General features: G+C 75.1%; 54 protein-coding genes (1 of these 54 cut by a window edge). 33 read left to right on the forward strand and 21 right to left on the reverse strand.

Going from position 1 to position 56,365, the window contains the following annotated elements:
• From K353_RS17270 to K353_RS17280, 3 genes are all read right to left on the reverse strand, one after another.
• The coding region (locus K353_RS17270; RefSeq protein WP_146616490.1) for a hypothetical protein at window positions 1-1,566 on the reverse strand (1,566 nt) is incomplete at its 3' end.
• Window positions 1,567-1,575: 9 nt separating this feature from the next.
• The gene (locus K353_RS17275; protein WP_111554501.1) at window positions 1,576-2,388 is read right to left on the reverse strand and encodes a hypothetical protein; all 813 of its coding nucleotides are present in this window, start codon (window positions 2,386-2,388) and stop codon (window positions 1,576-1,578) included.
• 109 nt (window positions 2,389-2,497) lie between these two features.
• Complete coding sequence (locus K353_RS17280) at window positions 2,498-2,776, reverse strand: GlsB/YeaQ/YmgE family stress response membrane protein (protein WP_111554502.1); 279 nt, start codon at window positions 2,774-2,776, stop codon at window positions 2,498-2,500.
• A 388-nt stretch (window positions 2,777-3,164) separates the two neighbouring features.
• On the opposite strand from K353_RS17280, the gene K353_RS35680 reads away from it, so the two are divergent.
• Entirely contained in the window at window positions 3,165-3,425 is a 261-nt protein-coding gene (locus K353_RS35680) for a WhiB family transcriptional regulator (RefSeq protein ID WP_233533661.1), read from the forward strand.
• A 538-nt stretch (window positions 3,426-3,963) separates the two neighbouring features.
• Window positions 3,964-4,479 carry a hypothetical protein gene (locus tag K353_RS17290; protein ID WP_111554504.1) on the forward strand — a complete coding sequence of 172 codons (516 nt, stop codon included), beginning with the start codon at window positions 3,964-3,966 and terminating at the stop codon, window positions 4,477-4,479.
• A 314-nt stretch (window positions 4,480-4,793) separates the two neighbouring features.
• Here K353_RS17290 and K353_RS17295 read toward each other — a convergent pair whose 3' ends face one another.
• From K353_RS17295 to K353_RS17305, 3 genes are all read right to left on the reverse strand, one after another.
• Entirely contained in the window at window positions 4,794-5,444 is a 651-nt protein-coding gene (locus K353_RS17295; protein ID WP_111554505.1) for an ATP-binding protein, read from the reverse strand.
• Between the two features lie 143 nt (window positions 5,445-5,587).
• A complete protein-coding gene (locus tag K353_RS17300; RefSeq protein WP_199528142.1) occupies window positions 5,588-5,914 on the reverse strand; it encodes an STAS domain-containing protein in 327 nt (108 codons plus the stop codon).
• A 413-nt stretch (window positions 5,915-6,327) separates the two neighbouring features.
• Window positions 6,328-6,738, reverse strand: a complete 411-nt coding sequence (locus tag K353_RS17305) for a VOC family protein (RefSeq protein WP_111554507.1) — start codon at window positions 6,736-6,738, stop codon at window positions 6,328-6,330.
• A gap of 537 nt (window positions 6,739-7,275) precedes the next feature.
• On the opposite strand from K353_RS17305, the gene K353_RS17310 reads away from it, so the two are divergent.
• Entirely contained in the window at window positions 7,276-7,707 is a 432-nt protein-coding gene (locus tag K353_RS17310; protein WP_111554508.1) for a DUF6003 family protein, read from the forward strand.
• A 358-nt stretch (window positions 7,708-8,065) separates the two neighbouring features.
• On the opposite strand, the gene K353_RS17315 is transcribed toward K353_RS17310, so the two are convergent.
• A complete protein-coding gene (locus tag K353_RS17315; RefSeq protein ID WP_158585424.1) occupies window positions 8,066-9,853 on the reverse strand; it encodes a PP2C family protein-serine/threonine phosphatase in 1,788 nt (595 codons plus the stop codon).
• Window positions 9,854-10,189: 336 nt separating this feature from the next.
• Here K353_RS17315 and K353_RS33850 point away from each other — a divergent pair, with 336 nt between their 5' ends.
• From K353_RS33850 to K353_RS17325, 3 genes are all read left to right on the forward strand, one after another.
• Window positions 10,190-10,552, forward strand: coding sequence for an STAS domain-containing protein (locus K353_RS33850; protein ID WP_146616492.1), 363 nt, complete (start codon window positions 10,190-10,192; stop codon window positions 10,550-10,552).
• A gap of 262 nt (window positions 10,553-10,814) precedes the next feature.
• Window positions 10,815-11,216, forward strand: a complete 402-nt coding sequence (locus K353_RS17320) for an ATP-binding protein (RefSeq protein WP_158585425.1) — start codon at window positions 10,815-10,817, stop codon at window positions 11,214-11,216.
• A gap of 679 nt (window positions 11,217-11,895) precedes the next feature.
• A complete protein-coding gene (locus tag K353_RS17325) occupies window positions 11,896-12,276 on the forward strand; it encodes a hypothetical protein (RefSeq protein WP_111554511.1) in 381 nt (126 codons plus the stop codon).
• 224 nt (window positions 12,277-12,500) lie between these two features.
• Here K353_RS17325 and K353_RS17330 read toward each other — a convergent pair whose 3' ends face one another.
• A complete protein-coding gene (locus K353_RS17330) occupies window positions 12,501-13,010 on the reverse strand; it encodes an ATP-binding protein (protein ID WP_111554512.1) in 510 nt (169 codons plus the stop codon).
• Window positions 13,011-13,774: 764 nt separating this feature from the next.
• Between K353_RS17330 and K353_RS17335 the strand changes: the two genes are divergently transcribed.
• The 5 genes from K353_RS17335 to K353_RS17355 all read left to right on the forward strand — a co-directional run bounded on the left by K353_RS17335 (window position 13,775) and on the right by K353_RS17355 (window position 19,015).
• Window positions 13,775-15,385, forward strand: coding sequence for a PP2C family protein-serine/threonine phosphatase (locus K353_RS17335; protein WP_199528143.1), 1,611 nt, complete (start codon window positions 13,775-13,777; stop codon window positions 15,383-15,385).
• A complete protein-coding gene (locus K353_RS17340) occupies window positions 15,382-16,506 on the forward strand; it encodes a B12-binding domain-containing protein (RefSeq protein ID WP_111554513.1) in 1,125 nt (374 codons plus the stop codon). The genes K353_RS17335 and K353_RS17340 overlap by 4 nt, the downstream gene beginning before the upstream one ends.
• A complete protein-coding gene (locus K353_RS17345) occupies window positions 16,506-16,862 on the forward strand; it encodes an STAS domain-containing protein (protein WP_111554514.1) in 357 nt (118 codons plus the stop codon). Before K353_RS17340 ends, K353_RS17345 begins: the two co-directional genes overlap by 1 nt.
• A gap of 103 nt (window positions 16,863-16,965) precedes the next feature.
• Window positions 16,966-17,403: a lipopolysaccharide assembly protein LapA domain-containing protein gene (locus K353_RS17350; protein WP_111554515.1), complete on the forward strand. Its 438-nt coding sequence runs from the start codon at window positions 16,966-16,968 to the stop codon at window positions 17,401-17,403.
• 1,042 nt (window positions 17,404-18,445) lie between these two features.
• The gene (locus K353_RS17355; protein WP_111554516.1) at window positions 18,446-19,015 is read left to right on the forward strand and encodes an RNA polymerase sigma factor; all 570 of its coding nucleotides are present in this window, start codon (window positions 18,446-18,448) and stop codon (window positions 19,013-19,015) included.
• Between the two features lie 175 nt (window positions 19,016-19,190).
• On the opposite strand, the gene K353_RS37205 is transcribed toward K353_RS17355, so the two are convergent.
• Window positions 19,191-19,913, reverse strand: coding sequence for a DUF4232 domain-containing protein (locus tag K353_RS37205; protein ID WP_158585426.1), 723 nt, complete (start codon window positions 19,911-19,913; stop codon window positions 19,191-19,193).
• Window positions 19,914-20,220: 307 nt separating this feature from the next.
• Here K353_RS37205 and K353_RS17365 point away from each other — a divergent pair, with 307 nt between their 5' ends.
• The 5 genes from K353_RS17365 (at window position 20,221) to K353_RS17385 (ending at window position 26,657) form a co-directional block, all read left to right on the forward strand.
• Window positions 20,221-20,892, forward strand: a complete 672-nt coding sequence (locus K353_RS17365; protein ID WP_111554518.1) for a GPP34 family phosphoprotein — start codon at window positions 20,221-20,223, stop codon at window positions 20,890-20,892.
• Between the two features lie 214 nt (window positions 20,893-21,106).
• Window positions 21,107-22,624, forward strand: a complete 1,518-nt coding sequence (locus K353_RS17370; protein ID WP_111554519.1) for a catalase — start codon at window positions 21,107-21,109, stop codon at window positions 22,622-22,624.
• A 677-nt stretch (window positions 22,625-23,301) separates the two neighbouring features.
• The gene (locus K353_RS17375) at window positions 23,302-24,273 is read left to right on the forward strand and encodes an alpha/beta hydrolase (protein WP_111554520.1); all 972 of its coding nucleotides are present in this window, start codon (window positions 23,302-23,304) and stop codon (window positions 24,271-24,273) included.
• 177 nt (window positions 24,274-24,450) lie between these two features.
• Window positions 24,451-25,680 carry an amidohydrolase family protein gene (locus K353_RS17380; protein ID WP_111554521.1) on the forward strand — a complete coding sequence of 410 codons (1,230 nt, stop codon included), beginning with the start codon at window positions 24,451-24,453 and terminating at the stop codon, window positions 25,678-25,680.
• A gap of 572 nt (window positions 25,681-26,252) precedes the next feature.
• Window positions 26,253-26,657, forward strand: coding sequence for a hypothetical protein (locus K353_RS17385; RefSeq protein WP_111554522.1), 405 nt, complete (start codon window positions 26,253-26,255; stop codon window positions 26,655-26,657).
• A gap of 140 nt (window positions 26,658-26,797) precedes the next feature.
• Here K353_RS17385 and K353_RS17390 read toward each other — a convergent pair whose 3' ends face one another.
• Both K353_RS17390 and K353_RS17395 read right to left on the reverse strand, forming a co-directional pair.
• Window positions 26,798-26,989, reverse strand: a complete 192-nt coding sequence (locus K353_RS17390; RefSeq protein WP_111554523.1) for an antitoxin — start codon at window positions 26,987-26,989, stop codon at window positions 26,798-26,800.
• Window positions 26,990-27,135: 146 nt separating this feature from the next.
• Complete coding sequence (locus tag K353_RS17395) at window positions 27,136-27,711, reverse strand: hypothetical protein (RefSeq protein WP_111554524.1); 576 nt, start codon at window positions 27,709-27,711, stop codon at window positions 27,136-27,138.
• A 949-nt stretch (window positions 27,712-28,660) separates the two neighbouring features.
• On the opposite strand from K353_RS17395, the gene K353_RS17405 reads away from it, so the two are divergent.
• The 6 genes from K353_RS17405 to K353_RS17430 all read left to right on the forward strand — a co-directional run bounded on the left by K353_RS17405 (window position 28,661) and on the right by K353_RS17430 (window position 34,526).
• Window positions 28,661-29,710, forward strand: coding sequence for an acyl-CoA dehydrogenase family protein (locus K353_RS17405; RefSeq protein ID WP_199528144.1), 1,050 nt, complete (start codon window positions 28,661-28,663; stop codon window positions 29,708-29,710).
• Window positions 29,707-30,519, forward strand: a complete 813-nt coding sequence (locus K353_RS17410) for a PIG-L deacetylase family protein (protein ID WP_111554525.1) — start codon at window positions 29,707-29,709, stop codon at window positions 30,517-30,519. Before K353_RS17405 ends, K353_RS17410 begins: the two co-directional genes overlap by 4 nt.
• Window positions 30,516-31,181 carry an SAM-dependent methyltransferase gene (locus K353_RS17415; RefSeq protein WP_111554526.1) on the forward strand — a complete coding sequence of 222 codons (666 nt, stop codon included), beginning with the start codon at window positions 30,516-30,518 and terminating at the stop codon, window positions 31,179-31,181. Before K353_RS17410 ends, K353_RS17415 begins: the two co-directional genes overlap by 4 nt.
• A complete protein-coding gene (locus K353_RS17420; protein WP_111554527.1) occupies window positions 31,178-31,894 on the forward strand; it encodes a glycosyltransferase family 2 protein in 717 nt (238 codons plus the stop codon). The genes K353_RS17415 and K353_RS17420 overlap by 4 nt, the downstream gene beginning before the upstream one ends.
• Window positions 31,895-32,033: 139 nt before the next feature.
• Window positions 32,034-32,570 (forward strand): ferritin-like domain-containing protein, encoded by a 537-nt coding sequence (locus K353_RS17425; RefSeq protein WP_111554528.1) that lies wholly within the window; start codon window positions 32,034-32,036, stop codon window positions 32,568-32,570.
• A gap of 159 nt (window positions 32,571-32,729) precedes the next feature.
• Window positions 32,730-34,526, forward strand: coding sequence for an acyl-CoA dehydrogenase (locus tag K353_RS17430; protein ID WP_111554529.1), 1,797 nt, complete (start codon window positions 32,730-32,732; stop codon window positions 34,524-34,526).
• Between the two features lie 22 nt (window positions 34,527-34,548).
• Here K353_RS17430 and K353_RS17435 read toward each other — a convergent pair whose 3' ends face one another.
• Both K353_RS17435 and K353_RS17440 read right to left on the reverse strand, forming a co-directional pair.
• Window positions 34,549-35,730 carry a spore photoproduct lyase family protein gene (locus tag K353_RS17435; protein ID WP_111554530.1) on the reverse strand — a complete coding sequence of 394 codons (1,182 nt, stop codon included), beginning with the start codon at window positions 35,728-35,730 and terminating at the stop codon, window positions 34,549-34,551.
• A 55-nt stretch (window positions 35,731-35,785) separates the two neighbouring features.
• Window positions 35,786-36,838, reverse strand: a complete 1,053-nt coding sequence (locus K353_RS17440) for a phosphatidylinositol-specific phospholipase C domain-containing protein (RefSeq protein WP_111554531.1) — start codon at window positions 36,836-36,838, stop codon at window positions 35,786-35,788.
• 245 nt (window positions 36,839-37,083) lie between these two features.
• On the opposite strand from K353_RS17440, the gene K353_RS17445 reads away from it, so the two are divergent.
• Entirely contained in the window at window positions 37,084-37,431 is a 348-nt protein-coding gene (locus K353_RS17445) for a PRC-barrel domain-containing protein (protein ID WP_111554532.1), read from the forward strand.
• A gap of 91 nt (window positions 37,432-37,522) precedes the next feature.
• Complete coding sequence (gene ppk2, locus K353_RS17450; protein ID WP_111554533.1) at window positions 37,523-38,494, forward strand: polyphosphate kinase 2; 972 nt, start codon at window positions 37,523-37,525, stop codon at window positions 38,492-38,494.
• A gap of 101 nt (window positions 38,495-38,595) precedes the next feature.
• Here ppk2 and K353_RS17455 read toward each other — a convergent pair whose 3' ends face one another.
• From K353_RS17455 to K353_RS17470, 4 genes are all read right to left on the reverse strand, one after another.
• Complete coding sequence (locus K353_RS17455) at window positions 38,596-40,227, reverse strand: SDR family oxidoreductase (protein WP_111554534.1); 1,632 nt, start codon at window positions 40,225-40,227, stop codon at window positions 38,596-38,598.
• Between the two features lie 181 nt (window positions 40,228-40,408).
• Window positions 40,409-41,338 (reverse strand): SDR family oxidoreductase, encoded by a 930-nt coding sequence (locus K353_RS17460; RefSeq protein WP_111554535.1) that lies wholly within the window; start codon window positions 41,336-41,338, stop codon window positions 40,409-40,411.
• 191 nt (window positions 41,339-41,529) lie between these two features.
• Window positions 41,530-41,904: an ATP-binding protein gene (locus K353_RS17465; RefSeq protein ID WP_146616493.1), complete on the reverse strand. Its 375-nt coding sequence runs from the start codon at window positions 41,902-41,904 to the stop codon at window positions 41,530-41,532.
• A gap of 419 nt (window positions 41,905-42,323) precedes the next feature.
• A complete protein-coding gene (locus K353_RS17470; RefSeq protein WP_111554537.1) occupies window positions 42,324-42,692 on the reverse strand; it encodes a VOC family protein in 369 nt (122 codons plus the stop codon).
• Window positions 42,693-42,909: 217 nt separating this feature from the next.
• Here K353_RS17470 and K353_RS17475 point away from each other — a divergent pair, with 217 nt between their 5' ends.
• From K353_RS17475 to K353_RS17490, 4 genes are all read left to right on the forward strand, one after another.
• The gene (locus tag K353_RS17475; RefSeq protein ID WP_100834351.1) at window positions 42,910-43,116 is read left to right on the forward strand and encodes a hypothetical protein; all 207 of its coding nucleotides are present in this window, start codon (window positions 42,910-42,912) and stop codon (window positions 43,114-43,116) included.
• A 119-nt stretch (window positions 43,117-43,235) separates the two neighbouring features.
• On the forward strand, window positions 43,236-43,982 hold the full coding sequence (locus K353_RS17480; RefSeq protein WP_111554538.1) for a hypothetical protein: 747 nt from the start codon (window positions 43,236-43,238) through the stop codon (window positions 43,980-43,982).
• Entirely contained in the window at window positions 43,979-44,908 is a 930-nt protein-coding gene (locus K353_RS17485; RefSeq protein WP_111554539.1) for a hypothetical protein, read from the forward strand. Before K353_RS17480 ends, K353_RS17485 begins: the two co-directional genes overlap by 4 nt.
• Window positions 44,905-45,948, forward strand: coding sequence for a serine hydrolase (locus K353_RS17490; RefSeq protein WP_111554540.1), 1,044 nt, complete (start codon window positions 44,905-44,907; stop codon window positions 45,946-45,948). The genes K353_RS17485 and K353_RS17490 overlap by 4 nt, the downstream gene beginning before the upstream one ends.
• 146 nt (window positions 45,949-46,094) lie before the next feature.
• Here K353_RS17490 and K353_RS17495 read toward each other — a convergent pair whose 3' ends face one another.
• Complete coding sequence (locus K353_RS17495) at window positions 46,095-46,952, reverse strand: helix-turn-helix transcriptional regulator (protein WP_111554541.1); 858 nt, start codon at window positions 46,950-46,952, stop codon at window positions 46,095-46,097.
• 102 nt (window positions 46,953-47,054) lie between these two features.
• Here K353_RS17495 and K353_RS17500 point away from each other — a divergent pair, with 102 nt between their 5' ends.
• The 5 genes from K353_RS17500 (at window position 47,055) to K353_RS17520 (ending at window position 52,891) form a co-directional block, all read left to right on the forward strand.
• Window positions 47,055-47,828, forward strand: a complete 774-nt coding sequence (locus K353_RS17500) for an SDR family oxidoreductase (RefSeq protein WP_111554542.1) — start codon at window positions 47,055-47,057, stop codon at window positions 47,826-47,828.
• Window positions 47,829-48,014: 186 nt separating this feature from the next.
• A complete protein-coding gene (locus K353_RS17505; protein ID WP_111554543.1) occupies window positions 48,015-49,310 on the forward strand; it encodes a polyprenyl synthetase family protein in 1,296 nt (431 codons plus the stop codon).
• Window positions 49,307-50,914 (forward strand): phytoene desaturase family protein, encoded by a 1,608-nt coding sequence (crtI, locus tag K353_RS17510; RefSeq protein ID WP_111554544.1) that lies wholly within the window; start codon window positions 49,307-49,309, stop codon window positions 50,912-50,914. The genes K353_RS17505 and crtI overlap by 4 nt, the downstream gene beginning before the upstream one ends.
• Entirely contained in the window at window positions 50,901-51,899 is a 999-nt protein-coding gene (locus tag K353_RS17515) for a phytoene/squalene synthase family protein (RefSeq protein WP_111554545.1), read from the forward strand. Before crtI ends, K353_RS17515 begins: the two co-directional genes overlap by 14 nt.
• Window positions 51,896-52,891 (forward strand): DUF5914 domain-containing protein, encoded by a 996-nt coding sequence (locus tag K353_RS17520; protein WP_111554546.1) that lies wholly within the window; start codon window positions 51,896-51,898, stop codon window positions 52,889-52,891. The genes K353_RS17515 and K353_RS17520 overlap by 4 nt, the downstream gene beginning before the upstream one ends.
• 76 nt (window positions 52,892-52,967) lie before the next feature.
• Here K353_RS17520 and K353_RS17525 read toward each other — a convergent pair whose 3' ends face one another.
• The 3 genes from K353_RS17525 to K353_RS17535 all read right to left on the reverse strand — a co-directional run.
• Window positions 52,968-54,473 carry an FAD-dependent oxidoreductase gene (locus K353_RS17525; protein ID WP_233533662.1) on the reverse strand — a complete coding sequence of 502 codons (1,506 nt, stop codon included), beginning with the start codon at window positions 54,471-54,473 and terminating at the stop codon, window positions 52,968-52,970.
• 104 nt (window positions 54,474-54,577) lie between these two features.
• The gene (locus tag K353_RS17530) at window positions 54,578-55,861 is read right to left on the reverse strand and encodes a lycopene cyclase family protein (protein ID WP_233533644.1); all 1,284 of its coding nucleotides are present in this window, start codon (window positions 55,859-55,861) and stop codon (window positions 54,578-54,580) included.
• A gap of 257 nt (window positions 55,862-56,118) precedes the next feature.
• Window positions 56,119-56,365, reverse strand: the 3' portion of a protein-coding gene (locus K353_RS17535) for a YkvA family protein (RefSeq protein ID WP_111554548.1). 77 nt of this gene lie beyond the right edge of the window; 247 of the gene's 324 nt are visible here — the last part of the coding sequence; the start codon falls outside the window, past its right edge; its stop codon occupies window positions 56,119-56,121.

Here is a 56,365-nt window from a genome sequence, read left to right on the forward strand (position 1 = left end):
GGACCGGGTGATGGCGACCACGTCGGTCGTCGCGCTCCGAGTGAGGTCGAGGTGCCCGAAGGGGCTGGGGAAGTCGGCCAGCAGCGTGCCGTTCGGGCCGCCGCCGGCCTTGCACCACTGGAAGCCATCGCCGTCGGGGCGGAAGTCGCCCACGGTGACGTAGTCACCGCTCTGCGGGTCCTGCGGGTGGGCCGCCGTCGAGTCGACGTACCGCCGGCCCTGGATCAGGTGGAAGCAGTCGGCGCAGGTGCCGCTCGGCCCGGCGAAGACCGTACTGAACCGGCGGCTGCCGCTCCCCGGGGCATCGGAGGCCAGGTAGACGGAGTAGGGAACCGTCTCCAGATCGTCGACCGCGAGCGCCGGGACCGGGCCGCCGGCGTCGGGGGCGACGATCTCGGTGAGGTCGGTGCCCTCCAGGACGTCCTGGAGGAACCACCGCTGGTCGGCCTCGCCGGTGTGGTCCCGGGCCACGACGCCCCGGCCCGGGCCGAGGTCCGTGAGGTACTGCCCGGTGTGGTGGTCGACCGGCGTGTAGGTGCCGTCGCCCTGGTAGGCCCGCGCCCAGAGCTGGTCCGGCGCGGCGTTCGGCCACAGCACCGTCCGCGCGTCGCGCGCGCCGCCCTCCTGCCCCAGGTAGCGGCCGGCGAACGGCGCGTACGGATGGAAGACCCGGAAGTAGCCCGGGTGCTCGGGGTCATAGGTCAGGCTGAACACCCGGGGCGAGGGGTTGCTCCGATCGATCGGCCGGCCCTCGACCGCGTGGGCGGTGTCGTCCGCGGGACCCGCCACGTTGGTGGTGGCGGCGTTGCGCAGGAAGACCTGGTTCGGTCGGACCGGCTCCGCCGATCCCGTCGGCGTCGGCGCGTTCGGGAGGTTGCCGAGGGTGTGGACGACCGGGTAGTGGTCCGACGACCGGAGCGGGAACCGCTCGATCCCGATGACGCTCGCATCCGCCTGGGCAGTGGGCAGGACCGCGTAGTCGAGGACCCTGGCGGGCCCGGCGCCGACCCGTTCGGTCTGATGGGTAGGCAGGGCCCGAGCCTGGACGGTGAAGGCCGCGCCGACCGCGGTCCGCAGGTTCACCGGGCCGCGGTTGTAGTCGCCCAGGGCGATCCAGGGCAGACCGGTGGGGGCCATCTGGTCCCGGACGATGTTCAGCAGCCGGGGGACGCCGCTGCCGGAACTGCCCGAACTCCCGCGCAGCGAGCAGTAGACGACGCCGTCGACGTCGATCCCGAGCGCGGGCCGGGAGCCCCACCGGTCGCCGATGACGGCTTCCCGGGTGGTGTGGACGTCCTCCGGGGCGACCCGGGCCCGGCTGAAGAGCGCGACGTCGACCCGGCCGAACGGGAGGTCGGGGTTGGTGTCGGTGTGGATCCAGTAGAGGTAGCCCGTCGGTCGCGCCCCGGTGCCGAGCCGGTACTCGCGGACCGAGCGGACGAAACCGAGGTCGTCCACCCACCGGGTGTCGGCCGTGTGGATCTCCTGGAAAAAGGGGGCGCCGCGCGGCGGGGCGCCCGCCTCCTGGATGGCGATGACGTCGGCCCGGGCGTCGCGGTCCAGCACGTTGCGCCCCTACAGCCGGGGCAGACCGTTGGTGTACCGGCTGCCGTTGTTCTCCGGGGCGTGCGCGCCCTGTATGTTCCAGGTGGCCACCCGGCGGGTGCGGCTGTCGCGCGGGCCGAGTCCGTCGGTGTCCCGGAGGAACAGCGAGGACCGCCAGCCGACATCGACCGGCACCACGCCCCGGCCCGCGTAGTCGAGGCCCTCCCGGCCGCCCCAGTCGGGAATGGCCCGACCACCCTGGCCCAGCGGCTGCAACCGCCCGGGCGCACCCTCGGCGGAACCGAACTGGAAGGCGGCGCCCGGGCCGGTGCCGCAGGGCGCGTACGGCTCGTACACCCCGCCCCGGGAGGTCTGCTTGAGCATCCTGTTGTCGTGGAGGACGTTCTGCGGGCCCGACGACCCGAACCACCTCACGGCCTTAGGGCCGGCGGCCCACCAGACCGGGTACCACCTCCCCTCCTCGATCCCGCCGCCCTCGCCGCCGCAGTCGACCCGGCAGCTGCCCGAGCGGTGCTCGCAGGGGACGCGCAGGATATTCCGCTCGAAGAGGCTGCCGTACTCCCAGCCGCCGTGCAGATTGAGATCGGAGTCGAGATCGTTACGGAAGGCCACGTTGCCGCTCGCCGACCACCGGAAGGTGAAGTGGCGCAGGTCGCGGCCGAGGTTGCAGGCGTAGAGAAAGTCCCAGACCCGGCTGCCACGCAGGTAGCCGTTGCCGCCCTCGCCCTTGTTCCAAGCGCCGTCGAAGCCGTTGCGTTCGATCTGGACGTTGCGGGCGCCATCGGTGACGATCGGGTACGAGCCGGCCGCCTCAGCCCTCAACCCGCGCACCCTCGTCCAGCACCCCGACGAGAAACAGCGCCAAGCCCTCCGCAGCCCCCCCCTTGTGGTGGGGGGGCGCTGCGGAGGGCTTGTCGGGGAGGGGGGAGGATCAGGCGTGGCTGTGGTGGTGCTTGTTGCCCGTCACCACGCGGTAGACGACCAGCAGGATGACCGAGCCGGCGATGGCGGCGACCCAGGTGGAGATGTCGAAGAAGCCGTCGATCGAGTTGACGCCGAAGATCACCTTGCCGAGCCAGCCGCCGAGCAGGCCGCCCGCGATACCAATCAGCATCGTGATGATGATGCCGCCCGGGTCCTTGCCCGGCATCAGGGCCTTCGCGATGGCACCGGCGATCAGACCGATCAGTATCCAGGCGATGATGCCCATGTGCTTCCCTACCTCCACGAGAACAGTCAGCGACGACAGCCGTCTTCGCCCATGCGGAAAAATTAAACGCCGAATCTTTCTGACCCTCCGTCAGGATCTCGTCTCGTGCCGGTGGAAGGCCCCTGCGGCGCACCGAAGGGCGGAAAAGGAAGAAGGTATGCATTTCCACCCCTGGAGGGAGCAGAAGGCTCCCGTCACGGGAATCCGTCGAGGAGGCCCGGCCCGCCCAGACGGAGGAAGACTCATGGCTGCCGACCGCAGCACCGCCAAGCCCATGACCGCGACCACCTCCGGTTTCCTCGGTCGCACCGAGCCGGCCGCTCCGGGCCCTCGTGCAGTGCTCCGGCCGCCGACGACCGAAGCCCCGGCGCGACCTGCGGCACCCGACCTGGACTCGGACTGGCGCCGGCGCGGCGCCTGCACGGGGGAGGATCCGGAGCTGTTCTTCCCCGTCGGCAGCGCTGGTCCCGCCCTGCGTCAGATCGAACACGCCAAGGCCGTCTGCCACCGCTGCCCCGTCACCCGGCAGTGCTTGGAATGGGCGTTGGAGAACAACCAGGACAGCGGCGTCTGGGGCGCCACCAGCGAAGAGGAGCGCCGCACCATCAAGCGTCGCGCCGCCCGCCGGCGCGCCCGCGAGACGAACTGACCCCTCATCCCTCGTCGACGAGGGCGGGACAGCGCCGGACCGGTCGGCCGAGGTGACGAGAGGTGTCCGTCGCCCACCCGCGCCGTGAGCCGACGGGTACGGGCGGTGGCGGAGCGCGGCCGGGAGGGCGGGTGTCCCGGCAACGCCTGCCGGGGCGGTCTGCCGGGCGGCGTGCCGGGCGTCCGCCCGTTCCTCGCCCCCGAGCGCGCGCACCGTGTCACCGGCCGTCCACCACGGCAGCGGTCCCGAGGGGGCGGAGGCACGGGGCCGGCACCGGTGCCGCGGCCGCCGCGACGGCCACGGCCCGGCAGTGCCGGTGTGCCAGGCGGGCGAGGCGGACGCCGGAGCGGGCACGGAGGACAGCAGCAACGGGCACCGTTTCACCCTGCCGCTCGCCCCCTCCGTGCCCGGGGCCGGATGCACGAAAGAGGGAAGTACGGCGGGCGAACGGTGCGTTCGAGTTACGGCCGCAGCGTTCGGGGAACCCGGAGTGAACCCGGGGCGGCACCGCCCGCACTACGACGCAGTAGGAGGAGCCATGTCCCCTCGTACTCCCGCAGACCTCGTCAAGGACCTGCTGCAGCCCTCGCTCGACGAACGGCGCATCGCCCTGCACGACGTCTACCTTCTCGACTGCCTCTCCCAGGTCCAGGAGGCCCTGGAGTCCACCCGGTGGGACCGCATCGGCCCTCTGCTGGACGACCTGGTCGCAGCCGCCCTCGCCCTGCGCCACAGCGTCGGTGAAGAGGCGGCGACCGGCGAGGAGAGCGCGCGCGACGGCCTCGTCATCCAGGTCCTGGTATCCGCCTACGGACAGTCCCACCGCGCCGCACGCGCCCTGTACCCGGCCCGCCACCTCGACGCCGCCCTGGCTCTCGCCCTGGTCGGTCGGTCGACGACCCTCGACGCGCTCCCCGGCCCCGTCGGCGTGGTGTCCGTGCCCGCCGAGGAGTCACCTGCTGCGGTCACGGCGGTGTCCGTCCCCATCGAGCGGCTGCCCCCCTGCGCACCGGCCTTTTCCGTAGCTGCCGAGGCCGCGCCGGCGGCCGGGTGAGGCAGCTCGGTGGGGCCGTTCCGGCCCTGCGAGGTGAGCCGGGGCTGTTCGGGTGGGTCGTGAGCGGCGAGAGCCCCCGCCACCTGGGGCGGCGGAGGGCGTGACAGGAGTCCGTGACAGCCCCGGCGGAGCGGAGTGCGGAATTCGAGGTCGCCGGTGCGCTCGACGATCCGGCCGACCGGAGGCAGCGGCCGGTGCCCACCGGCTCGACCTGGAACGGAGCCGCCCTTCCGGAGACCCCGCAGGGGAAAGGAGCGTGCCATCGCGGATGGGGGCGTGGGAGCGGGCAGGGGTGCGCGATGGGCGACAGGGGTCTACAGGTCGACGGTGGTGCTGATGCGCTTGCCGCCTTCGGGCAGCGCCACCACGTCCACGCTTGAGCAGAGCTTGAGGACCAGGGCCCAGCCCCGCCCGCCCCAGCGCTCCACATCCGTCAAAGCGCCCTCGTCGGCGTGCGGCACGCGGGCGTCGGCGTCCTCCACCTCGATCCGCAGTCGGCCGGGGCGTCCGACCCCCGACGGCTTGGCGCGCGTCGCGGCCCCGGCGCCCTCGATGCGGGCGTGGAAGCCGGTGATGCCGCCGGCATGCCGGTTGGCGTTGGTGACCAGCTCGGTTGCCACCAGGTGCGCCTGCATCTCCACCTCTGCCGATGCACCCGCCGCTCGCAGCAGCCCGCTGAGCGCCTCGCGGGCGTGCGCCGCCGTGCGCACCATCGGCGCCGACGGCTCGGCGGCCGTCTCGCGCGCCCGGGCCCGCGTGGTGCCCGGGGCGAGGTGCACGTCGTCGATCGGGTGACGTTCGCCCTCGGCGAGGTGCACGTCGTCGATCGGGTGACGTTCGTCCTCGGGGTGGCCCGTCTGCGGGCGCTGGGTGGGCTGGGTGTTCGAGGCACCGGCCTCCGCGGTGTGAGGTGGGGTGGGAGACGGTGTCCGGACCGTGTGCGACGGGGGCGGGAGATGGGACATGGAACGGCCTTCGGTCGGTGAACTCCTGGTACAGGAAGAGAAAAGAGGGCGAAAAGGCAGAACTGTCACGGTGACGGCTGCCCCCGACCCGGAAGGTCACTCCACCCGCCACCCGTACGACGGCGACCGGCCCTCCACCCGCCTCACCGCACACCGTCCCCGGCCGGATCGGCCGCGGCCTGGCCGCCATCCGTGCCCGAGGCGTCGGCGAAGGTGAAGTAGCCGAGCACACCGGTGATGCCGAAGAACCCCTCCACGGTCGGCAGCAACGGCCCCTCCAGCACCAGGGCGCCACCGGCGGCCCGCTGGCGTCCGTGCGCGGCCAGCAGGGTGTTCAGCACCGAGGAATCCACGAACTCCAGCCCGGACACGTTCACCACCACCGTGCCCGCACCCGCACGCAGGGCCGCCTCCAACCGGTCGGCGAAGTCCTGTCCCCGGTCCCAGTCCAGCTGTCCCCGCGCCCACACCCTCACCACACCCGACGCGTCCCGTGCCACACCCTCACCCGCTCTCGCATCATCCACACCGGCAGTCTAGGCAGCCCGTCCGACATGCCCGTCGGACGAGGCCGACGGTGGAGCAGTCCGTCGGGCGCGGCAGGGTGCGGCGGGCTGGGGCGCCCCGAGCCGCGGGGCGCCCCAGCCGGTGACCTCTCCTCGGGGCCCCGCCACGACGGAGGGGGCCGGACAGGACCCGGACAGGAGCGCGAGGCCACCACGCCCCTACCCGACGACCGGACCCCGCCGTCGGCACGGAACCCGGCGGCCGGGACCTGTCGCCGTGCGCGCGGCCCGGCCGCCTCGCCGTCCGTCCTGAGCCGGCCGGCCGTGCCACCCCGCCACCCGCGGCCGGGCCGTGGTACTGCTCCACACGGAACGACTCAGCTGCGTTCGGGCCAGCGCGGTCCCTGCTCGGTCCAGGTGACGCCCTTGTTGCGGCACAGGCAGAAGGGGTGGCCGATCGGGTCGGTGTAGATCCGCCAGCCGTAACCCTCGGGACCGGTGAAGTCCCGCCGCAGTGTGGCGCCGAGGCCGAGGGCGCGGTGCTGTTCGGTCTCGATGTCGTCCACCTCGAAGTCGAGGTGGAACTGCTTGGGGTGTTCGAGGTCGGGCCACTGGGGAGCCCGGAAGTCACTCACCCGGATGAAGGCCAACTCGATCTCGCCGAACCGGATGCCGGCCCAGTCCGCGTCACTGCCGTCCTTGACCGGGCGGCCCGTCAGCGCGGAGTAGAAACCGGCCAGTTCCAGGGTGTCGGGGCAGTCGATGATGAAATCCGTCAGTCGAAGCACCCCAGGAGCCTCTCATACGGAAGGGACGGGCGCGGAACGTCCCGGCCACGCCCCCGGTGCGCGCCTGCGCCCCCCTCCGGCCGCCGTCTCCCGGACTGATCCGCTCGACTTCGACGCCACGTTCGCTGCCTTTCGCGTCCGGGCCACGGCCATGGCCGCGTGCGCCGAGAACGTCCGGCTCTTGGACGGCAACGGCAGTCCCTGTCCGGACCGGGACGACCTGCCGCCCGGAGCGCGGGTCCAAGATCCGCCGGCCCCTCCCCCGGGCCCGGCAGGCCGCCTGCCCGCCCCGGCGCCGGGGCGAGTCGGCACCGGACCCCGGAAGGACGACGTCCGTCGTGGAAGGGCCCGGCGGGGCATCGCCGTCCGGTACGACGGTCCCCGGCGGTGGGCACGCACCGCTGTACGCATCGCGAGCCGACGCCACGACACAGCGACCGGGTCCTCCCGCACCTACGACAAGAGGGGTCCGACCTGAGTAGTCTCGGCGGGGGCGTATCCCTCTGCCCCGTTCGTCAGAGCAAGGGAAGCGGCGTCATGTCCGGTACGGCGTTTGTTGTGATCATCTCGCCCCGTCAGGAAGCGGTACCGGGGGTGGGGGCGGAGCGGCTGCCCGATCTCGGCTTCTGGGAGACCCCGGCTGTGCACGGCTGGCTGCAGGCGTTCGATGTGGAGGGCGAGGCCGGTTGCGGGCTCGTCCGGGTGGTTCCGGCCCTGGACGAGGATGTCATTCCGGCGGATGCCCAGCGGCTCCGGGTTCCCGTGACGCACGAGGAGGCCCAGCTGATCGTCCAGGCGGCCGGAACTCCCGCCGCGGCTCAGGTGCAGGCCGAGCTGCTGACGTTTCGGCGGGTGCTCGCCGAGAGGCCGGCCATGGTCGAGCGCGCCAGGGCCGTGGGCCTCAGCCCGGCCCGGATCGACCAGCTGGCGGGCACGCCCCTGGTGGCGGAGGTCGAGGGCCGGCAGTAGGAGTGATCGTCTGAAGGTCGTCGTGGAAGGCGGTGGCAGGGCGGGCCGAAGCGCGCTCCGCCCTGCTGTTTCGCCCGGTTCGGACGGGGGTGTGCGTGCGGGCGACGGCCCGCGCGTTCGCCGAGGACCGGTGGTCGCGGCTGGAGACGCCCGCACCGCGGTCGCGTGGCGGTGGGAGGGCGCCGTCCCCGTCCCCGCACCGCCTTCCCCGGGCAGGCGGTGAGCGGCGAGGTGGCGTGCCGACGGCCGGTGGCCCCGTCCTGGTCCCCCACCCGGACGTCCTGCAGCCGGGCCGGGGCCGACAGCGCCGACGGGCCGGACGGCCCGCCTCGACCCCGCCGCGCCCGCGCGGGCCCGCTCACCCCGCGCTCGGGTCGGTGACGCGCAGGGCCAGCAGGACGACGTCGTCGCGGTGGTCGGAGCCGGCCAGGTTCTCGGCGAGCAGGTCGAGTGTCCGCGGCAGGGGCGTGTGGTCGGCGACGGCCGGGGCCAGGAGGGCGGCGACGTGGTCGATGCCCTGTTCCAGGTCGCGGCCGCGGCGTTCGATCAAACCGTCGGTGTAGAGGAGCAGGACGGAGCCCGGCTCCAGCAGGCGTTCGTCGACGGGGCGGCCTTCGAGCGGGGGCAGGGCGGGGTGGAGCATCATGCCGTGCTCGGTGAGGCGTTCGACGGGGCGGCGCGGGTGGGCGAGCAGCGGGTGGGGGTGGCCGGCGTTGGTCCAGCGCAGCAGCCATGCCCCGTCCGGGCGCGGATGCAGGTGGGCGTGGACGAGGGTGCCGCTGATGCCGATGCGCAGTTGCTCGTTGGCGCGTTCGAAGGAGGTGAGGGTGTCGGCGGGGCCGCGCCGGCGGTCCACGTCGGCTTGGCGCAGCATGCTGCGGGCCTGGCCCATCAGGGCGGCGGCCTGCGTGTTGTGGCCGGTGATGTCGCCGACGGTGAGGGCCAGCGGTTCGCGCTCGTCGTCCGCGGGCCGCTGGTGCGGGATGCGGTAGGCGTCGTACCAGTCCCCGCCGACCATGTCGTGGTGGGCGGCGGGCCGGTAGAGGGCGGCGAGTTCGAGCCCCGGCGCTTGGGGGAGGTCGGTGAGCATGGCGCGTTGGAGCTGGCGTGCGACGCTGACCCGTTCGTCCAGGTGCAGGGCCCGTTCGACGGCGCGGGCGGTGTATCCGGCGATCACCGTCAGGACGGCGCGTTCGTGGAGGTCGGTCTCGTGCGGCTCGTCCCAGGCGGCCACCAGGGTGCCCAGGGTGGGACGGTGGGTGCCGGGCAGGGGGACGCACACGGCGGAGTGCAGGCCCATCTGGTCGAAGACGGCGACCGTCTGCGGGTCGTAGCCCTCGACGAGCGTCCGGCGGTCGGGGACGCTGACCACCCGGTTCTCCCGTGCGGCCTGTGCGGTGGGCCACCTGTCGGTCAGGGCGTACAGCGGGACCTGCTCCTCCAGGGGCACCGGCCCCCTGCCGGCGTCGACCGAGCGCCGCAGCATGTCGTCCTCCCCCAGCAGGACCAGCCCCACGTACGCCGGTTTCAGGTCCCCGCTGACCAGTTCGCTCACCGTGGCGCGCACGTGGTCCAGACCCCAGGTGCTGCCCAGCAGTTCGGCCGCCCGCAGGAGCAGTTCGGAGCGGTTCAGCTGGTTCTGCAGTTGCTGCGCACCGGCGACGGCCGCGCCGGTGGCCGCCTGCGCCCGGTCGCGGGCCTCTTGCGCACCGCGGTGCGCGTCGTTGGCGCGCCGTGTGCCCGCTCGCAGCCGCAGCTCCGTCGCACACGCGCCCGCCAGGTCCTCCAGGTCCTGGCGGTTGCGTTCGCTCCAGGTCCGCGGGCGGGGGTCGTGGACGGCCATGACTCCGAGGTGCTCGCCCTGCGCGCCCCGCAGGGGAGCCGCTGCGAGGGCCCCGGCCGCGCCCTCCCCCGCGGCCTCGCCGCCGTCGCCGGTCCACCGGCTGAGGTCGTCCACCATCAACAGCTCACCGGTGTCCGCCACGTGGCGGCGCAGCGCCGCGTGCCAGGGCGCCGCCGGTGGATGCTCCGGCGGCCAGCACTGGACCACCTCGGCGTCCTGCCCGGGCGCGTCGCCGCCCGGTGCCACGACGACCGCCCCGGGGGTGGCCAGCACGCTGGCGGCCAGGCGGGCAAAGCGGTCCACGGGGTCCTCGCACCGATTCTCAAGCCGGATGCGCTGCCGGGTCGCAGCAGCGTTGACACAGTCGACCCACCCTATCCGACCGGTGCCTGCCCGCGGCCTCACCCGTTGCGGTTCCCGGTCCGTCCCGGCACCGTGCCGCGGTCGGCGTGCCGCAAGCCCCGCGGCACACCGCGAGTCCGGCGGGGCCGCCGCGCGTCGGAGGGCGCCGCCGGAAGGACGGCCCCGGGCCCCGCTCCCCCGCGCCTGCCCAGAGCGCCCGGGCGTTCCGCCGGGCGTCACGGGAGCGTGCTCCGGCACCCCTGCGCGGCGGTGGCGGCGCTGTCTACACTGCACCGTATGAGTGAAGATCCACGGCAGTGCCGCGTCCCGGAGGAGGTGCCCGGGGTGGAGGTGGTGCATCCGCCACGGGAACTGGACTGGGAGTGCGGGGAGGACTTCGCCGCTGACCTCGCTGCGGCTTCGCTGCGCGGCGCGGTGGTGGTGGTGGATCTGTCCCGCACGGAGTTCGCGGACTCCTCCGCGCTGGAGAGTCTGCTGGTAGCGCACCGGCGCCAGCAGGAACGAGGTGGGCGCCTCGTGCTGGCGGGCCCGCTCCGTCCGGTCCTGCGCCGCCTGTTCCATACGGCGGGAACCATGGAGCACTTCGTCTTCGCGGACGACCTGGCCGGGGCCCTGGAGCGCGTGCGCGCAGCGGGGTGAGGGGTTCCGGTGCGCTTTCGATGCATCGCGCTCCGGTCCGGGCCCGACCGAATGGCGCCTGTGCGCCGGGGCAGGCGACCCCGTGACACGGTCATGTGTCCGACACCGCTGACCCGCAGGAGAGCGACCCACGCGAGGCCACACCATGTACGACACCCGATCCACCACCTTCCCCTCCGCTCCGACCGCCCTGCCGCCGGACACCGACCGCACGGGCCCCGCACGGACGCGCCGGCAGGACCCGGGGGCGGAGCCGCCGGCCGTGAGCGCGGCGCAGACCCGCCGCAGCGTCCGGCGCACCCTGCACGAAGCCGAACCGCTCACGGCCGACACCGAGGCGAACGCCCTCCTGGTCGCCAGCGAGCTGGTCACCAACGCCAACCGCCACGGCGGCGGCGCCACCGCCTTCAGCGCGCGCATCGAGACCGCCGCTCCGGCAACGGACGGAGGCCGGGGCGTCGACGGAGCCGCCGACCCCGTGCTGCGCATCACCGTCGAGGACTCCGACAACAGCTTCCCGCACGCCTCCCCGCACGCCCTGCACGACCGGGTGCGCCCGGGCGGACGCGGCTGGGCCCTGGTGCTGCTCCTGGCCGACACCTGTGCGATCACCCCGCTACCCGCCGGTGGCAAGCGGATAAGCGTCACCCTCCCGCTGCGGTAGCCGCACGGACCGGACCGGCCCCGGACCGGACCGGAGGGGACGGGGTACGTTCGCCGCCCCGGATCGGGCACGCGGCGCGTGAGCTCGGAGAACGACCCGGGCCGGCTCCAGGAGGGCCACGGGGCGGAGGGCAGAAGGCCGACCGGGGACGGGTGGAGCCGGACGGTACCGCTGCCGACGCCGACGCCGATCAGGGCGGCACGGACAGGTCCGGTGGACGCCGGGTGCCCTTCCGTGGATAAGCCGAACGGGCACCGCGAACCCCGGACACCGGCGCGTCCGCTGGCCCTTGGCCGGGCCCGGCGGCAGCGAGGGCGGTTGGCGACGCGGGCGCGGAAGGCGGGTGGGGGTGTGAATACCGGGTCCTCGGGCGGGCAGAAGGGGATCGCGCTTCACCGTCCCCCGCGACCGGTTCTCCCTCGGAATCCCGGTCCGGAAACGATTCGATTGCTCCTTTTCCAGGACCTGGAGTCCGGCTGCGACATGTTGGACGCCGGATCCGTCGCGTTCGGACCGGGGAAGGCGCGGTATTGCCATTTCGGACCGGCGTGGCGCGAGGCCGGCGCCCGGCACGATTCACCGGTTCCGGCGGCGGATCGACGGTCCCTTGTCATTTCCGTGCGGGGCTCCGTACAGTTACTGCCGAGCATGGGCGCGGCCCTATGACGGAGGGGAAATCATGATAGAGATCACCGAGGACCGGTATGACGGGTGGAGAATCCGTCTCGTGTTCTCCCAGGACGACCCGGAGGGTTGGATCAGCAAGGCCCGCGACGTGGGGTACCTGGAGAACATGCTGGCCGCGCTGGGCGATCCGATGGACGCTTCCGGCCCCAGGGCGCGTGGCGCCGAGGCGGAGCTGCAGCTGGAGGCCGTGTCCTGGTTCGTGGCGCAGCTGAGCCGCCGTCAGGACGCGCTCCTCGCCGCGCTCGGGGACTCCGGCGTCTCCCGGGGGGAGCCGGCGGGTCCGGTGGACCTTCACGCGGACGACCCGGCGCTCGGGCGCGGTGTGCCCGCAGCCCGGCACGGAGCCGCGGCCGGCGACGCCGCGCAGGGCTGACGCCGGGCCACGGAAGGCGGCGGACCCGTCGCCGCGACCGCGGTCCGCGCCGCGGCCGGGAAAGCGGGTCGGAAGCGGTGCGGAAGCAGTGCGGATTCGACGCGGGCCGTTTTCCGGATTTCACCTCCCGGACTGCGGGGAATCCGCTCCCATAAACCGTGCCGGGGCGTCGCCGGGACAGCGGAGGTCGAATGTCCCGGCGTGGCGGCGTGCGGCGGGCCGGGTCACCGGGATCTGGGGGGTTCCGGGGCGCGGAGGTCGGCGTGGACGGTTTTGCCGATTCCTTCCAGTGCGGCGCCCCAGTATCCGCGCGTGAAGTGGTGGACCAGGAGCAGGCCGTAGCCGTTCCGGGCGCCGGGGCCGGCGTCGATGAGGCAGGGCAGGCTCCTGGAGCCGTCCTGGACCGCGACGCGTACCGTCCGCCGGTTGAGGCGGCGGACGGTGACGACCATGCGGAGGTTGCACCCGGTCTCGATCGCGTTGGTGACCAGTTCGCTCACGACCAGCTCGCCGGCTTCGACCAGATCGGCCAGGTTCCACGCACGCAGGGTGGCGCCCACCAGCAGCCTGGCGCGCGCCGCGGACGGCGGCGTGTAGGGCAGTGCGAGTTCCACCGGGCCGTCGGGCGGCGACGGCCGGTAGGTCGTCCCGGTACCGGCGTTGACCTCCGGCGGGGAGGCGGTGCGCGGCGGCCCGGTCGTGGCGGAGGAGCCGGGTAAGGGGTCTGCGGTCATGGCGGAACTCCGTTTTCGTCGTGGTGGTCGGAGGGAGGGGGCGCCGGCGCGGTCAGGTCCTGCCCGGTGGGCCGGCGGCCCGCGTGCGGAGGGTCCGGTGTCCTCGGCGGGGGCTGTCGTCGCCGGCCCGGTGGCCGCCTCGCGGGCGCCGTTCCGTCCGTCGGGTTGCCCACCTGTCGGTGCGCGCCGGATCGCCGGTCGGGCAGGGCGCCGCATCGCGCCCGCCCCGGACGGGCGCAGTCCGCTCAACGACGGAAGCTCGCGAGCGGCACGGAGACCCGGGACCGGTCTGCCCGCTCCGGGCGAATTCCGTGCCGCTCGCGGGGGACGGGTCGTTGGGTGGGGGTGGTGCGGCAGTGCCGGACCCGTTCCCGAGCCGACTCGGCACCCCTCCGCCGTGGTCGGGCCGCGGACGGGGCGAGCCCACCACCGGCCGGGGCGCCCCGCGCGGCGGGGTGCCCCGGCCACCGGGACCTGCCCGTCGACGAGCCCTGTCCGTCGGCGAGCCCCGCGCGTCACCACGGTGGGGTCTGATCGGATCGGCACCGTCCGGTGCCCGGAAATGTCCGTACCGGGCGGACGCGGTGACCGCTTGTCCGCAGAGGTGTGACGGCGGGCAGCGCTCTTTGACTGTGAGGCGGGCCCGAGGGGTAACCACTGGTTGTACACGGGAGCGCAAAGAGAGGATGGTTGCTGAGCGGCAACAGTTTCGTCGATGTCCTGGGAGGTGGAGATCCACGCGTACGCGTAGTGGGTTCTTTACTATGGCTTCTACTCCGGCAGGTACCCGTTCCAGCACCTTGGGCCTGGTGTCAGCGGTCTCCGCCCCCTACCCCGTGGTGCTGGTGGGCGCTGACGGACGCGCCCTGGAGGCGAATGCGGCGGCGCGCGCGGTGCTGGGGACCGGGCGGGACGCCCTGCCGGTGCTGCCGCGGTGGCTGACGGGGGCCGGGACGTCCCGCGCCTCGTCCGGACGGGTGGGGGACCGTTTCTTCTCCGCCCATCCCACGGTGCTGGACGCGGGCGCCACGGTGTGGTGGCTGGTCGAGGAGGCCGGGCACCCGGTGGCGGACGACGAGTCGGGCTCGCACCGCGGTCACACGGCGTTCCTGATCGAGGCGTCCAGTGCCCTGCTGGCGTCGCTGAATCTCCGACGGTCCATGGAGACCACGGCCCGTCTGGCGGCCCGTCACCTGGCGGATGCGGCCGTGGTGGTGGCTCCGGGCCGGTCCCGGCGGCTGCCGATGGTCGTCTGCGACCAGGACGGTGTCCTCAGCACGGGCAAGCTGGAGGAGGAACCGTCCGCGGTGCCGGGGCTGGAGGAGGCCCTGGAGGGTTTTCCCCCGCTGCCCGCACGGTGGATGGACCCCTCCGCCGCGCCCTCGTGGATGGTCCCCGCCGGTTTCGGCCCGGTCGGCTCGGTGTCCATCGCGCCGCTGCCGGGCCACGGCGTCGCCGCCGGTGCCCTGGTGCTGTTGCGCCGGGCCGAGCGGCCCGCGTTCAGCGAGCGGGACGAGGAGCTGGGCCGGCTGTTCGCGGCACGTGCCGGAGCGGCGATGTCGGCGGCGCGCCTGTACGAGGAGCAGGACGCGATCACGCGGGTGCTGATGCGTGAGCTGCTGGCACCGGAGCTGGTCCAGGTGCACGGGGTGGAGTTCGCGGGCGGCTACCGCTCCAGCGAGGACGCCGAGCGGATCGGCGGCGACTTCTACGACGTGCACCCCCCTGCCGAGGAGGACGGGGAGACGTTCGCGCTGCTGGGGGACGTGTCGGGCAAGGGGCTGGAGGCCGCGGTCCTGACCGGGAAGATCCGCAACACCCTCCACGCCCTGCGCACCCTGTCGACGGACCACCAGCAGGTGCTGCGCCTGCTGAACGACACGCTGCTCAGCCGCAACGGCCCCCTGCGCTTCGCGACCCTCGTCCTGGCCTCCGCCCGTCGCGAGGGGTCCGACGTCGCGCTGCGGCTGACGTCCGCAGGCCACCCCGCGCCGCTGATCGTGCGCCGTGACGGCCGGGTGGAGGAGGCCGCGACTTCCGGCAGCCTGATCGGGGCGATGCCAGAGGTGTCCTTCCGGACGGCCGCGGTGCGTCTGGCGCCGGGCGAGTCGTGCGTGCTCTACACCGACGGTGTCACCGAGGCGCGGGGCGGGCGCCGGGGCGGCGCCATGTACGGCGAGGAGCGCCTGCACCGGCTGCTGGAGAACTGCGCGGGGATGCCCGCGCAGGCCGTGGTGGAACGGGTGCAGATGGCGGCCGCGCAGTGGATCGGCAAGGGCGATCACGACGACATCGCGGTCATGGCGGTCACCGCGCCGCGCTCCCACCACCTGACAGCCGTGAACGGCACGACACGAGGCAGGTACACCGCATGACTTCCCCCACCGGGCAGCGGCCGGCACAGCGACACCGTGTCGGAGCACGCGCCCAGGAGGCTGCCGACCGCGAACAGGCCCGCCCGTGGGCGGACAAGCTGTGGAGCGCGGTGCGCTCCTGGGACGAGTACGCCGCCCTCGACGTCGTGGAGAGCGCGCTGGACGCCGGGTTGGAAGCCGAATCGGTTCTGCTCGACGTGATCGGCGCGGTCCAGCACCGGGTGGGCGTCGAGTGGGCGGCGAACCGGATGAACGTGGCCGACGAGCACACCGCGACCGCGATCAACGAACGCGCCGTCGCCGCCCTGCCCGTCCCCCGTCCCGACGGCTCCCCGGGCAGGATCACGGTGGCGTGCGTGGACGAGGAGTGGCACGCCCTGCCCGCGCGGATGCTCGCCGAGACGTTGAAGCTGCGCGGCTGGCGGGTGGACTACCTGGGCGCGCAGGTCCCCACCGGCCACCTGGTCGCCCAGGTCCGCCGCGCCGACCCCGACCTGGTGTGCCTGTCCAGCTCGATCCCGACCCGCCTGCCGATGGCCCACCGGGCGATCACCGCCTGCCAGGCCGCCGGGATCCCCGTCATGGTCGGGGGCGCCGCCTTCGGCCACGACGGCCGCTACGCCCGCCTCCTGGGCGCCGACGCCTGGGCCTCCGAAGCCCGCTCCGCAGCCGATCGGCTCGCCGCGGCGCTCCCCGCCCGCCCGTACGCGGCCCGGCTGACCGTCAACGACCTGCCCCACCTGGAGGACCAGGAGTACACCCACGTGGTCCGCTCCGCCGTCGGCCTGCTGGAGCACGCCTTCGACGGCCTGGAGCGGCGCTTCCCCGCCATGAGGGACTACACCGACGACCAGCGCGAGCGCACCGAGGAGGACCTCGGCCAGATCATCGACTTCCTGGGCGCCGCCCTCTACATGAACGAGCCGGACATCTTCACCGGCTTCCTCCTCTGGACCGCCGACATCCTCGAAGTGCGCCACGTCCCCGCCCGCTCGCTCCTGCCCGCCCTGGACCTCCTGGCCGACCAGCTCTACGACTATCCGCGCGCCCTGCATATCCTGAATGCCGGGAAAACGACCCTTGCCACCGCCAACCGACCCGACGACTCGCTGGACAGGTAGTGACGACCTCCTCCAACCACCGCACCCCCGCCACCGCACACCACGCGGACGGGGGCCACATCCACCTGAGCCTGCGCGAGGACCTGGACTACTCCACCAGCCAGGACCTCCTCCGGGAGGCCGCGGCAGCCCTGGCGGACCGCGGACCGGCGGACACCCTGGTCATCGACTGCCGCAGCCTGGACTTCATCGACTCCGTCGGCCTGTCGGCCCTCCTCGAAATCCACCGCGACGCCGCTTCCGCCGCCGTCACGATGCACCTCGCCCACATCGGGCCGATCCTCGAGAAGCTGCTCCGGCTCACCGGCACCTACACCCACCTCACGAGCGCGGCGACACGGGAGAACACCAGCTGAAGTGCGCCGGGGCGGGCCGGAGGCGTCGTATCGCGGGAAAGGGGCATGAACCGGAGCGAAAGCGCGTGCACGCGGCCCCAGCGCGAAAGCCGGCGGAGGACTCATGAGCATCGACCGACCCGCACCCGACCCTCCGGTGTCGCGGAGCGACACCGGAGGAGCACCGCTCCGGACGAAGCGGAGCCGTTCGGGCGCCATCTGGGCGGGGGCGATCACCGCCACCCTCATCCTGGTCCTCCTGCTGGTCTTCATCCTGCAGAACGGCCAGCACGTGGAGGTCTCCTACCTGGGTGCCCACGGCCGCCTCCCCCTCGGGGTCGCGCTGCTGCTCGCCGCCGCCAGCGGAGTGCTGCTGGTCGCCGTCCCCGGCTCCGCCCGCATCTGGCAGCTGCGCCGGGCCGCGCGCAGGCAGGCGGCGACCGGAGCGGTACCCCTCGCCGGGGGTGAGCACCCGACGGTCCCGCACGAAGGCCGGCCCGGCCTCGAACAGGAGCGGCGGAGCAGTTCCTTCGAGAAACCGCCGACGCAGGACGGCCTCTGACCCGAGCACCTCCGGGGCGGCCACGACGCCGGCGCGCACCCGGTGCGTCGGCGCTCGCCGAACACCGGGGCGGCCGCGCCGACCGGCCGGGTCCCGGCACCTCACAGGACGCGGGCGCCTCCGAGCAGCACCGGCGCTCCGTCCAGGCCGAGCACCGCGGACGCCGACGGCCCTGGTGCACCGCCGCCCAGCGGATCCGCGACGCCCTGCGCCGCTCCGCCCAGGGCCGTTGACGCACCGCCACCGCCCGCCGCCGGGATGCTGTCCGATCGCTCGGCCCGCGAACGGCGTGGATCGCCACGTGCGGCGGGCACCGTATCGGTCACCGAGGAGGAGGGAGACGCCGTGCCGGAAGGACGTGATCCTTCCGAGGGCGACGGAGTGAGCTGGAGCAGCCACGGCCGGAGGCCCGAGTGCCCGCGGAGCGAGGGTTCCTGACAGCCGGTCGCTCCGGACGACGAGCGGTGCGGGGAGGTCCGGCCCGCCGTCTGCGTCGAGCGGGTGGCGGGCCGGGGAGTTTCAGTGGGCGCAGAGGGGGTCGGTGGTGGTGTCGGCACCGTCCCGGGGTGCGCGGGTGGGGCAGGTGGGGCGGTGCGGTCGTCCCGGCCCCGGACGGCAGATTTTAGACATTTAACCGGAACAGGCCACTCCCCTCTCGCCTTCGTGGCCGGTTGCGGCCGCTTTCGAGGCCGGAAGGAATTGCGACGCATGCGGAAAATTTCCGTGATTGCATAACCCCTGCTGCGCGGCTCCCCCCCGGGAACTCCTACCGGGTGGGCCGGGACGAAAGGCCGCCCCGCAGCGAAAGTGCATCGCAGATCCCGCAGGCGCGCACCGGGGATCGCGCGCTGACCGCCGGGAGTTCACGCGGGTCACGAATCGCGCGGGAATCGGCCGTGAGCACCGCAGACTTCTCACGCACCACACGGGGATCGGGGCACGGTACGACTGTTCGATCGAATTGACGCGTATTGTTCCCTGGCTGTTCTACCGCCTCCTAGGGTGACGATCTCCCCGTTTCGTACACACTTTTGGAGCCGGCGTGAACGCCCACGACTGCCCCGACCCCGCCGCCGCGCAAAGCCTGGTCGAAGCCGCCAGATCCGGTGACCCGCAGGCATGGACCGAGGTCTACCGGCACTACCACCCCGCCGTGTTCGGGTTCTTGATGCGTCGGACGAGCGGCGACCGGCCCCTGGCCGAGGACCTGGCCCAGGACACCTTCGTCAAGGCCCTGACCGGCATCGAGAAATTCCAGTGGTCCGGCACCGATCTCGGGGCGTGGCTGCTGACCATCGCCCGCAACACCTTCCTCGACCATCGAAAACGCCGCTCCACCTCTCGCGAGTCACCGACCGGTGACGCCGTGGATCGCGACTGCGGCACCCGCGTGGAGGACGTGATCATCGCCCGCATGGAAGCCGAACGGCTGTGGGCGGCCATGGGGCTGCTCAACTCCCGCCAGCGGAGCGTGATAGCCATGCGGTATTGGGAGGAACTCAGTTCCCAGGAAATCGCCACTCGCGTCGGCCTGCGGACCGGAGCCGTCAAGACCCTCGCCTACCGCGCCCGGACCAACCTGCGCCGCTCCCTCACCCCGTACGGCACGTGACTCCCCGATACGGCCACGGACGGTACGTGGTGCTCGTCGGCGATGACGCGGTCGAACCGGGCGCGGGTCCGGGTACGGTCCGCCACGGGGACGGCCGAGGGTGGGATCACCCGCCTCGCCCCGGTCGCGACCCGGCGGCCCGGCGGCCCGGCACCGCCGGTGCGGACGCCCCCTGTCAGCCCTCTCCCTGTCCCTCTCCCCCGATCGGGCCGATCCTGACCCGGTCGCCGCCGCTGTCGTCCGTGACCGGCGGTGAGTCGGCGCCCGGCCAGGGAAGGGTGACCGACTGGGTCCCGTCCGGCGGGGTCACCACCAGGCCGGTGATCCGCACGCCCGTGCCACCCGAGGTGTTGAGCGGATAGTGGATCCCGACGAACGTCGACCTGCCGCTCTCCAGGGTGGCCTCGGGTGCCGGACGGCCACTGCGCCACACGGAGATCGCCCCCGCCGAGGTCTGCGGGTCGGCGCCCGCGTACCCGGCGAGCGTACGGCTTCTGCCCCTGTGGTTGTTCAGCTCGACCACCACGGTGTTCTCGGCGTCGCCGGTGACGGCGTGGCCGGAGGCGGTGACGCCCAGGTCCGCCGTCCGGCGCTCGGCGGGGGCGCCGGGTCCGGGTCCTCGGAAGCCGGGCCGCTGCCGGGGGTGGTGCTGACGGTAGCGGCGGGGCTGCTGGACGGGGCGCTCCGCGCACCGCCCGTACCGTCGCTCCGGCAGGCGGCGAGCGCGAGGGCGGCGGCGGTCAGGACCACGAAGGCGGACTTGCGGATGCGCACGCCGCTCTCCTCTGGATTCCGGGTCGGACCCGTCCGACCGAGGAGGCCGGCCCGCGGAAGCCCGGGACCCGCCCGCCCGGACGGAACACTCCCCGGGGTCCGCCCTCGAACGTGCCGGCGACACGCACCACCGCGGCCGGCCGCGCGACAGGCGTGGCGAGCGGGCTCTGCCGACCGGGCACCGGGACGGCCGACACCCGTCCCGCCTCGGAGACGCACCGCAATCAAGCCGTCCGGCCGGCCGCGCGGATGAACCGCCCGAGCCCGGGAAGGCGACCGCAGAAGCCGCATCGCCGTCTTCTGCAAGCGAATTGACGGCGTGTCACACTCGCCGAAGGCCGGCCTCCGGCGCGGACGCGGCACCGCCGGAGGCCGTCGGGCCGCCTCCGGACGCTCCGGCCGTTCCGCCCCTTCCGTTCAGGAGGAACCCCATGATCATGACACTCCCGCAGAAGCTCTACCTGCTCGGCTACAGCCCCGACAAGGAGAAGTTCGAGGTCGACAACCTCCAGTTCCGGGGCCAGCGCCTGCGGGCCGGGGCCCTCGCGGAGCTGGTGTCCGACCAGGCTCTCGCTGTCCGGCCGGGCAAGCGCCCCGGCGCCGTCCGGCTCGGCGACGCACCGCCCAAGGACGCCTTCCTCGCCGAGGTCTGGAAGGAGACGTCCCCCGAGGAGCCCAGGAGCTGGCTGGATCTGATCCAGCCCTCCGCCCACCGGGCCGAGTCGTCCGTCCGCGAGCAGCTCGCGGCCGCCGGGGAGATCGGCATCCCCGAGATCAAGGGGCTCAAGAAGCTGTCGCTGCTCGCGCAGCACGAGGTCCCGGTCCACCACCCGGACCACGTCACCGCGCTCCGGGAGGAGGTCCGGGAGCCGGTTCTGCAGGACGCGGATCCCCTGACCCTGCCACCGCTCGCCCTGGCCCTGACGGTGATCTCCGCGGAGAGCGACCGGCACCACCTCTTCAGCCGCGACGAGCGCCACGCCCACGAGGCGACGATCGAGGCGGTCCGGGAGCGGTTCGACGCCGTCTTCCCCGGTCTGCGCGACGCCCTCCGGACGTCCATGAACGCGCTGCGCCCGTCCGGGGGCGGATGGGGCCAGTGAGGCACGGCCCGGATCGCGCCGCACAGGGGTCGCCGATCCGTGCCCGCGCCGTGCCGGTACCCCGTACGCACCACGTCTCCGAGGCGGCCCGTTGTTTCGCGTGTTTCCTTGGGGACAGACGCATTCACGCCGCACCGGGGCGCACTCAGCGCGCCGCGCGGCTCCGAGGGGTGGTTCTCGCCGCCCCGCCGCACTGCCTTGGGAGGCGGACCTCTTGACCGACGTCCCCGCGACCACCACCGATTCGGGTGCACCCGCCGAGAGCGACGAGCACTCGCTGACGGCCGGGCCCGGCGGCCCGGTGCTGCTGCAGGATGCCTACCTGATCGAGCAGATGGCCCAGTTCAACCGCGAGCGGATCCCGGAGCGCCAGCCGCACGCGAAGGGCAGCGGCGCTTTCGGCCACTTCGAAGTGACGGCCGACGTGAGCGCCTACACGAAGGCGGCCGTTTTCCAGCCCGGGACCCGAACGGAGGTCCTCGCCCGGTTCTCGACCGTGGCCGGGGAGCGCGGTAGCCCGGACACCTGGCGCGACCCCCGTGGCTTCGCCCTGAAGTTCTACACCTCGCAGGGCAACTACGACATGGTCGGCAACAACACCCCCGTGTTCTTCGTCAAGGACCCCCTGAAGTTCCAGCACTTCATCCGCTCGCAGAAGCGCCGGGCGGACAACAACCTGCGCGACCACGACATGCAGTGGGACTTCTGGACGCTCTCGCCGGAGTCGGCGCACCAGGTGGCCTGGTTGATGGGTGACCGCGGCATTCCGCGGTCCTGGCGGCACATGAACGGCTACAGCTCCCACACGTACCTGTGGATCAGTGAGAGCGGCCGCCGTTCCTGGGTGAAGTACCACTTCAAGACCGACCAGGGCATCGAGTTCTTCACCCAGGACGAGGCCGACCAGATGGCCGCCGTGGACACGGACTACCACACCCGTGACCTGTTCGAACACATCCGCGACGGGCAGTACCCGAGCTGGACCCTGCACGTCCAGGTGATGCCGTTCGAGGACGCGCAGGACTACCGGTTCAACCCGTTCGACCTGACCAAGGTGTGGCCGCACAGCGACTACCCGCTCATCGAGGTCGGCCGGCTGACCCTGGACCGCAACCCCGTGGACCACCACGCCCAGATCGAACAGGCGGCGTTCCAGCCCAACAACCTGGTCCCCGGCATCGGCCCGAGCCCCGACCGGATGCTCCTGGCCCGGCTGTTCGCCTACGCCGACTCGCACCGGTACCGGATCGGCACCAACTACCAGCAGCTGCCGGTCAACGCGCCCGCCGTACCGGTGCACAGCTACTCCAAGGACGGGGCGATGGCGTTCCGGTCCACCACGGATCCGGTGTACGCGCCCAACTCGAAGGGCGGCCCGGCCGCCGACACGGCCCGCTTCGGCACCCCGCCGAGCTGGGAGGTGAGCGGCGAGATCACGCGCAGCGCCTACGTGGACCACCCCGAGGACGACGACTGGGGCCAGGCGGGCACGATGGTGCGCGAGGTCCTGGACGACCAGGCCCGGACCAGGCTGGTCGACAACGTCGTCGGCCACCTGCTCAACGGGGTCAGCGACCCCGTCCTGGAGCGGGCCTTCGACTACTGGGCGCACATCGACGCCGACCTGGGCCGCCGGATCCGGGAGGGCGTGCGGGCCAAGGCCGGCGAGAAGGACCCGAAGGCGGAGAAGCAGGCGAATCCGGCCCGCGAGTCCATGCAGCACAAGGCTTGATCCACCGTGCCCGCCGCCGGGGCCCGGGCAGGCGGCGGCCGGGACGGCCGCGTGTCCGGCCCCTGCCCGGGGTCCTCGGCCGGGGAGTGGGGTCGACGCACTCGGCGAGGTGACCGTGGACGGTCCGGGTGCCGGTGATCCGGCGCCTGCCCGCCGACGGGCGGACGGCCGTCGGCCTCGGACACCCGGCAGCGAGCCCGGCGGTGCGCGCCGCCGTCGGGGCGATGCGGGCGCGCTGACCGCGCGTGCCGTCACCGCCCCGGCGGCGGCGCGGTCATGGGTCGCCCGGAGCGGGCCCGAGCGGGTACCACCCCCTGCCCCACGGGCACCGCACCGGCGGCCCGGCCCCGCCCACCGCGTGCCCTCGGCCACCGCCCGCCGGGGAGCCGGGAGTTCGACGGTCCGACCCGCCAGGTGCCGACGCGGGACACCGGTCAGCGCCCGCCGGCCGGGGACGGCACGTTCACCGTGATCGCCACGGCGAGGAGCACTACGCCCCCGCCCCGGACGGCGCATCACCTCGCAGTCGCGCGCCGCCCCTTCAGGGCGTGACCGGGCCGGCAGGCACCCCCTCCACCCAACAGGTGCTTTCTGCGCATTCGTTCTAGTTTGTTACGTGGCGCGGTTCCCCGTGCCCGGGCATTCACGTGCTTGTCACCGTTCCTTATGGAGTTGACATGACGCAGCTTCCCCCGCCGATCACCCCCTTCCTGGAGCCGGCCGCCAAGGAGCTGGCCGAGGCCACCGCCCCGCACCCGCGGATCTACGAGGTGCCGCCGCCCGAGGGCCGGGACATCCTGCTCGGCCTCCAGAGCGGCGAGGGCGTCGAGCGCCCGGCCGTGGACGAGGAGTGGGTGAGCGTCGACGCGGGCGAGTGGGGTCCCGTACGCGTGCGGATCATCAAGCCCAAGGGGGCCGGCGGCCCGCTGCCCGTGGTCTTCTACATCCACGGCGCGGGCTGGGTCTTCGGCGACGACAAGACCCACGACCGGCTGTTCCGCGAACTGGCGGTCGGCGCGGGCGCGGCCGGCGTCTTCCCGGTCTACGACCGGGCGCCGGAGGCGAAGTACCCGACCCAGGTCGAGCAGAACTACGCGGTCGGCCTCTGGCTGAAGGAGCACGGCGCCGAACACGGCCTGGACGCCTCCCGCGTCGCCGTCACCGGCGAATCGGTCGGCGGCTGCATGTCCGCGGTCTTCGCGAACATGAACAAGGAGCGCGGCGGCCTGGACCTCAAGGCCCAGGTCCTGCTCTACCCGGTCACCAACGCGGACTTCGAGACCCCGTCCTACCAGCAGTTCGCCGAGGGCTACTACCTCACCCGCGACGGCATGATCTGGTTCTGGGACCAGTACTCCGACCCGGACCAGCGCAAGGAACCGCACGCCTCCCCGCTGCAGACCCCGCTCGAGGACCTGCGCGGCCTGCCCACCACCCTGGTCATCACCGACGAGGCCGACGTGCTGCGCGACGAGGGCGAGCAGTACGCCGGCAAGCTCCGCGAGGCCGGCGTCGACGTCACCGCCGTCCGCGTCGCCGGCATGGTCCACGACTTCCTCCTCCTGGACAGCCTGCGCGACACCCGCGCCGCCAACGTCGCCCGCCACCTCGCCGTCGACGCCCTCAAGAAGGCCCTGCACGACGGCTGACCACCGCGCCGCACCCGCCCTGTCCGGACGCGGCTCCCGCAGCTCCTCCGGTGACCGGGGCGGCGGCGCGGGGCCGCGCCCCCGTCGGAGACCGGCTCGCCCCCGCGGGCACGCCGCTGCCCACCAGCACGCACAGTCACGGTGACGAGTGCAGTGCGTCGACGAAGGAGGCGGAGCATGACCACGCTCCTGAGGGGTGCAACCGTCTGGGACGGCGTGTCGGACGCTCCGGGCGGACGGCGTGACGTCCTGGTCGTCGGGGACCGGATCTCCGCCGTCGAGGACGGCATCCGTCCGCCGGACGGCGCCGAGGTGGTGGAGCTGGCCGGTCACACGCTGCTGCCGGGGTTCATCGACTGCCACACGCACGTCACCCTCACGCCGGCCCTCGTACCGGCGCTGCTCGCCTCCCCGGTGGCCGTCGCCCTGGAGGCGCTGCCGGTGCTGCGTACCCTGCTGATGAACGGCTTCACCACCGTCCGCGACCTGATGACTGCGGACAACGGCTACAACACGCTCGACCTGCGCGACGCCGTCGCCGCGGGGCTGGTCGTCGGCCCGCGGATGTTCGTGGCACCGCACATGATCTCCGCGCGTGGCGGTCACGGCGACTTCAGCGCGGCGGTCGCCGACCAGTACCAGGGCCACGGGCGGCCGCTGGAACTCGCCTGTGCCGACGGCCCGGACGAAATCCGCACCCGGGTGCGCGCCGAGGTCCGGGCGGGTGCGGACTGGATCAAGTTCGCGGCGACGGGCGGCTTCTCCAGCCCGTCCGACGACCCGTCCCAGGTCACCTACGGCCAGGAGGAGATGGACACCCTGGTCGCCACCGCCCGCGACCTGGGCCGTCCCGCCACCCCGCACTGCTACGGCGACGAGGGCGTCCGCCGCGCCGTCCTGGCCGGGGTGCGCAGCATCGACCACGGCAACCTGGCCAGCGCGGCGACGCTGCGGCTCATGGCGGAACGCGGCGTGTTCCTGGTGCCCACCCAGTACACCGTGCTGACCAGCGCCCGGCTGGTCGACGACGACGCCCACTGGGCGGGCAAGCCCCCGCACAAGCGGAGCAAGTTCCGGCGCTACCGGCAGGCACTGCTCGACGCCGCGGCGGCCGTCGCCGCGAGCGACGTGAAGATCGCGTTCGGCACGGACGCGGGCATGTTCCCGCACGGCGAGAACTGGCGGGAGTTCCCCACCATGGTCTCCACCGGCATCACCCCGGCCCGGGCGCTCAGGGCGGCCACCAGCGTCGCGGCCGAGCTCCTCGGCCGCGACGACCTCGGCGTCCTCGCCCCCGGCAGAACCGCCGACGTCGTCGCCGTCCCCGGAGACCCGTTCGAGGACATCACCCTCACCGGCAGGGTCGACTTCGTCATGAAGGCGGGCACGGTCCACCGGCGCCCGTGAACGCGCCGTCCACCGGGCACGGCGCTCGCGGGCGTCCTGCTTGATCGGAACGCCTCGATCGGGACGCCTCGATCGGGACGTCTTGACCGGGACGCCTCGATCGGGACGCCTCGATCGGGACGTCTTGATCGGGACGTCTTGACCAGGACGTCCCCGTGCGCCGGTCGCGCGGTGCCGTCACCCTCGGTGTCCTGGCCGCCGCCACTCTCCGGCCGGGTGCTCGGCGGCATCGTCGCCCCGTCCCGGCGCCGCGCCCCGCCCTCCGGACCGGGCGCCGTCCCGGTCCCAGGCCGTTCCGACGCGCTTCCGCCAGGTTGCCGGTGGCCGGCCCCGCAGCGGAGGGGAGCTGCGACCACCCACCGTGATCACGCCATAGTGGCGGCCCCGGACGGCACCTCCCGATCCGACCGGCAGGCGACTTCACCTGTGCCTCAGCCGTACCGGGACCACGACCGGCCACTCCTGCGGATGGCCGAATGCCGCCTGTCGGGAAGTGGTCCAGTCCAATGCGGGTAGCAGGGCTGCCAACGCCGGATGGATCTTCCGTCCCGGTCCGAATCATGGGAGGCACGATGAAGCGAATCCTGCGCAAGGCCGTCCTGCCCGTCACCGCCGCCACCGCCCTGGCGGTGCTGCCCGCCACCGCGGCCCTCGCCGCGCCCACCGCGACGGCGCAGCCGTGCGTGCAGAAGATCAACGTGGTCAACAACGGCGCGTACGTGCTGTCCTGGCAGGCCAGCACCCGCACCGGGCGACTGTCCGCCGCCACCGAGAACTACCCGGTGAACCAGAGCCGCACCATCGACCTCACCAGCGCCGGCTTCCCCGAGGGCGCCGAGGTGCGCCCGCTGGTGAAGGTCGTCGCCGGGACCCAGGCGTTCGGCAACCTGTACGTGTCCTACTGCGCCAACGGCCAGAGCGCCACGTACACCGCCACCGGCACCACCCTGAGCCCCAGCGTCACCCTGCTCGGCTGACCCCTCCGCTTCCTGCTCACCGGTGGGGCGGGCGCGCACCCCGAACGGGTGCGCGCCCGCGCGGGGGTCGCGGTGAAACGGCGGCGGCCGGAACCCGATCGGGGGGTTCCGGCGCGGCGCATGCCGTTCGGGAGTTCCTGCTACTGCGGCGGGTCGTTCTGCGCGCCCCCGTCGCCCAGCTGGTCCCTGAGCTTGTCCTGGGCCGTGTCCACGTGGCCGCTGTACTTGCCCTGGGTCTTCTCGTCGGCGAAGTCCCCCGCCTTGTCGATCCCCCGCGAAGCCTGGTCCTCGTGACCCTTGAGCATGGCCTTCAGCTTGTCCATGACCGACATCTCAGCACTCCTCAAAGCCGGTTCGTCAACAGTGGCTCCCAGGATCACTCCCCACGGCCCGAACCGCACCCGGAGGCTCGCCCGAACGCGGAGATCGTCCGGTGCCGACGTACCGCCGGCGGCGGGCTCGGGGGCCGGGACCGGGATCAGGTGAGGACGAAGGTGGAGGTGCCCGCGATGCTGGTCAGGCCGGTCGGGCTCTGGCAGGCGGTGAGGTTGAGGGCGGGTTCGACGACGGTGAGGACGCCGGTGTCGCCGGTGAAGAGGCCGGAGGTGATGTGGCCGTTCAGGGTGATGACGGTCTGTCCGTTGACGATGCTGACGGTGCGGGTGAAGGACAGGGTGCTGGTGGCTCCGGTGTTCCAGGTGAAGTTCTGGGTGCCGGTGCTGGTGTTGAGCAGGTCCTGGCAGGAGTAGGGGGCGACGACCGTCCCGCTGCTGCGGCCGCTGGTGATCTCGGGGTGGCTCAGGGAGGCGCAGACGCCGAGCCTGAGGTCGTAGGTGATGGTGACGGTCCGGGAGGTGGTGGTCAGGCCGGGGTTGAAGGAGACGGTCTGGTTTCCGGCGGGGCACAGCAGGTCGCCGACCGCGGCCGACGAGGAACCGGCCCACGCACCGGGCACGAGGAGCGAGAGGAGGCTCAGCAGGACGGTGCACAGCACCCGCACCCGGACGGCGGCGCGCGGGTGGGAAGCGGGGTGCGGGGAGAGCGGAAGGGGCATGGGGGACCTCCGGGGGAAGGTGGTGGGGCGGTCACCGCCGAACCTGGTTCGGGCGGTGCGGGGGTGGGCTCCGGCGTCGTGCTCGCGCGGCATGGGAGCGGGGCGGCAGGCGACGCGGAAGGACGGGGCGCGGGTCGGGTCCACGGGAACGGCCACTGCCCGGCGGGAGTGCAAGGGTCCTGCCGCTGCACGCACCGTGGCAAGTCCCGGGCGGTGCGGACGGGACGGCCGTGGCGCGAGACGACGCATGAGGCGGGAACAGGTCGTGCGGGACGGCGCGCGGAACCCGCCCGCACTCCCCCGCCGTGGGTGCCGCGAGTGCCGGGACCGTGCCGGGGGCGCAGGCGCGGCCCGGGGCGGTGCCCCGTGGGGAATCCCGGTCGAGGAGCACGGGCTACCCGGCGTCGCCGCCGTCCTGGCCGGCACCGGCCACGAGGGCGCCGGCCGCGAACTCAGCGGGGACACCGCGTGGAGTTCGGCCGAACTCGCCGCAGACGTCTCCCGGCAGTCCGGCACGAGCGGGACGTCGACGCATGCGGGTACGACCGAGCGCCTGATGGTGGGCCAGGAGGGGGCCGTCCCGGTCGAGAGGGCCCGTCGGCGCGTTGGCGGCGTCCAGGAGGATCGGGCCGTCGAGCGGACGGACTCCACCTGCGGGTGGGCGCCTCCGCGCCCCAGCCGCGGGGTCCGTCGGGGCCGGTCCACAACGCCGCGGGCGGTGTCAGCGTCCGGGGGCGGGGAGCGGCGACGGCGCGCGGTCGGGGTGCGGGCGTCCGGGGTGGGGGGCAGAGTCGGGGGCGATGCCGGGCGGCCGTCGAATCGTCCGGTGCGATGGTGAGGAGTTCAACGTGTTCGCTGGTCCGTCCTTCCGGCCTTCCACCCTGCCGCCCTGGCCCGTCCGGGTGCCGCGGCAGCAGGGCCCGCACCCGTCCGACCGGGCCGGCAGTCCGTGAGCACCACCGTGCCCGGCCGCGCCCCGGACGGGTCCGCCGGGGAGGTCCGCGCCGCGGCGGGTCACCGCCGGACGGTCGCCGAGGCGTTCACCCGGATGGCGGCCGACGGGGAGTTGGACCTTCCGCTGCCCGGTGCCGGGCGGACCGCGGAGCGCTGGGCGGCGCTGACCCGGTGGGCGCAGCGGGACCTGTCCCTGGCCCGGCTCGGCGAGGGCCATGCGGACGCCGTCGCGATCCTCGCCGAACTCGGCGTCCGGAGTTCGGAGTTCGCGCCGGACGGCGGGGCGGGGCCGCGCTGGGGGGTGTGGGCGGCCGAGCCGCCGGGGTACCGGCTGGAGGCGCGCCGCGGTCCGGACGGCTGGCGGCTGTCCGGGGTGAAGCCGTTCTGCTCGGGGGCCCGGGTGTGCACCCACGCGCTGGTGACCGCCCGCGACGGGGAGCGGCGGCGGCTGTTCGCCGTCGAGGTGGCGCAGCCGGGCCTCGTCCCGCTGCCGGACAGCTGGCCCGGGCCGGGCATGGCGGGCAGCGACACGCTGGACGTGGTGCTGGAGGACGTCCGGGCCGTGCCGGTCGGTGAGCCGGGCGCGTACCTGGAGCGCCCCGGTTTCCACCACGGCGGGATCGGCGTCGCCGCCTGCTGGCACGGCGGGGCCCGCGCGGTCGCCCGCACGCTGCTGGCGGCCGCGCGCGCGTGGGACCCGGGCCCGCACGCGCTGGCCCATCTCGGTGCCGTCGACGCGCACCTCGCCACCGTCGACGCCCTGCTGGAGGGCGCGGCCGCCGCCGTCGACGCCGACCCGCTCGACGCGGCCGGCACCGCGCGCCGCCGCACGATGCGGGTGCGGGCCGCCGTCGAGCACGCCGCCGGGGACGTGCTGGCCAGGGTCGGCCGGTCGCTGGGCGCCGCCCCGCTGGGCCACGACGCCGTGCACGCGCGGGCCGTCGCCGACCTGACCGTCTACCTGCGCCAGCACCACGCGGAGCGCGATCTGGCCGGCCTGGGCGCGGCGGCCCGCGACGCCCGCCTGGAGTGGGAGGACGGATGACGGGCCGTCCGGTTCCGACGGCGGCTGCCGGCCCCGGGCGGCGGGCCGCGGCCGACCCGATCCAGGCGCCCGGGACGCCGGAGCGGGACTGGCGGGCGTGGGCGCCGCTGCACCGCCTCCCCGCCGTCGACCCGCTCGCCTGCCTGCCCGCCCGCCCGGACGGCCCGCCCGTGGTCCTGGTCGTGGCGGCGCACCCCGACGACGAGGTCCTCGGCTTCGGCGGCACGATCGCCGTCCTCGCCGCGGCCGGTGTCCGGGTGCGCCTGGTGTCCGTCACCGACGGCGAGGCGTCCCATCCGCACAGCACCGCGGCCGCGGCCCGTGACCTGGCAGCCGTGCGCGCCCGGGAACTGCGCCGGGCGACACGCGCGTTGGGGGCCGACGTGCCGGCGGTGCGGCTGGGGCTGCCCGACAGCGGCGTGGCCCGCCACGAGCTGGCGCTGGCCGCCGAGCTGACCGGGCTGCTCGCGGACTGCGACCTGTGCGTGGCGCCGTTCGGCGCGGACCTGCACCCGGACCACGAGGCCGCGGGGCGCGCGGCGCTGGCGGCCGGGGCCGCGCGGGGGGTGCCGGTGTGGGAGTACCCGGTGTGGGCGTGGCACTGGGCGGCGCCGGGCGATCCGCGGCTGCCCTGGAGCCGGGCGGCGCGCATCGCGCTGCCCCCGGCCGCCCGGGCCCGCAAGCACGCGGCGCTGCGGTGCTTCCGCAGCCAGATCGAGCCGCTCGGCGACGGACCGGGCGACGCGGCGATCCTGCCCCCGGACGAACTCGCCCACTTCGAGCGCGACTTCGAGGTGGTCTGGCGATGACCACACCCCCTGGCCCCGCGGGAGGGCGCCCGACCGGCGCCGCCACCCCCGCCGCCTACTTCGCCGGCATGTACGCCGAGCAGGACGACCCCTGGCGGCTGGCCGAGCGCTGGTACGAGCGGCGGAAGTACGCCCTGACCCTCGCGGCGCTCCCCGAGCCGCGCTACCGCAGCGCGTTCGAGCCGGGCTGCTCGGTCGGCGTGCTGTCCGCGCTGCTGGCCGGACGCTGCGACGCCCTGCTCGCGTGCGACCGGGAGGAGCGCGCCGTGGCCCGGGCCCGGGCCCGCCTCGCGCGGGCGCCGCACGTGCGGGTGGAGCAGCGCCGGCTGCCGGACGACTGGCCCGACGGCGCCTTCGACCTCGTCGTGCTGTCCGAGCTGCTGTACTACTTCACCGCCGCCGGCGCCGCGGACGTCCTGGAGCGGGCCGTGCACGCGTTGGAGCCGGGCGGCACGCTCCTGCTGGTCCACTGGCGCCACCCCGTCCCGGACCACGCGCGCAGCGCCGAGGCCGTCCACGGACAGGCCCGCGCCCACCCGGGCCTGGTGCGGATCGCCGCGCACGCCGAACCGGACTTCCTGCTGGACGTCTTCGTCCGCCCGGACCGGCCCGGCACCCCGGCCGCCGACCTGTCCGTCGCCGCCGCCGAGGGCCTGACGTGATCCGCGCGGTGGCCGTCGTCGTCCCCGCCCGCGACGAGGAGGAACTGCTCGGCAGCTGCCTGACCGCACTGCACCGGGCGCTGCGCCACCCCCGGGTACGGGCGCTGCCGCACCGGGTGGTCGTGGTGGCGGACGCCTGCACGGACGGCACCGCGGAGGTGGCCCGCCGGTACGGCGCGCAGGTGCTGGAGCTGACGGCCGGCAACGTCGGGGCGGCCCGCGCGGCGGGCAGCGAGCGGGCCGTGGACCTCGCCCTCGCCACCGGGTCCGCCCTCGCCCCGGCCGGAGTGTGGCTGGCCCACACCGACGCGGACTCCCGGGTGCCGTCCGCGTGGCTCGCCCGCCAGCTCGACCACGCGGCCCTCGGCTGGCACGCGGTCGTCGGCACCGTCCGCGTCACGGACTGGACCGGCCACCGGCAGGCCACCGCCGGGGCCTTCCGGCGGCACTACCGGCACCCGGCGGGCGCCGGGGGCCACCGCCACGTCCACGGGGCCAACCTCGCCGTCCGCGCCGACGCCTACCGCGCGGTCGGCGGTTTCGCGCCCCTGGCCGTCGGCGAGGACCGCGCCCTGGTCGCGGCCCTGGAGGCCGCCGGCCACCGCGTCAGACGGATCCCCGACACCCCCGTCACCACCTCCGCCCGGCGCGACCCCCGCGCCCCCGGCGGCTTCGGCGACTTCCTGCGCGGCCTCGACTCCCTCACCCGCTGACGCGCCCCGCCCCGACCGGGCGTCCGCGGGCTCGTACTGGTGCAGACCGGTGGTGTCGCGGGCCCGTCCGTGTCGCCGCCGCCGGCTGCGGGAATCGCTGGGAGAACCGTTCTCACCCCCCACCACCTGGGAGTACCGCATGGCTGGCGACGATTTCGTCATCGACGTGACCCGCATCCGGGACGAAGCCCGGCAGAAGATGTCCGACGGCGCCCTGACGGCCACCTACGGTCTGGACGCCGAGAAGGTGATCGCCGTCCTGAACGACGTGGTCGCCACCGAGGTGGTGTGCTGGCTGCGCTACACCCGGCACGCGATCTCGGCCACCGGCATCGATCGCGCGCAGGTCGCGGCCGAGTTCACCGAACACGCCGCCGAGGAGATGCAGCACGCCCTGCGCGCCGCCGAACGGATCTCCCAGCTCGGCGGCGAGCCCGACTTCGACCCGGCCACCCTCGTCCAGCGCGCCCACACCGACTACACCACTCCCGGCGAGACGGACCTCAAGAAGATGCTGGAGGACAACCTGCTCGCCGAGCGCATCGTCATCTCCACCTACCAGGAGATCGCCCGCTGGCTCGGCGAGCACGACCCCACCACCCGCCGGCTCATCGAATCCATCCTCGAGGAGGAGGAAGAGCACGCCGACGACCTCACCGACCTCCTCGCGGCCTGACCGCGTTCCGGAGCCGCCCGCCCCGGGCGGGGGCGGGCGGCTCCGGAGCACCCGCGCGGTCGCGGACGGTGACCTGTCGGCCCCGCCCGCGACCGCGCGCGGGCACGGCGGAGAATGGGGCCTGCCCGCAGACCGGCTGCCCGATTGGACGCACCCGCCATGGCCTCCCTCCTGCTGTCCCGCCGCGACCTGGACTTCCTGCTGCACGACTGGCTGGACGTCACCGCCCTGACCGCGCGCGAGCGCTACGCCGAGCACGACCGGGACACGATCGACGCGGTGCTCGACCTCAGCGCGCGGATCGCGGCCGAGCACTTCGCCCCGCACAACAAGGAGAACGACGCCCGGGAACCGACCTTCGACGGCGAGCGGGTGCACATCATCCCGGAGGTCGGGCGGGCGCTGCGGGTCTTCGCCGAGTCCGGCCTGGTCGGTGCGGCGATGGACCACGCGGTGGGCGGGCAGCAGCTGCCGCAGGTGGTCGCCCACGCCTGCACGGCCTGGTTCCAGGCGGCCAACGTCGGCACCGCGGCCTACCCGTTCCTGACGGTGGCCAACGCCAACCTGCTGCTGGCCCACGGCAGCGCGGAGCAGGTCGACACCTACGTGCGGCCCATGGTCGAGGGCCGCTTCTTCGGCACCATGTGCCTCTCCGAGCCGCAGGCGGGCTCCTCGCTGACGGACATCACCACCCGGGCGGTGCCGCAGCCCGACGGCACCTACCGGGTCACCGGCACCAAGATGTGGATCTCCGGCGGCGACCACGACCTGAGCGAGAACATCGTCCACCTGGTGCTCGCCAAGATCCCCGGCGGCCCGGCGGGCGTGAAGGGCATCTCGCTCTTCGTCGTCCCCAAGTACCTGGTGGCGCCGGACGGTTCACCGGGCGAGCGCAACGACGTGGTCCTGGCGGGCCTGAACCACAAGATGGGCTACCGGGGCACGGCCAACACGCTCCTCAACTTCGGCGAGGGACGGCACACCCCGGCGGGCGCGCCGGGCGCGGTCGGCTTCCTGGTCGGCGAGCCGCACCACGGGCTGGCGTACATGTTCCACATGATGAACGAGGCCCGGATCGGCGTCGGCCTGGGCGCCGCCGCGCTCGGCTACACCGGCTACCTGCACGCCCTCGACTACGCCCGCACCCGCACCCAGGGGCGCCCGCCCGGCGCCAAGGACCCGGCCGCCCCGCAGGTGCCGATCATCGAGCACGCCGACGTCAGGCGGATGCTGCTGGCCCAGAAGAGCTACGTCGAGGGCGGCCTCGCGCTGAGCCTGTACTGCAGCCGCCTGCTGGACGAGGAGCGCACCGCCGGGCAGCGGGCCGAGCGCGCCCGGGCCCGGCTGCTGCTCGACGTGCTGACCCCGATCGCCAAGAGCTGGCCCTCGCAGTGGTGCCTGGCCGCCAACGACCTCGCCATCCAGGTCCACGGCGGCTACGGGTACACCCGCGAGTACGACGTCGAGCAGTTCTACCGCGACAACCGGCTCAACGCCATCCACGAGGGCACCCACGGCATCCAGGGCCTCGACCTGCTCGGCCGCAAGGTCGTCATGGACGGCGGGGCGGGCCTGCGGCTGCTGCTGGAGACCATCGGCGCCACCGTCCGCCGCGCCGCGGACACCGGCGGCGAAGCCGCCGTCCTGGCCGCCGGGTTGGCCGTCGCCGCCACCCGGGTCGAGCGCACCACGGCCGCCCTGTGGGCGGGCGGCGACCCGGACACCGCGCTGACCAACGCCTCCCTCTACCTGGAGGCGGTCGGGCACGTGGTGGTCGCCTGGATCTGGCTGGAGCAGTTCCTCGCCCTCCCCGACGGCGGGGACGCCTTCCACCAGGGCAAGCGGCAGGCCGCCCGCTACTTCTTCCGCGTCGAACTCCCCCGCACCGAACCGCAGTTCGACCTGCTGACCGGCCTGGACCGGACGGCGGCCGACACCCGCCCCGACTGGTTCTGAGCGTCCGGGCCGTGCGCGGCGCTCAGAAGGCGTAGCGGACCCGCAGCCAGGGGGCGCGGGCGCCGATCAGCCCGCGCAGCGTTTCGAGGGCGGCGGCCTTGGCGCCGGTGCGGTAGCGCACGTTCCAGCTGCCGTTCTCGGAGCGTTTCGGCTCCTGGAGGTCCGGGCGCCACAGCACCTCCTCCGCGCGGGGGTGCCAGCCGAGGTTGACCTCGTGCAGGTCCCGGTTGTGGGTGAGCATGATGACCTCCGCGGCGGCCTGGTCCTTGACCCGCTGCGGGAGCGTGTCGTCCATGGCCCGCAGCAGTTCGCCCCAGTCCCGTTCCCAGCCCGGGCGGATGACCACCGGGGAGAGGTTGAAGTGCACTTCGTAGCCGGCGTCGAGGAAGTCGGCGGCGGCCGCGAGGCGTTCGGGGACCGGGCTGGTGCGGATGTCGAGGTGCCTGGAGTCGTCGGGCGGCATGACGGAGAAGCGGATGCGGGTGCGGCCCTGCGGGTCGAGTCGCAGCAGGTCGGGGTTGACGAACTTGGTGGCGAAGGAGGCCTTGGCGGTGGGCAGGCGGCGGAAGGCCCGGACCAGGTCGGCGGTGCCGTCGCCGATCAGGTCGTCGACCGAGCAGTCGCCGTTCTCCCCGATGTCGTAGACCCAGGCCCGCTCGTCGCACTGGTTGGGCTCGCGCTTGGGGCCGGTGGCCGCGACGTGCCGTTCCAGGGCGGCCAGGACGCGCTCGGTGTTGGTGAAGACGGTGATCGGGTTGGCGAAGCCCTTGCGGCGCGGGACGTAGCAGTAGGCGCAGGCCATGGCGCAGCCGTTGGAGAGGCCGGGGGCGATCCAGTCGGCCGACCGCCCGTTGGGGCGGATGCCGAAGGACTTGCGCTCGCCGAGGACCAGGGTGCCGCGCTTGGTCCGCACCCAGCGCTCCACGTTGCCCGCGTTGCCGTGCAGGTCGGGGATGCGCCAGTGGGAGGCGGTCTCGACGATCCGGGCGCCGGGGAAGCGGGCGATGATCTGCCGGCCCCGCCAGGACCGCGCGGCGGCGGGTTCGGCGTGGATCTCGGTGATGTCGAGCAGCCTGCGCGCCTGCTCCCCGTCGCGGAACGGCCGCTCGGGGGATTCGCCGGGCGGCGCGGCGGCGGCGATGAGCTCGTCCAGGTCGAACAGGCCCTCGGCCCCGTCTCCCGGCCCTCCGGGACGCTGTCGCATGTCACCAGTGTACGGAGGAGGGCCGGGACCGCGGGGACGAAACCCCGGCGGGGTGTCAGCCGCGCGGCAGGACCATGGACTGCACCTCGGGCAGGTGGCGCCAGTCGGAGGAGACCAGGGTGGCGTGGGCTCCGGCGAGTTGGACCACGCGGGCGCGGGCCTGGTCCGCGGTCGGGTCGGTGGCGCTGATCGCGGGGGCGACGTTCTGCGCGTCGGTCATGCTGAGCAGGTAGTGGCGGGTGTCGTACCAGGAGGTGTCGACGCCGTTCAGGTAGGCGGCGGCGTCGCCGTCGAAGACCACGAACCAGGGGCGGATGTTCGCCTCCGGGTACCCGGTGCGCGGGTCGCCGGCGGCGGCGCCGTGGACGGCGGGGAAGACCCGGGCGTCGCCGATCCGGCCGGCCGCGGCCAGGTCGCGCAGGTGGCGGGCGTACTCGGTGTCGGTGTGCAGGGTGTCGAAGGGGTTGCCCTCCTCCACGGTGCCGGGGATGACGTAGACCAGCGCGCGGCCGGCCAGGCTCGACCGGCCGGGCCAGTTGCCGGCCCGGGCGGCGTCGTCCAGGGTCGGGTAGCTTCCCCCGCCGGGCTTGGCCAGCAGGTCGGCCGGGCGGAAGGCGGCGCTGCCCAGGTGGGCGGCGATCAGCGCGTCGAGCTGGGCGGGGCCCATGCCGCTGTTGGCCGCGAAGCCGCCCTTGAGCTCCAGTTTGACCGTGACCGGGCCCGCGGTGGGGTGCGCGGCCAGCCAGACCCGGACGTCGTCCAGGCAGCTCTCCAGGTTCTTGTTGACGCCGCCGGTGTACAGCTGCGCCGGGGAGGAGGCGTTGACGCAGTTGTTGGAGTTGCCCAGCGGGTTGGAGTGGCTGACCTTCCACTCCTTGGTGACGGTGTCGGTCCAGGCGTCCAGCTCGATCATCGAGGTGCCGGTGTCCAGCGCCTGGGCCAGGAATCCGAAGGCGGCCGGGTCGTAGGTGTTGTGGATGCCCACGGAGCTGGTGGAGGCGAACGGCAGTTCGGCGGGGGTGGCGGCGCCGGCGGCGGCGCCGAGCTGGGTGGTGGCCGTGAGGGCCGCGGTGAGGGCGGCTGCGGCGACGGTGCGGCGGAGGTTCATTCGGTCCCCTGGTCAGTCGGGCGGGCGGCGCGGACGGTCAGGCGTTCGACGGTCAGGCGGTGAGGCGGTCAGCCAGCAGCGTGGGCCCCCCAAATGACTTTCTCGTGACATGACAACGAACTGCCACGGAAGCTGACGCGGCGTCAAGCCCTTGCGCGGAAAAGGGGCGGATGCGTCCTCGGAACGCGGGTAACGGAGTCGGTGAAACCGCACGTCGAGAACAGTCGAGAACAGGGGAGACCACCGTGGCCAGAGGGATCTGGGATTACGAGAGCGCCGAGGGGTACGCCTCGGGCGACGATCTGACGGGATACCGGGTGGAGGCCGCGGACGGCCGGATCGGCAAGGTCGACAAGCACAGCGAGGACGTCGGCTACGCCTACCTCGTGGTGGACACCGGGCCGTGGATCTTCGGGCGCACGGTGCTCGTCCCCGCGGGCACCGTCAACCGGGTCGACCACGACGACAGGTCGGTGTGGCTGGACCGGACCATGGAGGAGATCCGGAACTCGCCCGAGTTCGATCCCGACGCCCACGCCGACGGCTCCGACTACCACCAGGCCCTCGGCGCCTACTACCTGGGAACCGCCTGATCGCCGCGCCGCCCCGTCCGACCGGACGGGGCGGCCGTCCCGGAACCGGGACGGAACGGAACCACCCGACCGAAGGGAGCAGGAGCCCGCCGTGGACGAGCGAGAAGAGCGGCGCACCGGGGCCAAGGACCTGCTGGCGGGTCTGAGCGTCGATCACCAGCGGCCGGAGCAGCCGGTGCTGCTGGACGCGGCCGGCGCGCCCATACAGACCTGGCAGGAGAACCACCCCTACGACCGCAAGATGGGCCGCGGCGAGTACGAGCGGACCAAACGCATCCTGCAGATCGAGCTGCTGAAGCTCCAGCGCTGGGTGAAGGCCACCGGGACGCGGCTGGTCGTCGTCTGCGAGGGCCGGGACGCGGCGGGCAAGGGCGGCGCGATCCGGCGCTTCACCGAGCGTCTCAACCCGCGCGGCGCCCGGATCGTCGCCCTCGACAAGCCGACCGACCGGGAGGCCGGGCAGTGGTACTTCCAGCGGTACGTCGCCGAGTTGCCGACCGCCGGTGAGATCGTCTTCTTCGACCGCTCCTGGTACAACCGGGCCGGGGTCGAGCGGGTGATGGGGTTCTGCTCGCCGGAGGAGTACGAGCGGTTCCTGCGGCAGTGCCCCGCCTTCGAGGACATGCTGGTGGCCGACGGGGTCGTGCTGGTGAAGTTCTGGTTCTCGGTCTCTCGTTCCGAGCAGCGCACCCGCTTCGCGATCCGCCGGATCGACCCGGTGCGCCAGTGGAAGCTCTCCCCCACCGACCTGGCCTCCCTGGACCTGTGGGACGCCTACACGAGCGCCAAGGTCGGCATGTTCCGGGCCACCGACACCCGCTCCGCTCCCTGGACGGTCGTCAAGGGCAACGACAAGCGGCGGGCCCGGGTGGAGGCGATCCGCAGCCTGCTGGACCGGATCGACTACGACAGCAAGGACCGCGACGCGGTGGGGCGGCCCGACCCGCTGATCGTGGGGGCCGCGAACACGCTGCTGGAGGCCGGCGAGGAGGACACCGCCCTGTCGCCCACGCCGTTGGCCGGGCCGCCGCACCGCCCGGGCCGCCACCCCGGGCGGGACTGAGCCCCGCGCCCCGCGCCGCGGTCAGTCCGGGTCCGGGGCCGCGGTAGCTCCCGGACCCGGACCCGGACCGTGGCCGGACCGGGCCCGGGATCGCGCCGAGGTCAGTCCCGGTCCCGGGCCGCGCCGGCCCTGGGCCGCGCGCCCGGGTCGGCGGACTCCGACGGCCCGTGCGGGTCGTGGCGGCCCAGGCGCTCGGCCGCGCGGGTGATGTTGCGGGCCATCCCGCCGAAGACGAAGGCGTGGAAGGGAGACACGCTCCACCAGTAGGCCTGGCCAGCGAGGCCGCGCGGGTGGAAGAGCGCGCGCTGGAGGTAGACCGTGCGCCCCTGCCGGTCCCGGCCGACGCGCAGTTCCAGCCAGGCGAGCCCCGGCAGCAGCATCTCGGCGCGCAGCCGCAGGAGTTCCCCGCGGTCGACGGCCTCCACGCGCCAGAAGTCCACGGCGTCGCCGAGCCGCAGCCGGGTGGCGTCGCGCCGGCCCCGGCGCAGCCCCACGCCCCCCACCAGGCGGTCCAGCCAGCCTCGGACGGCCCAGCCGAGCCCGAAGGAGTACCAGCCGTTCTCGCCGCCGATGCCCTCGATGACCTGCCACAGCTCCTCGGGGCCGGCCTCGGTCCGCCGGGCCCGGCGGTCGATGTACAGGCTGCCGCCCGCCCAGTCGGGGTCGGTGGGCAGCGGGTCGCTGGGCGCGTCGGGCAGGGCCGCGGACGACCAGCGGGTGGCGACCTGCGCCTCCTTGACCTGCTGCAGGGCCAGGCGCAGCGCCTCGTCGAAGTCCAGCGGGGACTCCGCGGTGTCGGGGATGTGGTCGGCGATGTCGTGCTCGGTGCAGACCACCTCGTGGCGCAGCGACTCCGCCAGCGGGCGGGCGATGCTGCGCGGGACGGGCGTCACGAGGCCGATCCAGTGGCTGGACAGCCCCGGTGACAGCATCGGCACGGAGACGATGAGGCGGTGCGGCAGTTCCGCCACCCGGGCGTAGCGCTGCATCATCGCGCGGTAGTCCATCACCTCGGGCCCGCCGATGTCGAAGGTGCGGGAGACGGAGGCCGGCAGCGTCGCGCTGCCCACCAGGTAGCGCAGGACGTCCGCGACCGCGATCGGCTGGATGCGGGTGCGCACCCAGCGCGGCGTCACCATGACCGGGAGGCGCTCGACGAGGTAGCGGAGCATCTCGAAGGACGCCGATCCGGAACCGATGACCGTCGCCGCCCGCAGCACCGCCGTGGGCACGCCCGAGTCGAGGAGGATGCGCCCGACCTCGGCCCGCGAGCGCAGGTGCGGCGACAGGTCGCTCTCGGGCACGTCCCTGGGGGTGAGCCCGCCGAGGTAGACCAGCCGGTCCAGCCGGGCGGCGCGGGCCGCGTCCGCGAAGGTGCGGGCGGCGCGGCGGTCGGTCTCCTCGAAGTCGTCGCCCCCGCGCATGGCGTGCACCAGGTAGTAGGCGACGTTCGCGCCGTCCAGGGCGCGGGCCACGGAGTCCGCGTCCAGGACGTCGCCGCGCACCACCTCCACCTCGTCGATCCAGGGGAAGTCGCGGAGCTTGTCCGGCGTGCGGACCAGGCAGCGCACCTGGTAGCCCGCCGACAGCAGCTCCGGGACGAGCCGGCCGCCGATGTACCCGCTGGCGCCGGTGACCAGGCAGAGCCCGGCGGGTGCGCCGTCCTCGGCCGGCCCGGGCGGGGCGGGGGCGCCGGGCTCTTCGGAGGGGTGTCCGTTGCTGTCGTGGGTCATGAGTCGCCTTCGCGGGTGGGAGCGTGCCGTGGGAACCGGCCCGGGGAGCGGCCGGCTGGAACTCCTCCTCTGCTACCCGCCGCGGGGACGGGCAAGACGGGGCCGGGCGGGTACCGCCCCGATTGGCCGAGGCCCGGCCGGGGCGGGGGCGCTGCGGGGTCCGGGCGGCGTCCCGTGGGCGCTACCCGGCGGGGGGCTGGTGCGACTCCCGGTAGGAGTTCCAGTCCGCGTGCCCGCCGGCGCCCAGGACTTCGCCCGCGGTGGCGAGCTCGCCGTCCGCCGCGGCCCGCAGCTCGCGGCGGGTGGTCCGGGCCACCAGGGCGGGGAAGACCGGGCGCAGCGGCTGGCACCAGCGCAGCCACGGCGGGGCGTAGATCTGCGGGGCGCGCTCGGTGATGCCCCGGGTGAGCCACCGGGCGACCTGCTGCGGGGAGTGGACGCGGCGGGCGGGCCGCGGCTGGTTGCGGCGCAGCGCCGCCAGGACCGGGTTGTCGTCGATGCCGTCGAGCATCTCGGTCCCGGTCCAGTGGAGGTAGGCGACGCCGACCCGGACGCCGTCGGGTTCGACCTCGCCGCGCAGGGCGAGCGCGAACGACTCGGCTCCCGCCTTCGACGCGCAGTAGGCGCTCATCATCGGGGCCGCGCCGAAGGCCGCCGTCGAGGCGATCTGGAGGAAGTAGCCCCGGGTGGAGAGGAGTTGGGGCAGGAAGGCGCGGGCGGTGTTGGCGGACCCGATGAGGTTGACGTCGATGACCCGCTGCCAGAGTTCGGCGCTGGTGCGGCCGAACGCCCCGCTCACGGCGATGCCGGCGTTGGCCACCACCACGCTGGCCGGTCCCAGCTCGGCCTCGACCCGGCGGGCGGCCCCGGCCAGGGCCGCCCGGTCGGTGACGTCGCACTCGACGCAGAGGGTCGGTCCGGGCAGGGTCGCGGCGGTCTCCCGGAGGGTCGCCTCCTCCCGCCCGGCGAGGGCCACCCGCATGCCGGCCGCGGACAGGCTCCGCGCGAGGTGCTCCCCGACGCCGCGGGCGGCCCCCGTGACGACGGCCACCCGCCCGCGCAGCGGGGACGCCCCGCCGCGGAGCCCGTCTCCGCCGGACGCAGTGCGCATCGCTCCTCCTCGCTCGCGGTCGGGGCACCGGACGGCCTCCGTGCGCCCCGCCCCACCCTCGGTCCGGCCGCCGGGCCCCGCAACCGCACCGCCGCCGCCGGGCCCGGCAGGACGGCGACCGACGGGACGACGACCGGCGGGCGGGCGCGGCACCCGGCGCGGTCCGGGGGCGCGGTCCGGGGGTGCGGTCCCTAGAGCGGGACGGTGACGCTCACCCGCTTGCCGCCCCCGGGCAGGGGGAGGACGTCCCCGGTCGCGGCGAGGAGCTGGACCAGTGCCCAGCCGCGCCCGCTCAGGCGGTAGGGGTCCCGCAGGGCGGCCGGGTCGGTCCGCGGTCGGCTGCCGACCGCGTCCTCGACGTCGATCCGCACGCACGTGCCGCCGCCCGGGCGGCCGTCGGTCCCCCCGGCAGCGGCGCCCGCCGGCGCGGTCTCGACGCCGACGGCGAAACCCACCACGCCCCCGGCGTGGCGCAGAGCGTTGGTGACGAGTTCGGAGGCCACCAGCAGCGCGTTCCGCCGCCCGGCGGGGGAGACGGCTCCCTCGGCGCCCAGCACGTCCGACACCGCCCGCCGCGCCTGCGCCGGCGTGCGCACCGGTGTCCGGGCGCACGCCGGCAGCCGGTCCCCGTCCCCGCCCGCACCACGGGTGGCGTGCGGGGAACGCCGGAGGCCGGGCAGGGCGTCCCCGGCGGCCGTGGGGGGAAGGTGGACGGTGAAGCGGCGGTGCGGCATGGCGTGGCCCCTGTTCGATCGGCTCTCGGCATCGGCGGTGGACCGTGTACACGGAACGTTCACCGATCCTTATGCCCCCGTCCCCGCCCGCCATCCCTCCTCGTTGTTCCCACGCGTTCCCGCAGCCCCTCCCCCGCCCCGCCGGGCGCTCCCGTCCCGCTGCGGTCCGGCCGGCCCGGCGGCGCCCGACGGAGGCCCGGGGGCGGCGCCGGCCCGGGGCTCGCGCGCCTCGTGGGCGGTGCCGGGCGGGGTCAGCCGTGCGCGGTGTCGATGACGCAGAAGCGGTTGCCGTCCGGGTCGGCGAGCACGACGAAGTCCGGGTCCGGCGGGTAGCTGTCCCAGTCGACCCGCTCAGCACCCAGCGCCATCAGCCGTTCCACCTCGGCGGCCTGTTCGGCGGCGTCGTCCGCGTAGAGGTCGAGGTGGATCCGCGGGTGTTCCTGGACCGGGCTGGCGCTGCGGTCCAGCGCCAGTTGCACCCCGCCCTCGCGCGGGGGCAGCAGCACCGCCCAGTCCTCGTCGAACTCCCCGCGCGGGACGTACCCGAGCGCCGCCGTCCAGAACGCCACCGCCCGCGGCACGTCCGCCACGCCCAGTACCACCGAACCCATCGTCAACATCCTTCCAGTGTGCCGGAATCCGGGCCGGAGCGGGACGGCGCCCGACGGAGCGGGACGGGCGCGGGGCCCCGTGCGCCGACGGGCGCGGGGCCTCCGCACCGCGGGCGGAGGCCCGTCCTGCGCGGTTGGGGATGCAGGAGGCCGTTCGTGCTCGTAGTGTCGAGAGAGGGGGCGCCACCCGACCGGATGGTGAAATCCAGACGAGGAGGCACATCTGATGCTTACTCAGTTCCGGACCGAAACGGCCCCGACGTCACGCAGCGCGACGTCGACCGAGGCCGCCGCGTTGGCGAGCCTGATGGTGGAGGACGAGGCCGTCGTGTCCGACGCGCCCACGTACTCGCCCGAGGCGCTGGGAGGCGGACTCCTGGTGCTGGGGCTGCTGCTGTCGCCGAAGCCCCCGAAGGAGAAGCCGACCCGGTAGTCGGGGAGGTCTGATCACCGGGCCGGCCCGCCTGCACGGGCCGGCCCGGCGCGCGCCCGCCGCGTACCCGCTACGTGGCCGCCGCGCACCACCGCCGCGTACCAGGAGGGACTTCGCAGATGCCGTTCGCCGAGACACCACTGCGCGACGAGTACGCCGCCGCCGTCGAACAGCTGGCGCGCCGGACCCTCGACGCCCTCCGGGACGGCGCTCCCGTGGCCGCGCTCCCGGAGCCGCCCGGCCCGGAGGAGACCGGCTCGGAGGAGACCGCCTCCCGCCCGCTGCTGGCCGCGGTCCGGGTCCTCGGGGCCGACCTGTTCGCCCCGCGGCTGCTGGCCGGGGCCGAGCCCGACGGGCCCACCGCCGCGCTGCTGGCCCGGGCGCTGCGAACGTTCCCGGCCCCGGCCGCCCCGTCCCCGGAGGCGGCCCGGGTGGTCGAGTGGCAGGACTGGGCCGTCGGACGGTTCCTCGCCCGCACCCCGTACGGGGAGGCCGCGCCGGTGCCGCCCGTGCTGCCCGGACCGGAGGAGGCCGGCTGGCAGGCCTGGTCGGTGCGGATGTCCCAGCTGTCCGGGCTGGCGCTGCCCGGGCTCGACGGGCCGGTGCACGCGCAGGCCCGCGCGCACTCCCTGGACCTCGCCCGCGGCACCGTCCGCTCCCTGCTGCGCCACGACCTCACCACCGCCGCCCGGCTCGTCCGCTGGCTCTCCTGGACCGGCGCCGAGGGCCTGCCGCCGCGCCTGGAGGTCGAGCCCGTCCTGGACCGGATCCGGCTGGCCGGCGACGGCAGCGCCCGCACCGGGCTGGGCCTCGCCGTCGCCCGCCGGCTGCTCGACGGCCCCGCCGACGGGAGGCGGGCGGCATGACCGACACCCGCGTCCTCGCCACCGCGCAGCGGCTCGGCTCCCGCGCGCTGTCCTGGCTGCACTCCGCGCACCGGGACGGGCTCGGGCGGATTCCGGACAGCACCCTGATCGACTTCGCCGATCCCGACAACGCCTACAAGCCGCTCGGGGAGGTCGCCCTCGCCGCCTCCCTCGTCCTGCGCGACGGCGTCAGCGCGCCCGCCGACGCCCGCGCCGCGCGCGACCTGCTCGACGGCTGCTGGGCGCAGCTGCGCGGGGGCGACCTGCTGTACGAGCGCCAGCTGCACCACTTCACCATGACCGACCCGCTGGAGACCTACGGCCACTTCGCCCGGGCCGGCTACCGGCACCCGGCGCTGGAGGAGCTGCTCGACTCGCTCAGCCGGCTGCGGGCCGCGCACGCCGAGGAGATCCGGGCCAACCGGCGCCTGGGCGTCGCCAACGCCCGGCGGGTCGTCGGGCTCGGCCACCGGCCGGACTGGGAGGCGCTCGCCCTGGGCACCTGGCTCGGCGCCAGGCCGGAGCCCTGGGCCGTGAACTGGATGACCGGGTACGACATCACCCACACCGTCTTCCACCTCACCGACTGGGGCGCCCGCCCGGAGGGCCTCCCCCGGGCGATGCACGACTACGTCCGGGACTGGCTGCCCGTCTGGCTCGACGTCTGGGTGGAGGTCGGGCAGTGGGACCTCGTCGCGGAGCTGCTGGTGGTCGACGCCTGCATCGGCGAGCCGGCCACCGGGCGGCAGGGCTGGGACGCGCTGGCCGCCGCCCAGCACGAGGACGGGCTGCTGCCCCGCGACACCGACCCGGTGGACGAGGACCGGGAGCGGGCGTTCCTGGACCACCAGCACACCGCCGTCGTCGCGGTGGTGGCGGGCGACGTCACGCTGGCCCGGGCGCTGCGGGCGACGGCGGCCGCGTGAGCGGGGTGGACGCCGCGGTCGCGGCGGCGGTGCGGGCCGCCGCGTCGTCGTCCGCGACCGCCGTCACGGTGGCCGTGGTGCGCGGCGATCGGGAGGAGGTGCGGTGCTCCGGGCGGACCGGGCGGGGGCGGGCGGGCCCGTGCACCCCGGACACCGTCTTCGAACTCGGCTCCGTCAGCAAGACGTTCACCGCGCTGCTGCTCGCCGCGATGGCCGCGCGCGGGGAGCTCGCCCTGGACGAGGCGGTGGACCGCCTGCTGCCCGCCCACTGGCCCGCGGTGGCGGTCCGCTCCCGCGCGCCGGTCCGGCTGCTGCACCTGGCCACCCACACCGCGGGCCTGCCCCGGCTGCCCCCGGGGCTGCTCGCGGCGGCCCTGCCCGCGTGGCGCAGCAACCCGTACGCGGCCTTCGGCGAGCAGGAGCTGCGGGCGGCGCTGGCCAGGACCACCGTGCGCGTCGGCCCCGGCAGCCGGTACCGGTACTCCAACTACGGGGTCGGGCTGCTCGGCCGGGCGCTGGCGGAGCGTGCCGGGCTGCCGTACGGCGAACTGCTCGCCGACCGGGTCCTGTCGCCGCTGGGTCTGGGCGCCACGACGTGCGATCCGGACGCGGCCGGACGCGCGGTCGGGTACCGGCGCGGGCACCCGCTGCCGCCCTGGCGGATCCCGGGCCTGCCGGGGGCGGGCGCGGTCCGGGCGAGCGGCGCCGACCTGCTGCGCTACCTGCGGGCCCACCTCGACGCCCGCCCGGATGCCCGCCCTGCCGCCCGCCCCGCCGCGCTGGCGTCGGCCCTGGCGGACGTCCAGCGGCCGCGGCTGCGGCTGCCGGCCTCCGGCGACGAGCTGTGCCTGGTGTGGAACCGCCGCCGCTCCGGCGGGCGGGAGCTGTACTTCCACTCCGGCGGCACCCGGGGTTTCACGGCCTTCGTCGGCTTCTCCCCGCAGGGGCGGGTCGCGGTGGCGGCGCTGGTCAACGCCGGGCCGACCCTGAACGGGCGGTTCGTCCAGGCGGGCTACGAGGTGCTGCGGGCCGCCTCGTAGCCCGCCCGGACGGTGCTTACGCGGACGGTGCCCGCCCGGGCCGTGCCCGGCGGGATCGGTCGGCCCGGGCGGTTCCGCGCGGGCCGGGGCGAGCCCGCGGTGCGGGCGGGCGGCGTACCGGCGGGGGACCGCCCGTGGCCCGGTCCTCACCGGCGGTCCGGCGCCGGTGCGGCGAAGCGGTTGGGCCCGAGGACGGCGAGCAGGCGGAGCTTCTCCTCGCTCTCGCTGCGGGGTGCGGCGGTGAGCACGAGCAGCACCTGGGACTGGTCCTCGGTGAACAGGGCCTGGCAGTCGACCTCGATCGGTCCGACTTCGGGGTGGACGAGCGTCTTGTGGTCCTCGAAGCGCCGGGCGACCTCGTGGCGCGCCCACAGGCCGGCGAACTCCTCGCTGGCCCGGCTCAGGGCCCGGACCAGCTCGCCCGCGGTGGATCGCGGGCCGCGGACGCCGTAGGCGGCGCGCAGGCTGGCGACCTGGGCGCGGCTCTGCCGGTCCCGGTCCTGCTCGGGGTAGAGGAGCCGGGCGGAGGGGTCGGTGAACCAGCGGTAGATGGCGCTGCGGGCCGGGCCGGTCAGGTGCGAGGCGTCGCCGAACAGGGCCGCGGCCGGGCCGTTCTGCACCAGTGTCTCGCCCAGGTCGCTGAGGACCAGCGCCGGCGTGTCGGCGAGGCGGTCGAGCACCCGCAGCAGCGCGGGGGCGACGTGGGGCGAGGCCGCCAGGGCGGCCGGGGCGTTGTGCCCGGCGATCCGGTACAGGTAGTCGCGTTCGTCCCTGGTCAGCCGCAGGGCGCGGGCCAGCGCGGACAGGATGTGGGCGCTGGGCTGGGGGGCGCGCCGCTGCTCCAGCCTGGTGTAGTAGTCGGTCGACATCACGGCGAGCGAGGCGACCTCCTCCCGGCGCAGTCCGGGGGCCCGGCGGCGGGCGCCCAGGGGCAGGCCGACGTCCTCCGGTCGCAGTGCCTCGCGGCGGCGGCGCAGGAAGTCGGCGAGTGCGGGGCGGTCCATGGATCCGATTGTCGTCCCGCCGCCGCCGCTCAGCCAGGGACCGGTGGTCCCCCGATGAGGCGTCCCTGCCACCGGCCCCGGCGGCGGACGATAGTCGGAGGCATGAACATCTCCGGAAACACCGTCTTCATCCCGGGCTCCACCAGCGGCATCGGGCTGTCGCTCGCACTGGCGCTGCGCGACCGGGGCAACACCGTCGTCGTGGGCGGCCGGCGCGCCGAGCTGCTGGAGCGGATCGCGGCCGAGCACCCCGGTGTCGACACCGTGCTGGTGGACGCCGCCGACCCGGCGAGCATCGACGCCGCGGCGAAGGAGGTCCTCGCCCGCCACCCCGACCTGAACGTCCTGGTGCCGATGGCCGGGGTGATGAGCGCCGAGGACTGGCACAGCCCGGCGTCGTTCCTGGCCACCGCCGAGTCCACGGTCACCACGAACCTGCTCGGCACGATCCGGCTGATCGCGGCGTTCGTCGAACACCTCCAGCGGCAGCCGGACGCCACGATCATGACCGTCTCGTCCGGTCTGGCGTTCGCTCCCCTGAAGGCCACCCCGACGTACAACGCGACGAAGGCCGCCGTCCACATGCTCAGCGAGTCCGTCCGGCTGCAGCTCGCCGACACCTCCGTCAAGGTCGTGGAGCTGGTGCCCCCGGCCGTCCGCACCGCCCTCATGCCCGGGCACGAGGAGAACGAGGCAGCCATGCCGCTGGAGGAGTTCACCGCGGAGGTGATCGGGCTGATCGAGGCCCGGCCCGACGCGAAGGAGATCCAGGTGGAGCGCGTGAAGTTCCTGCGCTACGGGGAGGCCCGCGGCGACTACGACCGGGTCGTCGCCGCGCTCAACCCCGCCGGGGACCGGGTGGACGGAGGGGAGTAGCCCGGGCGGCCGGGGCGGTGCCGGGGCGCGGGAGGGGCCGCTCGGGGGGTGAATCGTCCGCCCGGAGCGACTGGGCGGCCCGTTCCGGGGATAGACGAAGAGAGCCTCCTGCGCCGTCGGCGTGCGGCGCCCGCGCGGCGCCCCGCCCGGGTGTGCGCAGCGTTATCCGACGGGAAAGCGAGCTCGATGTCCTCCGTATCGCTGTCGGCATCCACGGGGAGCACGGCCGCCCCGTCCGAGCGGGGCGGCGGCTCCGGCGCGGTTCCTCCGCTGGGCGGGCGGGGGCGTTCCCCCGGCGGGCCGGGGCTGCCGGTCGCGGCCCGGGCCGCGCCGCTGGTGCGGGGCGCGGACGGCGTGGACGGTGACGTGTCGGCCGCGGTCGGCCGGGTGCTCGACGAGTGGCTGGCGGGCCGGGTGGCGCGGGCGGGGACCCTGGACGGGACGTTCGCGGCCGACCTCGCCCACCGGGTGGCGGACTTCACCGGGCGCGGGGGCAAGCGGGTGCGGGCGCGGCTGCTGTGGTGGGCGGCGCGCGCGTGCGGGGGGCCGGACGTGCCGGTCGGGGCCGCGCTGGCCACGGGGGCCGCGCTGGAGCTGCTGCAGACCTGCGCGCTCGTCCAGGACGACGTGATGGACGGTTCGGCGACGCGCCGCGGCCGTCGGGCCCTGCACGTGGACGTGGCCGCCCAGTACGCGCCGGGAGCGGGCGGGCGGGGGGCCGCGGACCTCGGTGCGGCGGCGGGCGTGCTGGCCGGGGACCTGGCGCTGGTCTGGGCCGACGACCTGGCCGCCGCCGCGCGGTCGGAGCTGCGGGAGTCCCGGCGGCAGCAGATGCGGGAGGTCTGGTCGGACCTGCGGATGGAGATGGTGGCCGGCCAGTACCTCGACGTGCACGGCCAGGTGACCGGGTCGCGCTCGCCGGCCCGGGCGATCCGGGTCGCGGAGCTCAAGAGCGCGATGTACTCGGTGGAGCGGCCGGTCCACCTGGGGGCCGTGCTGGCCGGGGCGCGGCCGGAGCAGGTGGAGGCGCTGCGCCGTGCGGGCCGCTGCGCGGGCGTCGCCTTCCAGTTCAAGGACGACCTGGACGGGGTGTTCGGGGACCCGGCGCGGACCGGCAAGCCCTGCGGCGACGACGTCCGGGCCGGCAAGCCCACCTACCTGTTCGCGGTGGCGCGGGCCCGGGCGGTCGCCCGGCGCGACCGCGCCTCCGCCGAGGTGCTGGGCCGGTGCCTGGGCGACCCGGAGCTGGACGGGGCCGGGTTGGACCGGGTCCGGGAGGCGCTGGTGGCCACCGGGGCGCGGGCCGCCGTCGAGTCCCGCATCGAGCGGCTCTCCGCGCGCAGCACGGAGTACCTGGAGCGGGCCCGTCCGCTGGCCCCCGGTGCCGAGCGGCTGGCCGCCCTGCTGCGGGCGACCGCCGGGCTGCCGCCCGTCGGCGCGGGCGGCGCGGAGGGCACGGGCGGCGCGGGGGGTGCGCGGTGAGCCGCGCCGTGCCGTCGGCCGATCACGTCGTCGTGGTCGGGGCGGGCCTGGCCGGGCTGTCCGCCGCCTGCCACCTGGTCGGCGCGGGGCGGCGGGTGACCGTCGTCGAACGGGACGGGGAGCCCGGCGGGCGGGCCGGGCGGATCCGGCGCGGCGGGTACCTGTTCGACACCGGGCCGACCGTGCTGACCATGCCCGAGCTCGCCGACGAGGCGTTCGCGGCGGTGGGCACCTCGCTGCGCGCGCACGTCGACCTGCTGCCGCTGCACCCCGCCTACCGGGCCCGGTTCGCGGACGGCAGCGCGCTGGACGTGCACACCGACGCGCAGGCGATGGAGGCCGAGGTGGAGCGGTTCGCCGGCGCGCGGGAGGCGGCGGGCTACCGGGAGCTGCGCCACTGGCTCACCCGACTCTACCGGGCGCAGATGCGGCGCTTCATCGACACTAACTTCGACTCGCCGTGGCAGCTGCTCAACCCCGACCTGGCGCGGCTGGCCGCCCTGGGCGGGTTCGGCCGACTCGCCCCGCGGATCGGGCGCCACCTGCGCGACGAGCGGCTGCGACGGGTCTTCTCGTTCCAGTCCCTGTACGCGGGGGTGGCACCGGCCCGGGCGCTGGCCGCCTACGCGGTGATCGCCTACATGGACACCGTGGCCGGGGTGTGGTTCCCGCGCGGCGGCATGCACGCGCTGCCCCGGGCGATGGCCGACGCCGCCGCCGCGGCGGGCGCCGGGTTCCGGTACGGGAGCACCGTCACCGGGCTGGAGCGCCGGGGCGACCGGGTCACGGCCGTGGTCACGGACCGCGGGCGGATCGCCTGCGACGCGGTCGTGCTGACCCCCGACCTGCCGGTGGCGTACCGGCTGCTGGGGCGGGCTCCGCGGCGGGCGCTGCCGCTGCGGTTCTCGCCCTCGGCGGTCGTGCTGCACCTGGGCACCGACCGGACCTGGCCCGAGCTGGCCCACCACACCCTGTCCTTCGGCCACGCCTGGGAGCGGACCTTCGACGAACTGACCCGCACCGGCAGCCTGATGACGGACCCCTCGCTGCTGATCACCCGGCCGACCGGCACCGATCCGTCGCTGGCCCCGGCCGGGCGGCACACCCACTACGTGCTGGCGCCGGTGCCCAACACCGCCGTCGGCCCGGGCGCGGCGGCCTGGGGCGACCTCGCGCCGGGCTACCGCGAACACCTGCTCGACACCCTGGAGCGGCGCGGGCTGACCGGGCTCGGCGCGTCCGTCGAGGAGGAGTGCCTGGTGACCCCGGCCGACTGGACCGCCCGGGGGCACGCGGCGGGCACCCCGTTCTCGGCGGCCCACACCTTCGCGCAGACCGGCCCGTTCCGGCCGCGCAACCTGGTGCGGGGCCTGGAGAACGTGGTGCTCGCCGGCTGCGGCACCACGCCCGGGGTCGGCGTGCCGACCGTCCTGATCAGCGGGAAGCTCGCCGCCGCCCGGATCACCGGCCCGGCCCGCCCCGGCCCGGCGCGCCGCCGCCCGCCCTCGGCGTCCGCCGCGCCGCCCGGCCCCGAGGCGGCGCCGGTCCCGTCCTCGACCCCGATCTCGTCCCCGACGGCAGGAGCACCGCATGACGGCCCGTGAACTGGACGCGGCGGGGATCACGGCCCCCGCCCTGCGGGCGGCGTACACCGTCTGCCGGGAGCTCAACGCCCGGCACGGCCGCACCTACTTCCTGGCCACCCGGCTGCTGCCGCCGGAGCGCCGGTGCGCGGTCCACGCGCTGTACGGCTTCGCCCGCTGGGCCGACGACATCGTCGACGGGCTGGACCGGCGCGAGACGCCCGCCGAGCGCGACCGGCTGCTGGGCGCGCTGGAGCGGGACCTGGCCGGGGGCCTGCGGCGCGGCGACGCGGCGGAGCCGGTGGTGCGGGCGGTCGCGGACACCGCCGAGCGGTACGGGATCGACCCGGCGCTGTTCACGGACTTCATGGCCTCGATGCGCGCCGACCTCACCGTCACGGACTACCCCACCTACCGGGACCTGTACGGCTACATGCACGGCTCGGCGGCGGTGATCGGCCTGCAGATGCTGCCCGTCCTCGGCACGGTGACGGGCCGCGCCGAGGCCGAGCCGCACGCGGCGGCGCTGGGGGTGGCGTTCCAGCTGACCAACTTCCTGCGCGACGTGGGCGAGGACCTGGACCGCGGCCGGGTGTACCTGCCGGCCGACCTGCTGGCGGCCCACGGGGTGGACCGGCCGCTGCTGGAGTGGAGCCGCCGCACCGGCCGGGACGACGCCCGCATCCGGGCCGCGCTGACGGCGGGCGCCGCGCTCGCCCGCGGGGTCTACCGGGACGCCGAGCCGGGCATCGCGATGCTGGAGCCCCGGGTGCGGCCCTGCATCCGGACGGCCTTCCTGCTCTACGGCGGCATCCTGGACGCGATCGCCGAGGACGGCTACGCCGTGCTGCACCGGCGTTCGGTGGTGCCGCTGCGCCGGCGGGCCGCCGTCGCCGCGTCGGGGCTGACCCGCATCCTGGCCGCCCGGGTGCGGGCTCCGGGGCGCTCCGGCCCGCCGCCGGGCCCGGCGGGCCGCCGTCCGGCGGGCCGGGGGCGGGCCCGGTGAGCGCCCCGTCCCGCTGGACGCCCCCGCTGCGGCTGCGCCGGGGCCCGGGCTGGGCGCGGCAGGAGCCGTCGTGGCGGGCGGCGCGGCCCGCGCTGATCGCCGCCGCGCTCGAACGGGCGGCGGCCCGGCCCGCCGGGAACTGGTTCGTCGTCGGCCGCGCCGGGGTCGCCGGCGACGGTCGGCCGTGCGGGCGGCTGGTCGGCGGCACGGAAGTGGTGCTGTGGCGGGACGCCGCGGGGGCGCTGCGGGCCGGGCCGGGGAGTTGCCCGCACCTGGGCGCGCCGCTGAAGGACAGCCGGGTGGTGTGCGGCACGCTGGTGTGCCACTGGCACGGCCTGGCCCTGAACGGCGGCCCGGTGGCGGGCTGGGAGCCCTACCCGGTGCACGAGGACGGGGTGCTGGCGTGGGTGCGGCTGGACGCCGTGGGCGGCGGGGAGCCGACCGGGCGGCCGGTGGCGGTGGCCCGGCCGGAGGCGCGGGGGGCGGTCACGGCGGTCTACACGGGGCTGGGCCGGTGCGAGCCCGCGGACGTGGTGGCCAACCGCCTGGACCCGTGGCACGGCTCCTGGTTCCACCCGTACTCGTTCGTGGACCTCGCGGTGGTGGAGACGCCGGAGGGCACCGGGGAGGACCGGTTCGTGGTCGACGTGTCCTTCCGGGTGGCCGGGCGGCTGGTGGTGCCGGTGCGGGCGGTCTTCACCGCGCCCGGGCCGCGCACCGTCGTCATGCGGATCGTCGAGGGCGAGGGGGAGGGCTCGGTGGTGGAGACCCACGCCACCCCGCTGACCGCCCCCTCCTCCCCCGCGCCGCGCACCGCGGTGGTGGAGGCCGTCATCGCCGCCTCGGGGCGGCGCGGCTTCGCCGCGGCCCGGGCGCTGGCCCCGGCGCTGCGCCCGCTGATGCGCCGGGCGTCGGCCCGGCTGTGGCGCGACGACCTGGCCTACGCGGAGCGCCGCTGGGCGCTGCGCAGCACCGGCCGCTTCCCCGGCTGACGGGGGCGGGCGGCCGACCCGGGCGGGCGGCCGACGGGGCGGCGGCCCGCCCGGGGGTCAGCGGGCCGCCCGGGGGTCAGCGGGCCGCCCGGCGGGCCAGGGCGCGGAGCAGGCGGGAGCGGCCGGCCCGGGGCACCGACCACAGGGTCTGGCCGGCCACGCCCCAGCGGGCGAGCAGGGCGTTGGCGGCCTGGAAGCCGGTGGTGGCGGCGCGTTCCATCAGGGCGACGGGCAGGTCGGTGCGGACCAGGTCGCCGGCCAGGACGACGGCGGGGTGCGGGGTGGTGACGCCGGGGCGGCGCGGCCACCCGCCGACCGGGAACACCGGGCAGTCCCGGCGCCATTCGTGGCGGACGTCCACCGTGCGGGCGTCCCGGGTCTCCGGGTAGACCTCGTGCAGCCGGGCCGCCATCCGCTCCTGGACCTCCTTGGGTTCGGCGTCCTCGGGCACGGCGTAGGCGTGCAGCTCGACGACCGATCCGCCGGTGCGGGCGGACCAGCGGGCCGCCTCGCCCTCCCAGTGGTTCAGCACGCTGACGTTGTCCAGTCCGTCGTAGCCGCTGGTGCCGAGGAAGCCGGGCCGGTCGGCGGCGACCGGGCGGTCCAGCCAGAGCCGGGAGACCAGGAAGGGCGGCGCGGTGCGCAGCGCGGCGACGTCGGCGCGCCAGGCCGGGTCGCCCAGCTGCTCGGAGGCCGCGACCAGGCGGCGCAGGCCGGCGACGTCCAGGGCGAGGACCACGGCCTGGTGGCGTTCGGCCCCCCGGTCCGGGGAGAGCACTTCGAGGTCGCCGCCGGGCAGCGGCCGGACGGCCTCGACGGCGGACCCGGTGCGCAGGTCGACGCCGTGGGCGCCCAGGTAGGCGGCCAGCGGCTCCCACAGGGCCTGCGGGTAGGGCTCGGTGGGGACGTCGAACAGCAGCCCTTCGGCGGAGCCGAGGAAGTAGATGTGGAACATCAGCAGCAGTTCGGCGGCGGACAGCTCGCGCGGGTCGGTGAAGAAGCTGCGGGAGAACACCTCGAAGGCCAGGTGGTGGGCGGCTTCGGGGAAGTTGATCCGGCGCAGGAAGTCGTGCGCGCTGGTGGCGTCGTGGCGCTCGAAGACCTCCGGGAGGCGGACGTCCAGCAGCGGCAGGGCGGCCCGGGCGTCCAGGGCGGCGAGGTCGCGCAGGCCGAAGGTGGGGCTGCGGGCGACGAAGCCGGCGGCGCTGAGCGGCGGGGTGCGCGGCACCCGGGCGAAGCTGTCGGTCGTTCCGGAGCGGTGGCGCAGCGGGTAGTCGGGCAGGCCGGTCAGCCGGGCGAGGCCGGGGTCGGTGCGCCGCAGCAGACCGCGCAGGTTGTAGTACTGGCGGAAGAAGGCGTGGAAGCCGCGGCTCATGGTCGCGGTCGAGCCGTCGGCGAGCCGGGTGGTCCACCCGGCGACCCGGCCGCCCAGCACGGGCTCCCGTTCGTGCAGCACCACCTCGATGCCGCGTTCGGCGAGCGCGGTCGCGGCGGCCAGCCCGGCGATCCCGCCGCCCACGACGGCCACCCGGGGCGGCCGGGACCCGGGGAAGCGGGCGTGGCCCGGGGCGGCCCGCACCACCTCGGCCCGGCGGTCCCGGCCGCGCCGGGCGGCGGGCGGGCGGTGCTCGGCGTGCCGGTCGTGCCGGTCGTGGTGGTGCGGGTGCTGGTCGTGCGGGTGCGCTGTCAACGGTCGTCCTCACGGGGGTCCGGGGCGGGTTCGGGGCGGGTGCCGGGCGGAGTCCGGCGCGGCAGCAGGGGCAGTTCGGCGGCCGAGCGCAGCATGGGGCCGACGGGGCAGCGCAGGCCGATGCGCAGCTCCTCGACGGGCGTGCTGCCGCCGTCCAGGAAGCGCAGCACCTGCTCGGCGGGGGTGCGGCGGAACAGGTCGGTGAAGAACCGGGGCCCGTCGACGCGGCCGGTGTCCAGGGCGCGCAGCAGGACGGCGTCCATGGCCAGGGCCCGCCGTCCGTGGGGGACGGGCGCCGGCGCGGGGCGGCCCGGCGGCGCCGGACGGCCGAGGGCGGCGGCGATGGCGCGGCTCTGCCGCTGGACGGCGGCGAAGGCGTACCCCGTGGCGGGGCGGGTGGCGCCGCCAGCCGTGCCGATCCGCACGTGCGCGGGGCCGACCCGGCGGGGGAAGCGGCCGTCGGTCATCGGGATGACGCCCTGTTCGACCTCCTCGACCGTGAACTCGTCCAGGCCGAGGACCTGCCGGGCGTAGCCGTGCAGGGCGCGTTCGTACTCGGGGACGGTCAGCGGGTGCCGGGAGAACTCGGTGTACTCCACCAGGGCGCGGTCGGGGGCCAGCGGCAGCACGTAGCCGAAGGCGAGGCCGTGGGCGGGCTGCGGGACGCGGAAGTCCATCAGGTGCGCCGTGCCGGGGTCGAAGCTCGGGCGGGCGGTGCGCACGAACCAGCCGCGGAAGTGCTGGAGCAGGGTGGTGCGGGCCGGGGGGAGCCGGGTGGGCGGCCGGGAGTCGAAGACGTACCCGGCGTCGAGGGTGAGCGGCCGGCCCGCGGCGTCCTCGGCGCGCACCCGGGCGCCGGGGCGCCCGTCCGGCCGGGTCCGCACCTGGTGCACCGTGGCCCGCAGGACCCTGGCCCGGGGGTGGGCGGCCAGGCGGGCGTGCACCAGCTCCTCGAAGGCGGTGGAGCGCAGCATCCGGTAGCGCAGCGGGGCGGGCGCCGCCTCGACGGTGCTCCCGTCCGGACCGGTGATCCGCAGCCGGGACCACTGCGCGAGGACGGCCTCGTCGTACTCCCCCGGGCCGTCGTCCCAGAAGCACCAGGTCCGCGGCGCCGGGCGCAGCGGGCCCTCCGGCGCCTCGATGACGGTCACGTCGAACCGCGGGCCGTCGGGGCGGCCCGCCAGGTCCTCTCTGACCAGCCAGTGGGCCAGGCTGAGTCCGGCGGCTCCGCCGCCGATGACGACCAGCCGGAGCGGCTCGGCCTCCGCGGCTCTTCTCAACTCGCCCCTGCCTTCCGGGTCTGGGCGGGACCGCGGGCCGTCCGCGCGGTCCCGGACGGTCCCGGGCGGTCCCGCGCGCCGACCGGCGGCGGTCCCGGACGGCGCGTCGCGGGCGGGCCGTGCCCAACCTTGGCACCCGCGCCGGGAGTCGGCCGCGTCATCCGCCGGTACACGCCGACGGGTCGGCCGTCCGGCGGACCCGTCGGCGGCCGGGCGGGCCTCGGCGCGGTGCCCCGCTCCCCGGTCACCGCCGGCGGTCACGGCCGGCGGTCACGGCGGCGCGCGCGGTGGACGACCCCCTGGACGGCCCCCTGGGGGACGGCCTTGCCGAGCGAGCGCAGGGCCAGCAGCAGGACGCCGAGGTCGTCGAACAGGATCGGGTCGGGCAGCAGGTCCACCGGGGAGATCAGGTAGACGATCGCTCCCCAGAACAGCACCTTCTTCGACATCGGGATGCCGGTGTCGGCCAACAGCCGCTTGGTGCGCACCAGTTTGACCACCAGC

This window comes from Kitasatospora sp. SolWspMP-SS2h (assembly GCF_003259315.1).
Classification (GTDB): domain Bacteria; phylum Actinomycetota; class Actinomycetes; order Streptomycetales; family Streptomycetaceae; genus Kitasatospora; species Kitasatospora fiedleri.

Excerpts from the sequence above, each read along its gene's own strand:
- K353_RS17280 (WP_111554502.1), bottom strand. The coding sequence starts at position 2,776 with ATGGGCATCATCGCCTGGATACTGATCGGTCTGATCGCCGGTGCCATC.
- K353_RS17290 (WP_111554504.1), top strand. The coding sequence starts at position 3,964 with ATGTCCCCTCGTACTCCCGCAGACCTCGTCAAGGACCTGCTGCAGCCC.
- K353_RS17295 (WP_111554505.1), bottom strand. The coding sequence starts at position 5,444 with ATGTCCCATCTCCCGCCCCCGTCGCACACGGTCCGGACACCGTCTCCC.
- K353_RS17310 (WP_111554508.1), top strand. The coding sequence starts at position 7,276 with ATGTCCGGTACGGCGTTTGTTGTGATCATCTCGCCCCGTCAGGAAGCG.
- K353_RS33850 (WP_146616492.1), top strand. The coding sequence starts at position 10,190 with ATGAGTGAAGATCCACGGCAGTGCCGCGTCCCGGAGGAGGTGCCCGGG.
- K353_RS17325 (WP_111554511.1), top strand. The coding sequence starts at position 11,896 with ATGATAGAGATCACCGAGGACCGGTATGACGGGTGGAGAATCCGTCTC.
- K353_RS17330 (WP_111554512.1), bottom strand. The coding sequence starts at position 13,010 with ATGACCGCAGACCCCTTACCCGGCTCCTCCGCCACGACCGGGCCGCCG.
- K353_RS17335 (WP_199528143.1), top strand. The coding sequence starts at position 13,775 with ATGGCTTCTACTCCGGCAGGTACCCGTTCCAGCACCTTGGGCCTGGTG.
- K353_RS17340 (WP_111554513.1), top strand. The coding sequence starts at position 15,382 with ATGACTTCCCCCACCGGGCAGCGGCCGGCACAGCGACACCGTGTCGGA.
- K353_RS17350 (WP_111554515.1), top strand. The coding sequence starts at position 16,966 with ATGAGCATCGACCGACCCGCACCCGACCCTCCGGTGTCGCGGAGCGAC.
- K353_RS17365 (WP_111554518.1), top strand. The coding sequence starts at position 20,221 with ATGATCATGACACTCCCGCAGAAGCTCTACCTGCTCGGCTACAGCCCC.
- K353_RS17375 (WP_111554520.1), top strand. The coding sequence starts at position 23,302 with ATGACGCAGCTTCCCCCGCCGATCACCCCCTTCCTGGAGCCGGCCGCC.
- K353_RS17380 (WP_111554521.1), top strand. The coding sequence starts at position 24,451 with ATGACCACGCTCCTGAGGGGTGCAACCGTCTGGGACGGCGTGTCGGAC.
- K353_RS17385 (WP_111554522.1), top strand. The coding sequence starts at position 26,253 with ATGAAGCGAATCCTGCGCAAGGCCGTCCTGCCCGTCACCGCCGCCACC.
- K353_RS17390 (WP_111554523.1), bottom strand. The coding sequence starts at position 26,989 with ATGTCGGTCATGGACAAGCTGAAGGCCATGCTCAAGGGTCACGAGGAC.
- K353_RS17395 (WP_111554524.1), bottom strand. The coding sequence starts at position 27,711 with ATGCCCCTTCCGCTCTCCCCGCACCCCGCTTCCCACCCGCGCGCCGCC.
- K353_RS17410 (WP_111554525.1), top strand. The coding sequence starts at position 29,707 with ATGACGGGCCGTCCGGTTCCGACGGCGGCTGCCGGCCCCGGGCGGCGG.
- K353_RS17415 (WP_111554526.1), top strand. The coding sequence starts at position 30,516 with ATGACCACACCCCCTGGCCCCGCGGGAGGGCGCCCGACCGGCGCCGCC.
- K353_RS17425 (WP_111554528.1), top strand. The coding sequence starts at position 32,034 with ATGGCTGGCGACGATTTCGTCATCGACGTGACCCGCATCCGGGACGAA.
- K353_RS17430 (WP_111554529.1), top strand. The coding sequence starts at position 32,730 with ATGGCCTCCCTCCTGCTGTCCCGCCGCGACCTGGACTTCCTGCTGCAC.
- K353_RS17435 (WP_111554530.1), bottom strand. The coding sequence starts at position 35,730 with ATGCGACAGCGTCCCGGAGGGCCGGGAGACGGGGCCGAGGGCCTGTTC.
- K353_RS17440 (WP_111554531.1), bottom strand. The coding sequence starts at position 36,838 with ATGAACCTCCGCCGCACCGTCGCCGCAGCCGCCCTCACCGCGGCCCTC.
- K353_RS17455 (WP_111554534.1), bottom strand. The coding sequence starts at position 40,227 with ATGACCCACGACAGCAACGGACACCCCTCCGAAGAGCCCGGCGCCCCC.
- K353_RS17460 (WP_111554535.1), bottom strand. The coding sequence starts at position 41,338 with ATGCGCACTGCGTCCGGCGGAGACGGGCTCCGCGGCGGGGCGTCCCCG.
- K353_RS17470 (WP_111554537.1), bottom strand. The coding sequence starts at position 42,692 with ATGTTGACGATGGGTTCGGTGGTACTGGGCGTGGCGGACGTGCCGCGG.
- K353_RS17475 (WP_100834351.1), top strand. The coding sequence starts at position 42,910 with ATGCTTACTCAGTTCCGGACCGAAACGGCCCCGACGTCACGCAGCGCG.
- K353_RS17480 (WP_111554538.1), top strand. The coding sequence starts at position 43,236 with ATGCCGTTCGCCGAGACACCACTGCGCGACGAGTACGCCGCCGCCGTC.
- K353_RS17485 (WP_111554539.1), top strand. The coding sequence starts at position 43,979 with ATGACCGACACCCGCGTCCTCGCCACCGCGCAGCGGCTCGGCTCCCGC.
- K353_RS17495 (WP_111554541.1), bottom strand. The coding sequence starts at position 46,952 with ATGGACCGCCCCGCACTCGCCGACTTCCTGCGCCGCCGCCGCGAGGCA.
- K353_RS17500 (WP_111554542.1), top strand. The coding sequence starts at position 47,055 with ATGAACATCTCCGGAAACACCGTCTTCATCCCGGGCTCCACCAGCGGC.
- K353_RS17505 (WP_111554543.1), top strand. The coding sequence starts at position 48,015 with ATGTCCTCCGTATCGCTGTCGGCATCCACGGGGAGCACGGCCGCCCCG.
- K353_RS17515 (WP_111554545.1), top strand. The coding sequence starts at position 50,901 with ATGACGGCCCGTGAACTGGACGCGGCGGGGATCACGGCCCCCGCCCTG.